General features: G+C 36.1%; 59 protein-coding genes (1 of these 59 running past the window's edge). 25 read left to right on the top strand and 34 right to left on the bottom strand.

Features of this window, described 5'->3' with window-relative positions:
- Window positions 1-629 carry the 3' portion of an ImmA/IrrE family metallo-endopeptidase gene (locus HND50_21560; GenBank protein ID NOG47841.1) on the top strand. Its footprint begins 445 nt before the window's first position, so the window shows 629 of its 1,074 coding nt (coding positions 446-1,074); its start codon lies beyond the left edge, outside the window; the stop codon is at window positions 627-629.
- Window positions 630-634: 5 nt separating this feature from the next.
- On the opposite strand, the gene HND50_21555 is transcribed toward HND50_21560, so the two are convergent.
- The 4 genes from HND50_21555 to HND50_21540 are packed head-to-tail and all read right to left on the bottom strand — an operon-like array spanning window position 635 to window position 3,845.
- On the bottom strand, window positions 635-1,582 hold the full coding sequence (locus HND50_21555; GenBank protein NOG47840.1) for a hypothetical protein: 948 nt from the start codon (window positions 1,580-1,582) through the stop codon (window positions 635-637).
- On the bottom strand, window positions 1,579-2,367 hold the full coding sequence (locus tag HND50_21550) for a hypothetical protein (GenBank protein NOG47839.1): 789 nt from the start codon (window positions 2,365-2,367) through the stop codon (window positions 1,579-1,581). Before HND50_21550 ends, HND50_21555 begins: the two co-directional genes overlap by 4 nt.
- Before the next feature lie 10 nt (window positions 2,368-2,377).
- On the bottom strand, window positions 2,378-3,334 hold the full coding sequence (locus HND50_21545) for a thymidylate synthase (GenBank protein ID NOG47838.1): 957 nt from the start codon (window positions 3,332-3,334) through the stop codon (window positions 2,378-2,380).
- Window positions 3,335-3,350: 16 nt separating this feature from the next.
- Entirely contained in the window at window positions 3,351-3,845 is a 495-nt protein-coding gene (locus tag HND50_21540) for a hypothetical protein (protein ID NOG47837.1), read from the bottom strand.
- 204 nt (window positions 3,846-4,049) lie between these two features.
- Between HND50_21540 and HND50_21535 the strand changes: the two genes are divergently transcribed.
- Window positions 4,050-5,333, top strand: a complete 1,284-nt coding sequence (locus tag HND50_21535) for a transposase (protein NOG47836.1) — start codon at window positions 4,050-4,052, stop codon at window positions 5,331-5,333.
- 428 nt (window positions 5,334-5,761) lie between these two features.
- Here HND50_21535 and HND50_21530 read toward each other — a convergent pair whose 3' ends face one another.
- From HND50_21530 to HND50_21520, 3 genes are all read right to left on the bottom strand, one after another.
- Complete coding sequence (locus HND50_21530; protein NOG47835.1) at window positions 5,762-6,238, bottom strand: hypothetical protein; 477 nt, start codon at window positions 6,236-6,238, stop codon at window positions 5,762-5,764.
- A 132-nt stretch (window positions 6,239-6,370) separates the two neighbouring features.
- Window positions 6,371-7,396: a T9SS type A sorting domain-containing protein gene (locus tag HND50_21525; protein NOG47834.1), complete on the bottom strand. Its 1,026-nt coding sequence runs from the start codon at window positions 7,394-7,396 to the stop codon at window positions 6,371-6,373.
- A gap of 319 nt (window positions 7,397-7,715) precedes the next feature.
- Window positions 7,716-8,882: an IS91 family transposase gene (locus tag HND50_21520; GenBank protein NOG47833.1), complete on the bottom strand. Its 1,167-nt coding sequence runs from the start codon at window positions 8,880-8,882 to the stop codon at window positions 7,716-7,718.
- 398 nt (window positions 8,883-9,280) lie between these two features.
- On the opposite strand from HND50_21520, the gene HND50_21515 reads away from it, so the two are divergent.
- Window positions 9,281-10,237, top strand: a complete 957-nt coding sequence (locus HND50_21515; protein NOG47832.1) for an integron integrase — start codon at window positions 9,281-9,283, stop codon at window positions 10,235-10,237.
- Between the two features lie 31 nt (window positions 10,238-10,268).
- Here the strand turns inward: HND50_21515 and HND50_21510 are convergent, their stop codons facing one another.
- Both HND50_21510 and HND50_21505 read right to left on the bottom strand, forming a co-directional pair.
- Window positions 10,269-10,502 carry a hypothetical protein gene (locus HND50_21510; GenBank protein ID NOG47831.1) on the bottom strand — a complete coding sequence of 78 codons (234 nt, stop codon included), beginning with the start codon at window positions 10,500-10,502 and terminating at the stop codon, window positions 10,269-10,271.
- A 95-nt stretch (window positions 10,503-10,597) separates the two neighbouring features.
- Complete coding sequence (locus HND50_21505; GenBank protein ID NOG47830.1) at window positions 10,598-13,525, bottom strand: PKD domain-containing protein; 2,928 nt, start codon at window positions 13,523-13,525, stop codon at window positions 10,598-10,600.
- 150 nt (window positions 13,526-13,675) lie between these two features.
- Here HND50_21505 and HND50_21500 point away from each other — a divergent pair, with 150 nt between their 5' ends.
- Window positions 13,676-13,909: a helix-turn-helix transcriptional regulator gene (locus tag HND50_21500; protein NOG47829.1), complete on the top strand. Its 234-nt coding sequence runs from the start codon at window positions 13,676-13,678 to the stop codon at window positions 13,907-13,909.
- 56 nt (window positions 13,910-13,965) lie between these two features.
- Window positions 13,966-14,484, top strand: coding sequence for a hypothetical protein (locus HND50_21495; GenBank protein ID NOG47828.1), 519 nt, complete (start codon window positions 13,966-13,968; stop codon window positions 14,482-14,484).
- A 107-nt stretch (window positions 14,485-14,591) separates the two neighbouring features.
- On the opposite strand, the gene HND50_21490 is transcribed toward HND50_21495, so the two are convergent.
- The 12 genes from HND50_21490 to HND50_21435 all read right to left on the bottom strand — a co-directional run bounded on the left by HND50_21490 (window position 14,592) and on the right by HND50_21435 (window position 20,984).
- Window positions 14,592-14,786 (bottom strand): hypothetical protein, encoded by a 195-nt coding sequence (locus HND50_21490; GenBank protein NOG47827.1) that lies wholly within the window; start codon window positions 14,784-14,786, stop codon window positions 14,592-14,594.
- Between the two features lies 1 nt (window position 14,787).
- Window positions 14,788-15,066 (bottom strand): hypothetical protein, encoded by a 279-nt coding sequence (locus HND50_21485; protein NOG47826.1) that lies wholly within the window; start codon window positions 15,064-15,066, stop codon window positions 14,788-14,790.
- Window positions 15,047-15,838, bottom strand: coding sequence for a hypothetical protein (locus HND50_21480; GenBank protein NOG47825.1), 792 nt, complete (start codon window positions 15,836-15,838; stop codon window positions 15,047-15,049). The genes HND50_21485 and HND50_21480 overlap by 20 nt, the downstream gene beginning before the upstream one ends.
- On the bottom strand, window positions 15,831-16,976 hold the full coding sequence (locus tag HND50_21475) for a hypothetical protein (protein ID NOG47824.1): 1,146 nt from the start codon (window positions 16,974-16,976) through the stop codon (window positions 15,831-15,833). Before HND50_21475 ends, HND50_21480 begins: the two co-directional genes overlap by 8 nt.
- Window positions 16,976-17,818: a hypothetical protein gene (locus HND50_21470; GenBank protein NOG47823.1), complete on the bottom strand. Its 843-nt coding sequence runs from the start codon at window positions 17,816-17,818 to the stop codon at window positions 16,976-16,978. The genes HND50_21475 and HND50_21470 overlap by 1 nt, the downstream gene beginning before the upstream one ends.
- Window positions 17,815-18,048 (bottom strand): hypothetical protein, encoded by a 234-nt coding sequence (locus HND50_21465; protein NOG47822.1) that lies wholly within the window; start codon window positions 18,046-18,048, stop codon window positions 17,815-17,817. The genes HND50_21470 and HND50_21465 overlap by 4 nt, the downstream gene beginning before the upstream one ends.
- Before the next feature lie 7 nt (window positions 18,049-18,055).
- Complete coding sequence (locus HND50_21460; protein NOG47821.1) at window positions 18,056-18,457, bottom strand: hypothetical protein; 402 nt, start codon at window positions 18,455-18,457, stop codon at window positions 18,056-18,058.
- Window positions 18,454-19,371: an SAM-dependent DNA methyltransferase gene (locus tag HND50_21455; protein ID NOG47820.1), complete on the bottom strand. Its 918-nt coding sequence runs from the start codon at window positions 19,369-19,371 to the stop codon at window positions 18,454-18,456. Before HND50_21455 ends, HND50_21460 begins: the two co-directional genes overlap by 4 nt.
- A 238-nt stretch (window positions 19,372-19,609) precedes the next feature.
- On the bottom strand, window positions 19,610-20,119 hold the full coding sequence (locus HND50_21450) for a hypothetical protein (GenBank protein NOG47819.1): 510 nt from the start codon (window positions 20,117-20,119) through the stop codon (window positions 19,610-19,612).
- A complete protein-coding gene (locus tag HND50_21445; GenBank protein ID NOG47818.1) occupies window positions 20,106-20,360 on the bottom strand; it encodes a hypothetical protein in 255 nt (84 codons plus the stop codon). Before HND50_21445 ends, HND50_21450 begins: the two co-directional genes overlap by 14 nt.
- 122 nt (window positions 20,361-20,482) lie before the next feature.
- Complete coding sequence (locus tag HND50_21440) at window positions 20,483-20,704, bottom strand: hypothetical protein (protein NOG47817.1); 222 nt, start codon at window positions 20,702-20,704, stop codon at window positions 20,483-20,485.
- A gap of 121 nt (window positions 20,705-20,825) precedes the next feature.
- Window positions 20,826-20,984, bottom strand: a complete 159-nt coding sequence (locus HND50_21435; protein NOG47816.1) for a hypothetical protein — start codon at window positions 20,982-20,984, stop codon at window positions 20,826-20,828.
- Window positions 20,985-21,182: 198 nt separating this feature from the next.
- On the opposite strand from HND50_21435, the gene HND50_21430 reads away from it, so the two are divergent.
- Window positions 21,183-21,350: a hypothetical protein gene (locus tag HND50_21430; GenBank protein ID NOG47815.1), complete on the top strand. Its 168-nt coding sequence runs from the start codon at window positions 21,183-21,185 to the stop codon at window positions 21,348-21,350.
- Between the two features lie 16 nt (window positions 21,351-21,366).
- Here the strand turns inward: HND50_21430 and HND50_21425 are convergent, their stop codons facing one another.
- The 4 genes from HND50_21425 to HND50_21410 form a co-directional block, all read right to left on the bottom strand.
- Window positions 21,367-21,987, bottom strand: coding sequence for a hypothetical protein (locus HND50_21425; GenBank protein NOG47814.1), 621 nt, complete (start codon window positions 21,985-21,987; stop codon window positions 21,367-21,369).
- Window positions 21,988-22,028: 41 nt separating this feature from the next.
- The gene (locus HND50_21420; GenBank protein ID NOG47813.1) at window positions 22,029-26,570 is read right to left on the bottom strand and encodes a S8 family serine peptidase; all 4,542 of its coding nucleotides are present in this window, start codon (window positions 26,568-26,570) and stop codon (window positions 22,029-22,031) included.
- Window positions 26,571-26,592: 22 nt separating this feature from the next.
- Entirely contained in the window at window positions 26,593-27,645 is a 1,053-nt protein-coding gene (locus HND50_21415; GenBank protein NOG47812.1) for a hypothetical protein, read from the bottom strand.
- A 592-nt stretch (window positions 27,646-28,237) separates the two neighbouring features.
- Window positions 28,238-29,464: a T9SS type A sorting domain-containing protein gene (locus tag HND50_21410; GenBank protein NOG47811.1), complete on the bottom strand. Its 1,227-nt coding sequence runs from the start codon at window positions 29,462-29,464 to the stop codon at window positions 28,238-28,240.
- 31 nt (window positions 29,465-29,495) lie between these two features.
- Here HND50_21410 and HND50_21405 point away from each other — a divergent pair, with 31 nt between their 5' ends.
- The 16 genes from HND50_21405 to HND50_21330 all read left to right on the top strand — a co-directional run bounded on the left by HND50_21405 (window position 29,496) and on the right by HND50_21330 (window position 46,200).
- Window positions 29,496-29,810: a hypothetical protein gene (locus HND50_21405; GenBank protein ID NOG47810.1), complete on the top strand. Its 315-nt coding sequence runs from the start codon at window positions 29,496-29,498 to the stop codon at window positions 29,808-29,810.
- 68 nt (window positions 29,811-29,878) lie between these two features.
- On the top strand, window positions 29,879-30,214 hold the full coding sequence (locus HND50_21400) for a hypothetical protein (protein NOG47809.1): 336 nt from the start codon (window positions 29,879-29,881) through the stop codon (window positions 30,212-30,214).
- Window positions 30,215-30,405: 191 nt separating this feature from the next.
- Window positions 30,406-33,792, top strand: coding sequence for a DEAD/DEAH box helicase family protein (locus HND50_21395; GenBank protein ID NOG47808.1), 3,387 nt, complete (start codon window positions 30,406-30,408; stop codon window positions 33,790-33,792).
- Between the two features lie 3 nt (window positions 33,793-33,795).
- Entirely contained in the window at window positions 33,796-37,569 is a 3,774-nt protein-coding gene (locus HND50_21390) for an N-6 DNA methylase (GenBank protein NOG47807.1), read from the top strand.
- Entirely contained in the window at window positions 37,569-39,296 is a 1,728-nt protein-coding gene (locus tag HND50_21385) for an AAA family ATPase (protein NOG47806.1), read from the top strand. The genes HND50_21390 and HND50_21385 overlap by 1 nt, the downstream gene beginning before the upstream one ends.
- Window positions 39,297-39,372: 76 nt before the next feature.
- Entirely contained in the window at window positions 39,373-39,867 is a 495-nt protein-coding gene (locus tag HND50_21380) for a hypothetical protein (protein ID NOG47805.1), read from the top strand.
- A 127-nt stretch (window positions 39,868-39,994) separates the two neighbouring features.
- Window positions 39,995-40,927 (top strand): hypothetical protein, encoded by a 933-nt coding sequence (locus HND50_21375; GenBank protein NOG47804.1) that lies wholly within the window; start codon window positions 39,995-39,997, stop codon window positions 40,925-40,927.
- A gap of 46 nt (window positions 40,928-40,973) precedes the next feature.
- Window positions 40,974-41,549: a hypothetical protein gene (locus HND50_21370; GenBank protein NOG47803.1), complete on the top strand. Its 576-nt coding sequence runs from the start codon at window positions 40,974-40,976 to the stop codon at window positions 41,547-41,549.
- A gap of 1 nt (window position 41,550) precedes the next feature.
- On the top strand, window positions 41,551-41,973 hold the full coding sequence (locus tag HND50_21365; GenBank protein ID NOG47802.1) for a hypothetical protein: 423 nt from the start codon (window positions 41,551-41,553) through the stop codon (window positions 41,971-41,973).
- A gap of 9 nt (window positions 41,974-41,982) precedes the next feature.
- Window positions 41,983-42,573, top strand: a complete 591-nt coding sequence (locus tag HND50_21360; protein NOG47801.1) for a hypothetical protein — start codon at window positions 41,983-41,985, stop codon at window positions 42,571-42,573.
- A 122-nt stretch (window positions 42,574-42,695) separates the two neighbouring features.
- Window positions 42,696-43,058: a hypothetical protein gene (locus HND50_21355; protein ID NOG47800.1), complete on the top strand. Its 363-nt coding sequence runs from the start codon at window positions 42,696-42,698 to the stop codon at window positions 43,056-43,058.
- A 22-nt stretch (window positions 43,059-43,080) separates the two neighbouring features.
- On the top strand, window positions 43,081-43,743 hold the full coding sequence (locus HND50_21350) for a hypothetical protein (GenBank protein NOG47799.1): 663 nt from the start codon (window positions 43,081-43,083) through the stop codon (window positions 43,741-43,743).
- Window positions 43,744-44,067: 324 nt separating this feature from the next.
- A complete protein-coding gene (locus HND50_21345; GenBank protein ID NOG47798.1) occupies window positions 44,068-44,898 on the top strand; it encodes a hypothetical protein in 831 nt (276 codons plus the stop codon).
- Between the two features lie 16 nt (window positions 44,899-44,914).
- A complete protein-coding gene (locus HND50_21340; protein NOG47797.1) occupies window positions 44,915-45,334 on the top strand; it encodes a DUF1353 domain-containing protein in 420 nt (139 codons plus the stop codon).
- Window positions 45,335-45,355: 21 nt separating this feature from the next.
- Window positions 45,356-45,874 carry a hypothetical protein gene (locus HND50_21335; protein NOG47796.1) on the top strand — a complete coding sequence of 173 codons (519 nt, stop codon included), beginning with the start codon at window positions 45,356-45,358 and terminating at the stop codon, window positions 45,872-45,874.
- 20 nt (window positions 45,875-45,894) lie between these two features.
- Window positions 45,895-46,200, top strand: a complete 306-nt coding sequence (locus HND50_21330) for a hypothetical protein (GenBank protein NOG47795.1) — start codon at window positions 45,895-45,897, stop codon at window positions 46,198-46,200.
- Between the two features lie 319 nt (window positions 46,201-46,519).
- On the opposite strand, the gene HND50_21325 is transcribed toward HND50_21330, so the two are convergent.
- The 3 genes from HND50_21325 to HND50_21315 form a co-directional block, all read right to left on the bottom strand.
- Entirely contained in the window at window positions 46,520-46,906 is a 387-nt protein-coding gene (locus HND50_21325; GenBank protein ID NOG47794.1) for a hypothetical protein, read from the bottom strand.
- A gap of 62 nt (window positions 46,907-46,968) precedes the next feature.
- Window positions 46,969-47,475 (bottom strand): hypothetical protein, encoded by a 507-nt coding sequence (locus HND50_21320; GenBank protein ID NOG47793.1) that lies wholly within the window; start codon window positions 47,473-47,475, stop codon window positions 46,969-46,971.
- An 88-nt stretch (window positions 47,476-47,563) separates the two neighbouring features.
- Window positions 47,564-48,355, bottom strand: a complete 792-nt coding sequence (locus tag HND50_21315) for a hypothetical protein (GenBank protein ID NOG47792.1) — start codon at window positions 48,353-48,355, stop codon at window positions 47,564-47,566.
- 130 nt (window positions 48,356-48,485) lie between these two features.
- On the opposite strand from HND50_21315, the gene HND50_21310 reads away from it, so the two are divergent.
- On the top strand, window positions 48,486-49,748 hold the full coding sequence (locus tag HND50_21310; protein ID NOG47791.1) for a hypothetical protein: 1,263 nt from the start codon (window positions 48,486-48,488) through the stop codon (window positions 49,746-49,748).
- A gap of 89 nt (window positions 49,749-49,837) precedes the next feature.
- On the opposite strand, the gene HND50_21305 is transcribed toward HND50_21310, so the two are convergent.
- The 3 genes from HND50_21305 to HND50_21295 are packed head-to-tail and all read right to left on the bottom strand — an operon-like array spanning window position 49,838 to window position 52,161.
- Window positions 49,838-50,686, bottom strand: a complete 849-nt coding sequence (locus tag HND50_21305; GenBank protein NOG47790.1) for a hypothetical protein — start codon at window positions 50,684-50,686, stop codon at window positions 49,838-49,840.
- Window positions 50,687-50,736: 50 nt separating this feature from the next.
- Window positions 50,737-51,489, bottom strand: coding sequence for a DUF5131 family protein (locus HND50_21300; protein NOG47789.1), 753 nt, complete (start codon window positions 51,487-51,489; stop codon window positions 50,737-50,739).
- Window positions 51,490-52,161: a hypothetical protein gene (locus HND50_21295; GenBank protein NOG47788.1), complete on the bottom strand. Its 672-nt coding sequence runs from the start codon at window positions 52,159-52,161 to the stop codon at window positions 51,490-51,492.
- A 242-nt stretch (window positions 52,162-52,403) separates the two neighbouring features.
- On the opposite strand from HND50_21295, the gene HND50_21290 reads away from it, so the two are divergent.
- A complete protein-coding gene (locus HND50_21290; GenBank protein ID NOG47787.1) occupies window positions 52,404-53,282 on the top strand; it encodes a hypothetical protein in 879 nt (292 codons plus the stop codon).
- Between the two features lie 27 nt (window positions 53,283-53,309).
- On the opposite strand, the gene HND50_21285 is transcribed toward HND50_21290, so the two are convergent.
- From HND50_21285 to HND50_21275, 3 genes are all read right to left on the bottom strand, one after another.
- A complete protein-coding gene (locus HND50_21285; protein ID NOG47786.1) occupies window positions 53,310-53,561 on the bottom strand; it encodes a hypothetical protein in 252 nt (83 codons plus the stop codon).
- The gene (locus HND50_21280) at window positions 53,542-53,967 is read right to left on the bottom strand and encodes a hypothetical protein (GenBank protein ID NOG47785.1); all 426 of its coding nucleotides are present in this window, start codon (window positions 53,965-53,967) and stop codon (window positions 53,542-53,544) included. Before HND50_21280 ends, HND50_21285 begins: the two co-directional genes overlap by 20 nt.
- 622 nt (window positions 53,968-54,589) lie before the next feature.
- Complete coding sequence (locus HND50_21275) at window positions 54,590-57,007, bottom strand: hypothetical protein (GenBank protein ID NOG47784.1); 2,418 nt, start codon at window positions 57,005-57,007, stop codon at window positions 54,590-54,592.
- A gap of 477 nt (window positions 57,008-57,484) precedes the next feature.
- On the opposite strand from HND50_21275, the gene HND50_21270 reads away from it, so the two are divergent.
- A partial coding sequence (locus HND50_21270) for a hypothetical protein (GenBank protein NOG47783.1) occupies window positions 57,485-57,671 on the top strand: 187 nt, incomplete at its 3' end.

Here is a 57,671-nt window from a genome sequence, read left to right as displayed (position 1 = left end):
CTTCATTTAAGTCTAGACCAGAAGCTGTAATAGCTTGGCTTAGACAGGGAGAAATTGAAGGTGACTTTATAGAGTGTAAACCCTGGAATTCAAAGAAACTACACCAAGTTTTAGTCTCAATAAGATATTTAACTAGGGAAAAAAGTCCTACTAGTTTTTTACCTAAACTTCAATTGCAACTAGCAGAGTGCGGGGTTGCATTATCTATAATACCATCTCCCAAAGGAAGCAGTGCAAGTGGTGCTACCTATTTTATTTCTCCGGATAAAGCGTTAATAATTTTAAGTTTTAGATACCTATCTGACGATCACTTTTGGTTCAGCTTTTTCCATGAAGCAGCGCATATATTATTACATGGTAAGAAAAGTATATTTATTGAAGATGATCACTCACAAAAAAATAAAGAAGAAATTGAAGCGAATAAATTTGCAGAAGATATTTTAATTCCAAATGATTATAAAGAAGAATTTAAAAGTCTTAATGCTACTAAATGGCGCGAAGTAATTAGGTTTGCAAAAAAGATAGGAATATCACCAGGTATAGTCGTAGGACAACTACAATATTTTGGTCAAATTAAATTCAACCAATTAAATAAGTTTAAAGTTAAATATGAGTGGCGCAAGAAGTAAGAGTATTACCTGAAATATATATATGAAGAGGTTGATTTTTGCCAATTACATATAGCATCTTCAAGAACTTGCATTCCAAGCGGTCCAAGTTCGAGAGCATCCCTCAAATTTACTAAAAACTCTTCTAGCTCTGAACTTGAAACATTAGAATTAATATTGTTATAAAATAATAATTTTGTACCACTTTCTGGGCCCGTCGAGCCATTGATATAAGCTAAACCTGGTTCAATGCTGAATAATCCAGTTTTCGCAACCATTGTCAAATAATCAAATTTAGCTAGCCTACCAAAGGTCAAAACTGAATTCATTGAAACATATAATGAATTAAATGTTGTTATTGGATTTGAATCGGAGGATGAGAAGTTTTCTTCAAATAATTCAATATGAGTTCGCGGTGGGTTTATCCAACTAACATAGCTTTCAATTGCATCAGCAACATTGTTTTTTTTTGTTGGATTAAATGTTGAATATCTTCTATGATTTCCAAATTTTCTTGGAATACCATCATTTATCATTTGAGAATAATTATTATTAAGCCAATTTCTAAATTCAGAAGGATTTTCAATTATTCTGTTCCACGTCCAATTCTCATCCTCATTATATGAACTGTATATCTCTCTCGCTAGCCTCCATCCAGTTTCCCGGTTTCGACCAAAATAAACAAAGTAAAAAATCATCCAAAAAGCTTCATCAATTAAGCCTTCTTGTTTAAAGAATAATGCTGCTTTTAAAGGATCGAAAGATTCATTGTTTGGATCTGAATAAAATTCTGAAACTTCTCTGTCTTTAATTACACCAACAAAATCTACTCTTCTTATACTATCAATTAACTGTCTTGTAAAAATATCTAACTTTTTATTAGTATCTAATCCTAATAGAGATATTTGGGTTTTTGAGAATTCTTCAAGATTCGTTTTTAGTTGTTCATATCTATCTAAAATTTTATTCTTCAATTATATTCCTGAGATGTTTCTGAGGTAATCCAATTCTTTATTGAATTTTTTACTGATGTAGTAACACCATAGCTACTTTGGATATTATGATTATATCCAAGCACCATAATATCCCTATTTAATTTGATACCACAAACCTCATTTATAATTCCCTTATAGGAAAACCCCTTTACTCCTTTTCCATTTTTACGTGGTAACATCCATTCTGTCTTCTCTGATATCGCTAGTTTCTTCCCAGAAATAAATTCAAGGTTTTGTACTACTGTTTTTCCGTTTAAAATTAATACTCCAATTTTAGATTTTTTCAATATTTTACCTAAAACAGATGCTGAAATACCTAAAAGATAATTCCTTTTATTTCGAGTCAGGTTAACCCATTTAACTTCGGTTGCAAATGGTATTAGGTCTAAATGACATGCATTAGCAGAGCCGTAATAAGATGTCTTTGTACCGGATATGATATTATTTAGATCTCTGAACCAATTATCGTATGGGTTAATTTTAAAATAGTTACTACAGTTATTACTAATTAATTCTAAATGTTTATAATGGACTTCTTCCCAGCTACCTATACCAAGAGATTGCAGGGTATGGAACCTCCTTTGGCTCCCTATTAGTTCATCCCCTTTTGCATCTGTAAATTCTCTGTTACTTGGGTTAAGTCCTAGAGTTGCAACAGCTGATTTACTGACATCTCCAAATGATGGAATTGGACATCCCCATCCTAAAATTTCCTCTGTATTACGAGATGCCTCAGTTAGGATTTCTATAAGAGTTGGTAATATATTTTTCATTTCAATTATTGTTTTTAAAAAAAGTTAATTGTTCTGCTTCAATGGCTTTCTTTGCTTGTATTTGTCTGTTCTCAATATAAGGTATATATACATCTGTTGACATCTGTTCCTTAATTTTTTCAATAGCAGATTTTTTATTTTTTAAATTAAAAATCCTTAATAACCTAGCTAAATCCTTCCAATAGTTATCTATTTTAAGATTGTCAATGTTCACTTCTTTTCCTGTTCGTATTTTCTCCTCAGCATTAAGCAAAATTTTTATTTCTTTCCATATATTAGATTGCGGCATTTTGGGCATTGGTGTTGATAAATGCCATCCTTCATCAACAAAATCTTCTGCCTTCTTGAAGTTTTTCTCATACAGATGAAGACTTCCTACAAAATGTTTGTAACTACCTAGTTCATAGTCTAGCGTTGAAGCTATTATTTCTTGAATCATAGTAAAAGTAAATACATCATGTGGTAATCCTAGAAAAGCATCATTTGATCTCATGTTTGTTATTAAGTGTAACTTTTGGTTTCTGATAAAAAACTGTAATGTTGATGTACAAGGGACATCCTTATGCTTTTCAACTAAATCAATTGCATCAAATAATTGTATAACCGCTTGTCTAGTGGTGGGTTTAGTTTTTAATATATTTATAATGTTTTCAATTTGATTGATTCCGTTGTGCATATTAAAAAACCTAGGGCCATATGCACCATAAACTATTTTACCATCATCAGAAAATTTCTTATATCTTGGTATGTAGTATTCTATTTGTTTTAATTTATTTGTTTTTGATAAGTACCATAAAAGCTCTCCAAGGCAACTGAATACTTTACCTCGACTTTCCGATCTACTGATTCTTTCTCTTGGTCTTTTTATTTCTAAAAGAATACCTCTTAACTCACTAAATTTACCCTTACTTGCTGTAACAATATCTTTTTTCTTTAATAATCTCTTAAAAATATTAATTAGTAAATCATCGAGGCTATTTTCTGGTTTCAATTTCACTCCAGCATAACATAATAACGTAATAGGCTAAATAAACCATTAATTGGCTGTGCCATTGTGCACGTTTCTCACAGAAAAATCTTGAATTATATTTTGTTAAATACCATTCATCTACCTTAAATATTGGTATGATACCAGAACCGGTTAAAATATATTCATCAGTAAATCCTTGAAACTCTCCTTGGACAATTAATGTCTCAGGACTACAATTTCCAAGAAAGAAATGATACAATGGATTGTCTCCAGTCAGTTTTACTTCACTATAATTTATCTCTAGAGAGTCACTATTAATCGATTTCAGCTTTTCGATATTGTTAAGAATACGAAAATTTGGTCCTGTAATAACCTGATGTACAATTAATAAACGAGTATTAGTATAATCACCATCAAGATTAAATGGAAACTTTATTGGTAGTGCCAAATAAATTATATAAATAAAGTAGATAATTACTGTAGAAAATATATATCTCATTTTAGTATTGTATTTAGGTATAACGACTTGACATAACCGGAACGAACGCTGAAAGAACCTCCAATTGACAAATCACCGTCTGCGTGAAGTTTCCGTGTTGATAAACTATTACCCTTAAATGTCAGAATTGTGTAAATAAAGAGCCCCCCAATGTGGAAAAGCAACCCGTGAAAATTGTTTAACCTAACACAAGGAGACTCTATCATGAAACTCTCATATAAAATCGACAATGTCAAGCAAAATAATCTACTGAATATAGCTTTTGACGTCAGCAAAGATGATCTGCACCTATATACACAAACCGGCAGTGGCACCATAGAATGTGTCAGCGAATGTTTTGCCAATAATCTAAAAGCCATCAAAGATAAGCTGATCAGCTATGAAAGTTTTGCCCAACAAAAGGGATTTAGTGGCACTCATATCATTTGCGAACCTACAGGCGGCTATGAAGAAAAGCTTTTACTCCTGGCCCGTCAACTGGGCTTGCATACGTCTTATGTAAGTGGTGAAGCCGTACACAAATATAAAATTATCGAAGACAACAGCGCCAGCAAAAGTGATATACGCGATCCCAGGGTAATCTTTTTTGTTGCCCAATACGGTAAGCTTCTTAAACACCGCATCCTGCCCGATGAGTACGAGATGCTACGTCACTTTAACCGTATGCATGAATACGAAACCAGGCAATTGGTTTCTTGCAAGAATATGCTGCACCGTGAACTGCGCCGCTTATTTTGCGATTTATCATTCAACAATGCCTTTCTGTTTGGATCAAGCGGCCGGGCGCTTCTCAAAAAATATCATGGCAACCCATACAAGATTGTACGTGCTGGAAAGACACGTTTTAATCAAACAATGAAGAAAAATGTCCGGGGCATCCGTGACGAAACAATAGAACAACTATATAGCGATGCCAGCTGTTCATCAAAACTTTATCAAGGTATGGAAGTTATTGAAATACTCGATTGGCGCGTAGCCGGTTTATACAAAATGTTCGAGGGCCATGAGCAGGCCCGAAAAGAGATAAAACAACGTATGAGCGATATATATCAACGTTTATTGGATAATGATGAAGCTGTCCCCAAACCTGTAAAAGGCTTTGTAAGCCAGGTTAACCTTGCCCGCATTATTGGTGAAACCGGGCCACTGGGCGATTTTGACCATCAACGGAAACTGAAACGTTTTGGCGGACTGAACCTGCGTGAGCGAAGCAGTGGCCAATATAAGGGCAAGAACAAGGTCGCCAAGAAAGGGCGCATACGCCTGCGCCTGATCCTGGGCCAATCTATTTTTCATTTGATTAAACGTGACCGTATCCTGGGAGAGTACTATCATGGTTTTAAAGAACGTGGCATGCCAGGGACAAAGGCCATGTCGGTTGTAGCACGCAAGTTGATTGAGATACTTTTTGCCTTGTCGCGCCCAGGTACAATCTTTGATGAAAGTCGTTTGTTTGTATGTGAAAGCTGCTACAAAAGCGCTGCCTGACAGTGAACAGATAATGAAAAACAATAATATAGTAGAATAGATAAATACCTGTGTTCAGATGATCGCAAAGGCATAGAGACTGGAGTGTTCAGATCTCCGGCTTAATAATAATATCACTGGGCATAGGTTATTTCTGACACGGCCGATAAAGTTTAAATGTCCCTTTAATGAGGATCTAAAAAGTATCATTGCCGGTCAGGAATATTTTTGTTTATTCGAAAGGGGGAAACGGGCGAAAGTTATCCACATTTCCACAAAAGAAAAAAGAAGCTAAAAAGAAAAATTACTACAATTACGGTAGTTTTTATTTTTTCACTTGACTATTTGGGGCTAAAAGTATGCCTTTGTTATGTTGCCTTTATTTGCTTTGCCCCAAATGTCGTGCCACTTCCACTTTGAACTGGGTCTATAATCATTCCAGTAAATTGTTAAATAATTCTTAGCATTTCTATTGTATCATTGCTATAATTTTCAGCATTTTTTTGAGTAACCATTTTTTCCCAATTTGATAAAGGTGTTTCTGGATTATTTTTATCTGTGTAGTCGGAAATCACTTCAGATTGAGCATGAACCATTAAGTTTCGAAATTTAATAATTGATTTTAATGTCTGAAAGGGCTTTTTCCCTTTATCCAATTTATAATTGAAAATCGAAGCTAATATTTCAAGTTTTTCTTGTGGTCCAATATTTTTCTTAATGCTTCCCCAGAAATTTAATCTCGTATTTCCAACATGATTTATGTATGCTTCAATTGTAAAACTGCAAAATAACATTGAAGTCATTATATAGTGGAATCGTTCGTATTTATTATCTGTTTTCTTAGCATCTCTTAAAGCGTTCATGGATGCGACATTTAAATCGAAATGTGGATACACTGTTTTAACAGCTTCTACTTTTTCATTCATTTTTCCTATCTTCCATAAAATGACAGCAACATAACGCGAATGTTAACCGGATTTTACGCCTGAATAAAATGCCCAACTCTCCCAAGAAACCTCCCGGCGTGAAATTCCGAGTTGAACATTTTGTTAGCAGCCTTATTTAATTATTATCATTTTTTTTGTTGAAATATAGTTATTCATTTTTATTCTGTAAAAATATACTCCAGTTCCCAATTTGTATCCATCAAAAACGACAGAATGCTTACCGATGCTTTTTTTGGCATTTAGCAAATTTGAAATATGTTTTCCACCAATATCAAATACATCGATTACAACCTTTCCTGGCTTTAATAACTCAAAATCAATGGTTGTTTCAGGATTAAAAGGATTGGGATAATTTTGAAATAACTTATAATTATAAGGCTGTTCATTTTCTTCAATAGTTGTTATAAAATCAACTTTTGAGCCATATAATCGTCCCTCAGAGTTTTCAAAACCAACCAATGCCATTTTACGATAATTCCAATATGAATAAACAACACCAATCGAATCGATAAAATAAAAAGGATGATATGGGCGATAAATATTGGTATATCCAAAGGGCAGTTTCCAATTATCCTGTGAAACAAGAACCGAATCTAAAAATAGATCAATGTCTGGTAATCCAATATTAAAAAAATCACCAGGAAATGCATAGACACTATCAGTATCACTCCAAAATATCCGATATCTTAATCCATTATCAAAAGTTGCAACTGTGTCAAAAATAATAGTTTCTGGAGGAGGTAAATAGAATAATTCAGAGGGATCATAAAGACTTGATATCGTATCACCTTTTGACATATTTAAGTTTTGTAGAATTATATCACTGGTGTCCTCAAGTTGATAAAGAATCCCATTCTCAAACCTAAGATAATTTATTGCCTTTTCTATTTCACCAGAGCCCTGTGAAGAGTTTTCATATTGCCATTCAACTACAGAGTAGTTTTTATTATTTATTGTTGTATCAGAAACAACTCTTTCGATACCCAAAATCGAATCATGAGTAACACAAGGATCACCATAACTTGCACATCCATCATAATAACGGATTGTACCAGGTTCTAAATTGTATGATATGTTTTGAGAAAAACATATTTGAACTAACAGGAGACAAAAGCAAATAATTTGATGTATTTTCATTTTATTCTCCAATGTAGGCTGCTAACGTTTAGTTAACCTGCCAATCGCATGTTGATATTCCACATACCATTCCAAACCCAACGCGGTTGGTCTGGTTCAACGAATTGTTATATTGAGCGCCAATGCTATGTGTACACCAACACTTTCATAACGGTATAAATATTAATTAAAAAAGCAGAAAACTTCAACTGTTAATTTTTGGTCTTTTTCTATTTACAACCATCTGCCGGCCTTTACCCCAAAACTGTAATTTTGGGCAGACCAATCCCTGGGATATCGATAACGCGTAAAAAATAGAAGTCCATAAAACTTTAGCCCTTTAAGAAGTATCCACATAAACAACCTGGTTGTATTGTGGCTCGAGGATCATTCGGAAAAACATGCTCACCTTGCAATGTGGGCAACAATATAAATTCTGCTCATCCTCCTGATCCTCGCTCGTTTCATTATTGACGGCTTCGCCCAATTCAGATCGTATGCGTATCAAAATATCCTTCTTTATTTTGCCTGACCAGAAACCATAAAAACGGATCTTGTTGAAACCGTGCGGCAGAATGTGTAACAGAAACCGGCGCATAAACTCTGTTGCGGGCAAGGTCATCTCTTTGTTAAACTTTCCATCCCCACCTCCTTGTTTGTAATCTTTGTAAGTAAAACTCACATTCTTTTCTGTGCTATCTATGATGCGGTTGTTACTTATGGCAACACGGTGCGAATAACGTCCGATATAGCGCACAACCTGCTCAGCGCTGCCAAAGGGTTTCTTGGCATAAACACGCCACTTCTTATGGGCAATAGAATCCAGCATATGCTCAAATACATGGGGCTCTTTATATAATTCAATACATTCCGGGATAACCAATTCCCCTGTATAATGCATCTTTTTCAGTTTGGAAATAAACTTCCCGCGGAACATCTTACCAACAGCCCTTACCGGAAAAAGGAAACGGCCTGCATAAGGCACACTCTTCCATTCTCCCTGATCACTAATACCGCCGCCTGCCACAATCAGGTGCAGGTGTACATGCTGCGAAAGTGTCTGGCCCCAGGTATGCAGCAAAGCCAGGTAACCGCATTGCGCGCCAAGATAACGCGGGTCTTTGGCAAAGCTGTTCAGCGTTTCTTTGACACAACAAAAAAACAGGTTATATAATAAACGCTTGTTATAACTGATCAGCTCGTTTAAAGTATGGGGAAGTGTAAAAACCACATGGTAGTACGGGACAGGCAACAGCTCCTTTAAACGCTCTTTTACCCATTTCTCTTTCAGAATATATTGGCAGTTTGGGCAGTGCCGGTCACGGCAGGGGTTATAACAGGGACGCTCAACGCCACAGGATGGGCAATGGTAAAGATGGCCGCCGAGAGCAGAGGTACGGCAGTTCATTATAGCATTGACGACTTTCCATTGCTTCATTGAAAGGCCGTGGCTGCGGCTATACTCTTTGATGTGTTGGCGAAATATGCTGGCTACTGAGCTTGACATATCATATATATATGGTGTACATAAGTACATATTATATAAGAAATGAAATGTCAAGATACAAGGGGAAATTTAGAGGGGGCTGGAAGTGAAAAATCAATCAACCTGCGGACATAACCGCTTCAATATAACATAGTATTATTCGATTGCGGATTATTTAGGTAAAATGCAACTCAAGTAACATATTAAAAAACAACTACTTTTACAAACTCAAATTTTAATATCTGACAAATATCCGGTTTGACTGAAAAGCGGATATTTTCTAATATGGAATTTGAACATACCCACCCTAAGCTATTGAATATATAACATTTAGGATTATATTTTCTTTTTTAAAACGGATATTGACAAAGTTGCTTTTAAATCCTATCTTGTACACAAGTACACCAATAAGTAATAAAATGACTGAGAAAAAACTAATTACATTGGTTCGCGAAACTCTCCGCGTAAAGCATTATAGTATCCGTACAGAAAAAGCCTATATTCAATGGATAATACGCTATGTGAAATTCCACAAAATGCAACACCCAAAAAATATGAGTGCAAAAGAAGTACAAGACTATTTAACTTACCTTGCCGTAAAATGTAAACTGGCGGCATCAAGTCAAAACCAGGCCCTGAACGCACTGCATTTTTTATATAAAGATATCCTTCAAAAGCCTTTTGGTGAAATGGAAAAAGTCATTTGGGCAAAGAAATCTTCAAAGGTTCCTATTGTCCTTACCAGAAACGAAGTGAGCCGATTATTAAAAAAACTAAACGGAAATTCACGTTTAGTTGCGCTACTCTTATATGGGGCAGGTTTGCGATTAATGGAAGCCGTCAGATTGCGGATTAAAGATATTGATTTTGGCTATAAACAAATAATTGTGCGGGATGGGAAAGGTTCAAAAGACAGGCACGCAATTTTGCCGGAAAAACTAATTGAACCTTTAAAAAAGCAAATAAACCAGGCATGGTATATTCACAAAGCCGATCTGGAAGCTGGATTTGGCAAAGTTTATCTTCCATTCGCGTTGGAAAAAAAATTCCCTAATGCAAATCAGGAGAAAGGATGGCAATATGTTTTTCCTGCCGAAAAGAGGTCAATAGATCCACGCTCTGGTGAAGAACGGAGACATCACATTGGCGATACATTCATCCGCAAAAACGTTACTATGGCACGCCGCCGGGCAGGAATCATAAAGCCTGCTGGATGTCACACCTTACGCCATTCTTTCGCTACACATTTATTAGAATCCGGATACGATATCCGAACAGTGCAAGAGTTACTCGGCCATAAAAATGTAGCGACCACTATGATCTATACCCATGTTTTAAACAAACCCGGCTTGTCTGTTAAAAGCCCCATTGACTGATTCATACTAAACCCCCCAATAGCCAAAGCAATTAAGGGGTATAGTGACGCTCAACATCCGCAATAACTTCATTTAACTGTTCTTCTGTATATGAATTAGGAAGGAAAGCAGAAATTCCATTCGAACCCAAATGCTTCTCAATAAAATCAGCTTCCATTACTGCTGCTACATGAAAGAGCATTTCAAATGCTTGAAGCTCCTCCAGCGTCTCAAATTTCAGGGATAGCTCAAATGGAATTAAGCTTGGTTTGGTTGATACTTTCATAAGAATCTCCTGGTTGGTTTACCAGGGTTCTTATGCCATATTATTTAAAATCCTTTAATTAGAAATACAACTAAGGGTAGTTGTGGTAAAGAACTTTACTTGATCAGAAGCATCTTTTTCATTTGTGTATATTCTTTGGTCTTTAGCATATACAAATAAACACCACTGGCTAACCCGGAGGCGTTGAAATCATACTTGTAATTTCCTACTGGCATCTTGCCGTTGATTAAAGTTGCAACCTTCTTTCCAAGCATATCTACGATTGTCAGTTCAACATTTGTAACTATCGGTATGGAAAAGCTGATGGTTGTTGATGGGTTAAATGGATTTGGATAATTCTGCGAGAGTAAGAATTCAGTTGGAAGTTCATCCCTTATTTCAAGTGATGTTAAAACACCTACAACAAAAGACCTGGTTTCTGAAGAAGTAACCAAGCTATCCAGATCAATTGCTTCAACTCTCCAATAGTATTTCAAACTATCTATAAGAGCATTGCTCAGAGTTACACTTGTATCAGGTGTTTCAGTTTGTCTTAAAATATCATTCATCAAAGTATCTGATGATATGAATAACCGGTAGGAAACTTGATCGTTGAGATCATTATCACTGGCAGTTTCCCAAATAAAGGTTGGGGTTGCAGACAAACTATTTTGTCCTTTAGCTGGACTCAACAATGCAAAAGGTTGCGGTGCTTCTTTAACAGCATTTAGATAAAACCGGGTTGCTTCTGATAGACTACTCTTTTCATATGGATCAAGAGCTTCAGCCGTCCACCAATAGTTTTTATTGTCTTCGAGGCTGACATCTACTTCCCAGTTGGGGCTGTCATGCCCTGAGACTGATGCCACATGTTTTAAAAGAGCACTATCAGAATAAACAAAATAATTATACGATAACGCGTCATTTTCAGCATCATTTGATTCAATGGAAAGAATTACCGGCAACGATCTGACTGTGTCTTTAGGGGATATAGCCTGCGGTTTAGATGGAACTGAGTTCATATGAAAATTCAAAGTATCCCATTTACTCCAGGAGTTTCCTCCATTAACTTTTAGATAAGAAACATAATCATTTCCATCAATTAGCTTTCCACCAGCATACTCAATGTTCGAGGAGTTACTGATGATTTCACCTGTATCCCAGAGAGTATCCATAGAAGCATTTAGAACTAGTAAATGATACTTATTTTGAGACAATCCCTGGTCATTTTTAAAAGAGTACTGAAAAGTCGGAGTATGGTTAATTACATGTTGCAAATTAGATTCAGATTTTAAAGAGAAACTACTAACTGAACTGACGGAAGATGTAATATAACTTTCTTTATTTTCCGTAGAACTCTTTCCTAGTGCATCAGTAACAGTTAATGAAATGGAGTATTTTCCACTTGCAGCATAGGAATGGGATGGGTTTTGCAAAGTTGAAGTAGTCCCATCACCGAAACCCCAACTCCACGCTACAATACTTTCCCCGAAACTTCCTTCTATTGATAAATCAGAGAACTGAATTAAATTCTCTGTTTTTATTTGAGTTGTATCAACTTCAAACATTGCAGTAGGATAGCTTTGATCATAATAATATGCCCCAATATCTGCAATTGTGCTATCAGGATCTTTAGGACTTGAGGGGTTACCAGCATCGATATTTGGTGAGCTTGTTATCAAATAGAAATCATTGTTTTCAGGATCAACCATCATTGGATCTTGGGACAAATTATAATACGCATCAGTAGAGTCACCATTTGAATTAGCAGTTATTAATTCTCCTATAAATAGGGGAAGCGCATCTCCTAAATAATTATCATTGATAGAAACAACATTGTTATATCCAATAAACTCTGGAGCCATAGCTCCAACATCAATTCCATTTAAGTGATTCATAACAATATTATTAGTAATAATTGCATTTGGAAATGATTTAATACCTGATTTCCCGTTCGAATATATAGTATTATTGCTAACAAGCTTTCCAGAAATACCCTGTATCGAATTATTATAAACAACATTATAAGCAACCGTATCCTGACCTGCTGTAATACCCTCTTGATTATTAAAAACTTCATTATACATTATTGATCCGCCATATCCAACAGAGCCACCAGAATTAATACCAGTAGAATTTGAAAAAATCTTATTGTGCCTAATATTGTTGCTTCTTCTAGAACCCGATACAAATATCCCCAATGAATTACCATATATTTTACAATATGCAATGTCTAGAAATTCAGGTGACTTTTCAAGAGATATCCCCTTAAGATTATTTGAAAAGAAAGTACTATTCTGTATAGATATGTTACTTTTTATTGTCGATAAATACATTCCATTATTATTACTATATCTCACACTGCTATTTAAAAACTTTAATGGACCTGAGTAACCTGATTCAAGATATAAGTTTCCTTTACTGACTCCATATCCTCCATATTCAATAATACAATATTCAAAAACACAATTAGTCGCAAAACGATCTAACTCAATACTACTCCAATCACCTTTGCTAGGGTCTTGCTGTGCTGATGTAAATGCTATAGAATCTGATGCCAAACCAATTGCAAATATTTTTCCTTGAACAATTAAAGAACTTTCTCTTTCAAACTCAATTTTCGTACCAGCCTCAATCTCTAATGAGTCTCCTATAGAAATCCTTGCGAAACCTACTACTAAATAAATAGTATCTGCATGCCAGAAGCCACTGACATCACCAGACACTTCTTTATAGTTTCCTGCTTTTAAAGTAACTGATTGCAGCGTATGTGAGCCACTAAACAAATATTGAACATTGTCCTCATATCTTTTATGTCCATCTTTAGAATAATGAACTGTATAAGTCCCGGTATCCAATTCCTTTGTAAAATACCCCGTTGCATCGGTATAAACACTATCAGTCGTTGCTGTCGGGGAAAGAGCTTTAAAAAACACTTTAATCCCTGTGTGATCTGTCCCTTCCTCCAGATAGGCATAGCCATCAGCTGTTGCAGAATATGCCACTGCACAGATTGAAACAATAAGTAATAAGATCTTCTTCATAAGTAATCTCCGTAATGAGTAAATAATTAGTTATCAGTTTTCTTATGCCAAAAATCACGCTATAAACAACAGTTCTAATCTAAGAAATAAAACAATGCTTTGCCCACTATTGTGGGCGGATAGTTGAAATAATTATTGCTACTTTGATTTATGAAAGAAAAACCAGTATTAGCAGTAACCTTTGGTGAAGTGCTAAAAGAGGAACGATTACGGAATAACCTGTCCCAGGAAGCCCTGGCCTATGCAAGCGGTCTGGAACGCAATTTCATATCCAACATGGAAAGGGGTATCAGCCAACCTACCATAACAACCCTTTTCAAGCTGGTCGAGCCACTTAAAATTTCTCCCAGCGAACTGATACAGAAAGTATCTGATAAGAAGTAAAAACTACCTTTAATTCCGGCATAAGAGTAGTGTATATATATATTTTGGAGCTTCTTATGTCATCGCGTAAAATCTGGTTAACCATCCTTCCGCTTCTTTTTCTCCTTGCCACTTTTGAACACTGCTATTCCATACTTTCCTTATATGGCCAGGGATTATTGTTTCCATTTGTGACCACCACCCTGCTTGTACTGGCCATTGATTCTTCAATCTACTTTTCCATGCAGCACATCCAACTGCTTCCGGCCAGGATAATTTTACTTCTGGCTGCCACGATTTCCATTACACTTAATGTGAAGTATATGATTGACTGGAAACCGCCTGGAACCTTTGCTTTGATTATTGGAATCACAGTGGGTTTTCTTATCCCGGCCATGTTGGGATTATTTGGTTGGCTGGAAAAGGAAATCAGGGAAAGTATTATGTCAACTTCATCCAATGGACAGTTACAGGAAGTGGTAAAGTTTCATATTGAAAAATATCCGGATATGAGCAGCAGGGAGATTGCAGGACTTATTGGCTGTAGTCATACAACAGTTCGTAAATATGCCGATCGTAATCGATTTAGTAATTGAATCGGGATTTTCAACAATACGAAGTGATTAAACTGCAAATCACTTCTGTTCAAGGTAATAGAAATGGAGGGTAAAAGAAGAGAGAACTAATTCTCTTCTTTTAGATATTACTTACATGCACGTTTTTTAGAATTATAATCTGTGCAATGAAAGCCCTTGCCTTTGAAATGCGCGACAGGAGCACCCATGATTTTATCTGTTTCACCTCCACAGATGGGACAGGGAGGATAATCCTGCTCAAGACCGCAGATTCTCTCAAATACATAATGGCAGCTCAAACATGAAAAATCGAATATCGGCATTTTAGCCCTCCTTTAATATTTTACTTATGGCGTTATAAACAACCTCCTGCTTTTTTCTATCTTTGATAAACTGGATCTTTTTGATTACTGACTCCATAAAGCTGTTTATCAGAAGAGGCTTATTCATTCCTTTCTGGGTCTGGGCTATAAAGATCGAAGTAGTCACTTCCCGAAGCTGATTCTTATCAAGGCCGTCATCACCCAGGAGTTCATTATGCTTTAATACCTGTTTATAGATACTAAACCACAGGCCATCAAAGTCATATTTGTAGTAAGGCATTGTTCTGGCCCTCCAGTGATTTTGGTAAACGGATTTTGGATTTTGTTTCGTTGAATATTTCCGTTGAGACAATGCCCAGCTTACTTTCCAATGCTTTTATTTTTTCTTTAAAGGCCAGGTAAGCCTGTACCAGCCCTTCATTGGCATTTTCCAGGGCCATACATTCTGCAAAGTCCGCATCACTCATCTTTTGCGGATCCACTTCATTCTCAAAGGATTCCGTCATCTGCATTTTTACCAGCATGTATTTCCCTCTTAACTCTGCTAATTCCGTTTTTAGCTGGCTAGCATTATAGGCGATGTCTTCCATAAAAGGGTTCGCTGATACACTTTGCAACCCGCCAAAATCTTCACCTAGACCGTCGATATTGATGCCGATGTCCGAGAGAAAAGTGGCTGAGTCCTCATCCATAAACAGTTTCATCTTCTCCGAATGGATATCAGACAAGGGTGAATAATCCGGGATCTGGTTCTTGAAAGCCAGGATGGTATCTGAAAACTTTCGTTCCAGGGTTGTATCAGCTACCGCTTCCATATTGGAGGGCGTAAAAGCTTTAATGATATGTCTTTTACCAAACTTATCGGAATCATCTTTGAAATTCCTACTGAGCTCCTGGGAATAGAAAACTATGGGATTATTGGATTCGGGATCGCGGGTGACTTTTATCTTGGCGGCAGTGTAGTTTGTTTCGGTGTCAAGGCTATCCAGTTTAAAATCTTCTATATTATCTTCTATCCTCTCTGCAAAGTCTATGACCAGGTTATTATCCATTGTTCCTCCTGACCGGCATAAGCAGATTAAGAGTATTATCATCTTCAGCACTGTTTAGAATATTGGGGCCATCACCATCAATATATTTCCATTCGATCAGTTCGCCTTCAATACCGTTCAGACTCTTTTCCAGTAAGGCCAGGTCAAGCGCGACATCCATCTCAGCGCCTTCTCTTTTTTCAACATCCATTGTGGATTGATACTCTGTTCCCTGATCAATATCCCGGGATTTAAATTCAATGGAGCCATTGATAGCTTTTAGGTCAGCCTGACTTGAAAAATTCTTTGCTGATTTGATCTGTTTAAGTATTCCTTTTCTATTCAATGTCAAAGTATTCGGTAATTCAACCGGTATTACTTTTTTATAGTCCACATAAGGATCATCAATCTTGCGTACCACAAACTCGATACCGTGACCCAGCTTGAACATCAGGTATTTCTCTGACTGCCAGACTTCTGTTTTGTACTGCACATATCTCGCAATTATCTTGATAACCTTTGCCGGAATATTGCATTCATACTCTTTGAAGTGCAGGCATTTATTGGCGGTATCCAGGTTCTTGATCCACTGCAGCACATGACCATCAGTGGCCACGGAACTGAGATATTCATCCTGTTTGACAAGAATGCCTGTCAGTGAAGCACGCATAATATCAACCGAGGCAAAGGTGATCTGCTTGGCCAGCTGCTTAAAGACATCGCGGTTCCACTCCGCAATTTTCTCATAATTCTCCTCAGGAAATGATGGATATTCATCTGTATTTTCAGTAGGAACAGTGATCTGACACTCATCAAACTTTATACTTAATTTATCCTCCGTAGATTTTTCAATACATAGGGAAGCAGGTTTGGTTAATAATATCTTCTTTAGGATTTTGATGGGCAATGTATAATTATACCTGTCCGGCTGTCGGGTATTTTTAAGGGGCATCCTTACAAATGTATCCAGGTCGGTCATAAGCATAAAGCCATCTTTGATACATATGCTGTGCAGGATATCGAGTGTTGTTTTTCGGTCATAGACTTTATCTGCAATGGGCAGGAAAGTCTGGATTAAAAAGAGAATGCAATTGCCTGCCCGACTCTCCTTTGTTTGCGAAGCGTTTAAAGTACAATCTTTTTGGGAATTAGAATTCATTAAGGTTCTCCAAATTTTAAAGTGGTTTGGTTACAGACAGAATTATAGGGTTTCTTGGAACAGAAGCTCTCGGTGCAGAAATTGTTTGAATCGAGCTTGACCGGCTGGCCTTTGTATCGGCAGTAATGATGCAGCTTGTTCTGTGTTTTAAGATGCTCACTAAAGATATTAAAGAACTCCACAAACTCTATTTTTCTACCTGTTTGCTGCTGGTAACTGACAAAGCTCTCAGCTAGTTTTTGGGCGAGATCGGCCTTAACCGATGGGCTTTCTATGGTCCTGTACCATTCCGGCAACGCAGGGCTGTAAAGCATCTCTTTCTTTACTTCATCTACATTGGCAGGTGCACTGTTCTGTTTTATATTGATATTTTTTGCATGTGGCTGCGACGGCCGGATTATCGATTTGGATGAATATGCCTGATCGGCAATCGGGTGAAAAGTTTCAGGAACATGAATGCTTTGCAGGAACTGGTTTATACTCAGGATTATGTCATTCAGGGTATCCAGCGGCTCATCAATCGGTCGTGGTATCTGCCCACCAGCGGATGGTTTCTTTTCTACTTTATAGGGTTCGTTCTTTAGTAGCAGTTCCACACTCTTCAAATCCAACTCCAGGTTATCGGGCAGAAAGATATTCAGTTCAGCTACCAGGTGTTTGCCTTTCTTGCTACCACTGACCACAGCTATAATATTATTGCCAGCATGGAAACCTTTGGGATATAGTACATTCCACTGCTTTGTCAAAAGCAGCGTTGGGTGTTTTTGTTTCAGGTCTTCTATCCATTGATTTACAACATCCTTAATCTGGTTGTTTATCTGGCTTTTATAATCTTCGCTCATAAGCCTATCCCTTCCAATGCTTTTCGCTCTGCCGATTCCTTATCCAGCTTTTCATACTCATTAAAATTAATGACTGCATCATCACCACATTCCTGGCAAGTAAGTTGGAAGGACGTTTTACCCTGATCGGTCAGTTTCTCTTCCAGGGATTCCAGAGGTTTTACATGAAGGATGGAGATGGTACCTTCCTCGGTAAACTTGAAGGTGGCGCGTACCCAGAGCGGAATCAAAAACTTTTTATGGTTGCCACAGGACGGGCAGTTTATTCTCATGATTTTTTCTTTCACCTCTTAGTTGTAAAAGTGATTCTCTGTTTTTTAGCATTTCTTCATCCAGACCTATGCTGGTTTTTCTGGGATACCAGTCTGAGAATGGACGACAGACGGATCTGGAAAAACAGACAGCACAGCGCAGGTAGGGATTATAATCTTCCATCGATAGTTCATCAGCGCTCATCTTTTCTGTGGAAAGCACTGCTTCCTTCACCTGATCACGTACATTTTCCTCAGCATAGTTCCAGTCTTCAAATTTGGCCGGTTGTAACAATAAACCTTCTCCGGACATTTCGATTTCCATGACTGTTTCCACCTCGCAATCAAAGAAGTGCCGGTTACCACATTCGATACATATTATACTCATGCATATTCCTTTCCGCTTTTGCTACACTCTGAGCAGGCAATGTTTTCTGGTTTTAGTTTTCTTTTAATAAGGTCACTGCTGATGGTTGGTGTGTCCAGAGTAAAATGACCGGCATTGGAAACCTCACAGCGGTAATCGGTTTGTAGATCCACATAGAAACTCTGGTTTTCTTTTTCACACTTTGTACAAAATGGAATCTTCACTCCGGATTGGAATTCTTTCTCAGTTATCTGAACATCGAAGATGGTAAGGTGTTTGGGTTTGGAGACCATCCAGGGCATATAGATGAAGGCATTGATCGTGGCGATCTTGGTCAACAATGGTGAGATATCCTGGCCATAAAGGTTTAAGGAATAGTTGGAGGCATAGAGCAGCATGCCGCCGGTGCCACAGCAAGGATCGAGAACACTTTTGTTTTTATGATCATGGGTTGGTTCTCCTCCAAACTGCATTTTTACCATCATATCTACCACCGCGCCCGGTGTGGCAAAAAAGCCCAGTGGGTTATTCCTGCCCATCACATCCATTGCCAGATCGGGCCAATGATCGGCCGGTTCCCGGTAAAACAATCCCAGGTTAAAAGTACGGTACCAGTAGTCATCAATCTTTTCTGTAACTCCAACAGGGAATTCTTTGCCATAGTTGAAGCCCCACAGCATCCAGTCCACAAAACTATGCAATGGATGGGAGAGCTGATAAGCTGCTTCCTTCAAACAGTCCGTCAGATTCTTCTGTACTTCTTTCTTTGGATATTCATGGATAGGATGGAATTCTATATAGGGAATTGGTTCATCCGGAATCCTGTTCCTGTTACATATGTTTAGCCAATAATCCCATCGTTTATAAAACATCAGGTCAAGTGAAACCAGGTATGGCAATAACCATCCCTTTTTATCCTTTGTCGTTTTCAGCATATTTTATTCTCTCATTTTTTCATCCACGAATTACACTGATTTCACTAATTATTTCGTATTTTTTTTCTGTTGAACGTTTTCTGTGAAATCCACGATGTTTTATATCGGGATGATTTTCTGTGTGTATCAGTGGCTAAGTATTGTTATTAGAAAAGAATCAAAAACCTTTGCGTTCTTTGCGCCTTTGCGGTTAATAATTAATATGAGGGCACTGGAAAAACTGTGCCCCCATTGTTTGTTAGTAGCCCGCGTCCCGCTTTAACTCTTCCAGTGTTACTTCATAATGCCTGCGTACGGCGTCTAGTCCATTATCATAATACATGCATTGATAGGCACAGTCTTCCTCTCCAATTTTTCCTTTGTTTTCCCTGAGGCATTCTGTACATGTTTCAATAAGATCCTCTTTATCGATATAGCTGCCGCAGACATCACAACCGGGACAACCCACCTGCCAGCAGTAATCCAGCAGGCGTTCCTGGCGGTCCACGCCGGGATTCCGGCAGTTGGCGCAGTTGATCACTTCATTCTCATTGTCCAGTACCATATCCATATTTTTGGCGATTGAGTGAAAGACCTTCTCTGTTGTTTTGGAAGGTTCAACAAGAATGGAGCTGTCATTCTGAATGATGACCTGGTGTCTTAGCTTTAGATCAATAAAGAAAGCCGTGGTATTGCCACAGTAGATGCATTGCAGGTTTTGCTGAAGGTAGCGGCGGGATTCGGGCGGATAATACTTAACCGCTCTCATTGTTATTATGCTTATTGAGCGTGTCGGTTATTACCCTGGTGAGTGAAGCGATGGATGTGGCAATCTCAGCGGTCAGTTGCAGGTTCTGGTTGCGGCTCATTGTTTTCTGCTCGCGAAAGCTGTTGGCAAAACCTGTTCCGATCAGGTAAGCGTTTGCTGTTAATAAAACGCTGTTTGAAATCAGGCTTGCTGTTTTAGCGATTGCATGTGAGTTAATATTGAATCTCAACTTTGTGGCCATGGCTTATCTCACCGGTGAAGCAATTATGAAGCGCATTACTTTCCAGGCGATGGTTCCAATCCCTATATAGCTTAGGATCCTTTTGCCCTTATTCACTTCATCATTACTAATAAAATATCCATCTACTCTTTTTTCCATTTATTTCCTCCAAGATTGGTAATGGAATTTATCAGGTTGCTGAAGCTGTCAAAAAATGACTTCTGTCGTTTAAAGCGGATATGGTCACGAACAAGCACAATGGTGGTGCCTACGATGGCGGTACCAAAGAGAATACCACCAAAGGCCAGCACTATATGCTTAAGCGACACATCCACGACATTATCTTCTGTTTCCGGTGGCATCATTGATTAGGCCTTTCCGCGAAACAATCCTGTGACCTGAAGGGCAAGCTGCACACCTGAAACGATGACGGATGCAATTACGGCTCCCTTTTCAATCTTTGTTTGGGTTTCCTGGGTCATCTGTTTATCTCCTTTTTAGGTTAATAGTTATATCATGTCCTGAAATATCTTCTATTCTGTAGGGCATATCGGATTGAAGCGGGATAATGATTTTTGTAGCGGTGATTTCGAGTTGGGCATAACGGCGGGCGATATTCAGGATTAGCTTTAGTATCCAGTTCATACCGGACAGGTTGTATTTCAGAATGAGTTTCTGTTCGTGGCTGTTGAAACGAGGTTGTATGGTGAGGATGATCTTTCTAGGCAGGATTAGTTTCTTCCACAATGCTCCTCCTTCCCTTTTAGTTGATAGGCTTATCACTCTTCTTATGCCATAAAAAGCTGGCATAAGAAAAGTATGTTGAACATTATGGAGGTTGTTATGAAAGAAAGTGTGAAAAATGAGCTAAATATATTGTTGGGAGTTGTTGAAGGTGTGCAGAAATTCTTGAAGGAAGATGGCAGTGTTAAGGCTATGATGTTGAGTGCTGCTTTGTTTGATCAGTTCTGGAGATTGAAGGATGAGTTGGAGAAGGAAAGCCCTGGATGATATATTGGCTCTTTCTTTACTCAAACACGTGCTTCAGTAGAAAAATGGATTTTATTACTTCTCTGCCAAACCAGTTAGCCATTGGATTGGTGTGCGGTTTTCGTGGTTTACCATTATTGTGAAACAGACCAATGGAATAAAGAGTGCCTAGAATTCCAGGTTTTTTATCTATACTATAACCAGATTTTTCCCAAAAACTTTGCATAATTCGAAGATATGCTGCAGCATAATAAATATTTAGGCCATCATTAGATAGCTTTTTAAAAAGTTCATCCGGTGACTTACTTAATTTTAACGAATTAATATATTTTTTTCTAGGAAAAAAAGAGCTTAAAGAATCTGTAATCTGTGTCTCGATCCAATAGGCTGTTTTAATTTTAACCTGACAAAATCCGACCGAACTATTAAAACCGCGTTTGGCTATTAGTTCATCAAGTGCAATATCAGTCCAGCTAAAATTATAACTTCGCTCAACATAAATAATCGATGCTAGGTAAACTGGGTTGATATCAAATTTATGTGCAGCCTCTAATATAATAGACTTATTTTGATATATCTTAGCTTTTGTGCTATCTGGATTTTCAGCATGTAGATAAATTGAGAATGAGAGGAAGATTAGTACAACTATTGTTTTCATAAAATAAAAGCCCCGGCCGAGCCGGGGCATAGTAGTAAAAATTACTTTAGCAATAACATTTTACGGACTTGTTCAAATTTTACAGATTTATTAAGACTGGAAACAGCCTTTAATTTATAAAAATAAACTCCAGTAGCCACTATATTTCCAAATTCATCACGACCATTCCATGAGACTTTATGATAACCTGGCGAAAGATTAATCATTTCAATATTATTCACTTTCTGGCCAATTGAATTGAATATTTCAATAGTAACAGAAGAAGCTTTAGGTATACCAAACTCAATAGTAGTCTCTATATTGAATGGGTTAGGATAATTGTGTGAAAGCTTATAAACCAGAGGAATGCCAAGTTCCTTTTCAATGTCAAAATCTTCATCGATATCAAGTAGTATTTTTGCTTCGGCCGTTGCTAATTGTTTTGGAAACTCTGAAATCATTATTTTAAAAATTTGAAGCGCTACTTCCTTATTCTCAAGTTGAATTAGACGTGATTCTAACTCTCTAAGGAGAACATTTGCAGCAATCTTGGGGTGTTGATAGTCAAGATAACTTAAATAGCTCTCTGACGATGATTTACCCAGGCCTAGTTCTGCATCATATTCTGTATCAACAAACTCTGCATGCTCTTCAATTTCATCCTGATCTGCCAATTGGCTTAAGGAATCTGTGTAATTTCTGAATTTTATAAAGGATTCGTCATCCGTCCTACCTGCCTTCCAGAGAATGTCAAATGCAAGGAAAGCAAGACTAGAATCAGGCATGGTTGTGATAATATCTTTACAAATTTTATGGGCACTTTTAGGAAAACCTAATTGAACCAAATTTTTGGCAAATTTTAGCTGCCTTAAAAGTGGCCATTCTTTGTTAAAACTTTCCATAGCAACTTCTTCCGTTAAAGCACTATCAACTGCGGCTGATGATATCTTACCAAAGGTTAAATCATACATATCGATTTCTGGTGAACTGCCTTCTATTATATTGAGAGAAGGTGCGTATTCAAGCCATGGTATATAATCTAAAGTAGCTGGGCTTAAAATATTGAAAAGCGATGTGTTTGGAGAAGCATTACCCCACCAGGTTTTTTCCGCAATTATTGTTGAGGATCCATAAGCATAAACATTATAATCATTGTTTTCAATCCAATTTCTCCCTCCAAATTCCCCACAATGATCTTCCCCGAGGAATGGACTAGATGAATATGCCCGTATACCGTAAATGTTATCATGGATATAATTATTACCTAAGGCGCTGATATCTCCGAGGTTTGGCGAAGAATATGACGAGCAATAGATACCATAATCCGATTCTGAGATTTCATTTCGCCTAATATTTGGTGAAGATGAAGCTAGTCTGATTCCATAAATACAATCGTAAATTATATTATCAAGCAGCTGGGGATCATTCGGAATATAATTTGAACCATATGAATAAATAGCATATTTAGCATTATCAACTGTATTGCCCTGTACCAGCGAGGAAGACATGTTCAAATAAATGCCTTTGTATGTAATATCTTTAACAGTGTTATTTTTAATAATTGGATTGCTCTTGTAGGCATAAATACCATTAGTTGCATTTTCAATATGTGCAAATTCGATTGAACTCAAAGATGAGGCGTTTTCATTAAATTTAAGTCCAGCCCATTTTTCTGGTACAGATGATTTAAACGTTGCCAGCGCCGCAGGAATACCATTGACATTTAATGTACCTCCGGTTTCAATTGTTAAGCTTTTGGCTTCATCAAAAAAGAGGTGTGTTCCTGGCTTAATAGTTAATGTGACATTATTGGCAACTGTCAAATTATCTGTAACAGTTACTTTTCCTTCCAATGTCATATTTGCAGAGATAGCACCAGAAATGGTAGTTTGAGGATAATAAAAAGCTCCTAAATCAGGATATACAATTTCTCCATCCACGATTTCTGTATCCCAATCATATTCTTCGGGAATCCTCATATTAAAATCGAAAAAGTAATCCTCTATATTATCTAGAAGGAATCCTCCTCCTTCACCTATAGCTGAACTACCATATCTTAGGTGTAAATCACCGTTTGCGGCGTCTATAAATGTAGTAGCAGGATCTACTCCTTCAATTGCATCAAGTTGCCAATATTTATAAAAGATTTGCGGTCCTTGAGCAGAATAAGAATAATGATTAGCATTATTGCTATACAAGTTATTGGCGAGAAACCCATATAAATAACCAAATTGATTTGCATCATTTACGTAGAGCTGAATATAGAAGGCAATTTTTGAATTATTAAAAAAAGTATTGTTTACGGCCACTAAGCCAAATTTAGAATCAGCACCGCTGGTAACTTGCAATGTAGGGAAATAATATATGCCGTATTCATTATTGCTAAAAACACTGCGGTAAACGCTTAACAAAGTTTCTTGAACATTATCTGCAACGCCTTTATTAAAAACAATACCAGTGTGGTTATTGTTAAATACGTTTTCTTCTAAATACAACTCTGACTGCGAAGCCTGACCCAAAAGAATGCCCACGTTTGTGTTTTCAAAAGTACAGTTCTTTATTTCAAAAGTATTGTTTTCACCGTTAACGTCAATCCCGCAATATGTATTTTTTATCTTAACATTATTTAACGTGATGTTCTTATCGCTACCATTAATCTGTATAAAATAGTCCTGAGGAAGAACGGGATTGCCAAGAGAGGCTTGTGCAACTGGTTCATAGTCAGTTGCCCGGCCGGAGCCAGTAAGCGTAACAGGTTGTGTTTCTGTTCCTTCAATAGAAAGTGATCCCTGGACATCAAAAGTAAACCCATCGGCAAAAGTTATGTTTGCTCCTACCGGGATGGATAGGGTTGCGTCCGGTGTGACATTCGCTGTATAATCAGGAATATTATTTACTTGATGGTAAACAGCCGTTATTGTTACTCCCTCATCGTTAAATACTACCTCTGTTTCATTTGAGTTTGGGCTTAAAATAGTTGCCCCACTTGGAGGATCAGCAATCCAATGTGAAAGACCATAGACTGCGCCCGTCGTTACTTGGTAGTCAGCCTTAATAAAATATGATTTTCTGCCGAGGGCAGGATTTTGATCCAAAAAAACTGCATAGGATGTATTTGAAACATATTCATGGAAGCTGTCCGGTTGTTCGTCATCAATAGTACCTGCACCCTCTACAAACCAGGGATCGCGGATGGTGACTGGAAACCCCATATTGCTTGTTAAAATAATATTTTTCTGTTCTTTGAAATAAGCAATTTCTTCTACTTTGGTATCTCTCATTAAAACGTCTCTGTTATAAAACCTAAAACTACTCCCGTCTCCGTTCCAGTTTAGATGTTTTACATTATCTGAACCATCTGTCAGTTCTTTTTGGTCGGTGCGTGTGTCAAATAGAAAATTATAAAAGACTTCAACATTTTGATCGTTGCTAGATGTATGGCTTATTACATCCACACCGTTTTGTGTTCCATAGAGGCTTAATGTACCACCGAGTGATACCTGGTGACCGTCCCTCTTATTGACCAGGGCGATTTTTTTGTGAACCTTTTGCATTGCTTTAAAAATATTTAAACGGCCGCCTGTAGCGCATTTACCATCAAGCGCAGCAACATAATCCACACTGCTTAGAATAATATCTTTGAAATACAAGGACGCCCCAACCGGATCGGACAAACGATAATTATGTAAATCTTCGCTGGCGCTGGAGTATAATAGTGCTAATGCACCGGTTACATAAGGCGCGGCATATGAAGTGCCATCATCCTTTTCATAACCGTCATTAATTTTTGTTGTTCCTAAAATATCAGAACCCGGAGCACCCAGATCTACTGTATTTGGCCCGTAATGACTCTTTTTTCGTTTGGAGTCATCGGTTTTTGTTGCAAGAACAGGAATAATGTTATCAAGATCATAAGAAGCTGGATAATTCTTATTATCATCGATATTCTTTCCTTCAGTATGGTGATTACCAGCACTTATTACAATGAGAATGCCAGCATTCTTTGCATTTTGAAGCGCAGTATAAACATCTTGATTATAATCAAAACCACCTATGCTTGCATTTATTAAATCTACGTTCTTATCAACTGCATAGTTTATTGCTTTAACAAGGTTTGAATTAACATCCGGATAAGGTGTTGCTCCGGGGTTAGTAATCTTTAAAGGCAAAATTTTAATATTATCACAAATTCCAGACATTCCAATTTCATTATCAAGGTTTGCCGCAATAATTCCAGCACCAATACTGCCGTGTCCTGTATTTCCATTAGTAAAATCATCTAAAGGATCGGCATCATTATTAAAAAAATCCCAACCCCTTATATCATCTTCATAGCCATTACCATCATCATCAAAATCGGCGGTTCCATTTACCTCCGCATCGTTTATCCATATTTTCTCCTGTAAGTCTTCATGATGCCAATTAACACCGGTATCGATCATACCTACAACTATTTCTCTTTGTCCCAAACTTATGTCCCAGGCTTCAGGTGTTTTTACTTTCGTATGGCCCCATTGCTCTCCAAATCTCGGATCATTTGGGTTATATTGTGCAAATAAGTTACATGTAAATATAATGCTAATTAACACAGTAAATTTTAACATGATTTTTCCTTTTAGAATATATTTAGTTGTGTTTTCCAATTACAATAAACGCTTTATTTCCAAATTGGTAGGGGCCTGCATAAGCCACCGTTTCAGATCTATAATCGGCTCCATAGGTTGTAAGTGTCTGGTTTGGATATTGATCGAACATCTCTGTGTGCAACGACCAGGTACTGCCGTTCCAATGGACAGCCTTACCCCGCCCACTTACTATTATAAGATCGTTTCCTGCCTGGCCTTCTATATCGTGTCTTGCAAACGGATAAGTTAATTCATGGTTATTGGAGAGTATTTTTTTCCTGGATTGAATGTTTACAGTTAGTAAACCCGCATCTGTAAGAAAGTATGCATCCTCATCTCCTGTCCATACCGATAAAAAAACTCCATAATTGCCTTGTGGCACATTGGCCGGGCCAATGGAACGGTAAAGTTCTGTTACATTTTCATTAACAATCTCTAATGCAACAGCATCGCCGTTTTGTTCATAGCCTGTTACAAACACATTCCCTTTGTTATTACCGGAAATACCGCGCAGATGGATATTTGTGTTGCTGTTTAATTCTTTAAAACTACTCCCATTATAGTGGACAATAGTACCAAGCCCGCCAACAAAATAAATATTATCCTCAGCAATTTTCCATATTTGTTCAACTCCTTTACCAAAACTTGGAACACGCCATTTCATGTTCAATTTTTCACCGTCCCATAAAAAAATACTTGCGGCAGCAACCCATAAATTATTGTCAGTACCCTCCCAAACGCACCGAATCGGTGTAGCCGAGCTACCTCCATCCCAAGGAAACTTTTGTAAATGCCACTTATTACCATCCCAATGGGCACCGCCATATGTGCCGCTGTCTGTGGTCACTTCGCCAACCGCCCAGATATTGTTTTCATCAATAACTGTTACATCATGAAAAAAGCTGGGGTATTTACCCAAAGTATCAATACGCCAGGTAAAAGCATGGCTGGTGGTATCTTGTCCAGTATTTGGTGGTTTTACTCCATTTTCGCTGCAAGACTTCACAATCAGGAATATCAGATTAAGAATTATAAATATAAACAGGTGTTTCATGGTTAGTCCTTGGTTAAGGAATTGGTATAACCGCAATAAAAAAAGTATATTGCGGTCATACGGGCAATACTTGTGTTGTGCAAACCCGTTATCCTCGGGTGATGATTCCAGCATCACTCGAGGCTTTTTATTCCAAGTCCATCGGTCTTCCTCCATTTTAAAAATCAATCACTACTAGCTTATCAATAGTCATAATAATATGGACAAATTATTTGTGATCATTGATAGATCTTTTAAGCGATTGGGTTGTGATAAGAAAAATGGAATGTATAAATTATGGCCGTGTGCCGATAAAAAACCAGTTGCAATAAAATTGGGCAACTTAAACTCCATTCTTCAAGTACTAATAGCAAACCTTCCATGGCTATAATACAATTCCTAAGAATGTCGCTGAGCCCCCCTCTAAACAACTCAGAAATTGGGTGAATTGAAATTTCAAATCACCAATTGTGGATATTGACTTTAAAAAAGCAGTGCAACAAATATACGAAATAGAAATATTTAATCAAGAAAGCTTTCTCTTTTTTCTAAAAGGCTGTTAGTCTCAGTGAAAAAAATAAAGTGAGACAATGAGATATGATTTTAGGCAGGATTATTTTATCAATGAAATCTTTTTTGAACTCTTTCGAGCATCGGTAGAAAGAACTATATAATACTCACCGCTTGCTATCGAATTTGCATCAAATCTATGCTCATATTTGCCTGGTGAATAATCATCATCAATTAAAGTAAGAACTTTCTTTCCGGATGTATCATACAGATCAAGTTTTACATTTCCTCGTTCTTTAACTTCAAATACAATATTTGTTGTGGAGTTAAAGGGATTTGGATAGTTCTGAAGTAACAAGAAATCTTTTGGGTTTTCGCTTTCAATTCCTGAGACCTCATCAAATACAAAGTCGCAATAGACAGGTAAATGATCGCTCCCATAATATAAAGCATCTGCGATTTCTGAACTGACTGCACCATTTTCTCCCTCATTTATTGAGACATTAAAATGCTGGCCATCATTGCCATATTCTGTATATGAGTTCGGTAACACCTCATCATTCAAAGCCTCAGAAATAAGAATAAAATCAAAACGGTCATCAAGGCCACCTGAAGCACCACCGCCAAATTGTTCGACTCTTGGGCTTTGTGTATGTATCCCGGCAAAAGATTCCGAGTTGTGCCAATTACCCGGTGAATCAATCGGATCAAATGAACGCCCATCATTGTCTGCTTCATCAGCTAACAGTTTCTGATAACCAGGTTCACCCGAGTCATAAAAGTTAAAATCACCAAGGATAATGAAATTTGTCGCTGTTGGAAGTTGGTTGAGATGATCTCGCCAAATAGTGCATTCAGCTAAGCGTTTTTGCTCATTATCAGACCCTTGACTCGCTTTAAGGTGTGCGGAATAAATGAATAAAAATTCTTCTGTAGAATTCACTTTTAATTTATACTCAGCTATATCTCGAAGCTCTGTGGATATGTAGGAATCCGAAATGAATTTAACTTTATCTGTTTTGTAAAAAATGTGATTATCCGTATCAGGGCCATCATTGAAGTGTATTGTACTGTAATTATTATTTAAAACTGTTGTGGAAAAAGAGTTAACAGCAGTTTGACTAAGGATCTCCTGAACAATCAGTATGTCTGCATCAATTTCATTTGTAATTGGTTGCAGGTATTCATTTCGTGCCGTACCGTTATAATTTAAAATGTTATAGGTTGCTACACGAAGAGTATCAGCAGATTGAGCAAAAGACACGAGTAAAAAGATTGTTGGGAGCATTTTCATTAGTGTTTTATCTTCTTTTGAATTATATATTCTCATCGAAATGTAATTACCAAGCGGGAGGCGGACAGTGCTATTTGAACAAGATCAAACCGATATATTAGAAAAGATATTTCTGTCTTTACAAAATATCGAACGGGTGGTTTTTAAGAAAGAAAAGCCTTTTTTAAACATGGAAGAAACAGATGATTATCTTTGTTTGTCAAAACAAACCCTGTATGCTTACACTAGCAGGAATGTAATTCCATACTATAACCTTCAAGGGCGAAGAGTTAACTTTAAAATAGAAGATTTAAATAACTTTGTTCTGAAGAAAAACAATAGGGTGATGAGACAGGAAGAGATTGAGAGTAAATCAGCAACTTGGACTTCTAAAAATAGATAAGAAATGATTGACATAGAGTTCAATCGTTTAGGGTGGTGTGGTTATAACTAAAGGCAGGAATGATATTAATGGCTGAAGGGAAAATCTTTATTTGTAATGAATGTAACAAAACAATAGAAACCTTGTCTGATGGGAACCCATATTATTTAGACTATAATGGGAGTAAACAGTATGCCCACCACCCGGACCATGAGAATTTAGAGAAATGTATTGGTAATGGCAGCCCTGCTATTTGTTTATCTTGCGCCGCAGAATTTATGATTGACAGTGCTGCTCCAATAACCAGCTGCCCTCAATGCCAATCTAAAGACATCGCAGATACATTTGAATTGGAAGATAAAACGTGTCCTTTTTGCCGAATTGGGATATTTCAAACAGACCCAGACAAAAGACTTATCTCATAATGCCTTCCACCTTTTTTCAAGAAGATATGCAGCAAGTTTCGTAATATACTTTGCCTGTTTAAACACATCTCTTTATATTTGTTTTAATCCTCAATATAATACTCCAATTTTTATAAAAATTTATGGAACCTACATTGAGCGAAGTAAACAAAAAAGAACTCACCGATTTGGAAAATGGAGTCAATTTTTAAATGATTTTAGATAACTCCAATGAAAATCTAAAAGTCCATGAGTGGCTCACAAAATACACAGAAGAAGGTAAGTTAGATATTGTTACTGGTTACTTCACTATTGGGGCACTAGCATACATTACTAAAGCCGTAAATGAAAAAATTGATAAATATCGTTTAGTTCTAGGAGATATTGTCAACTTTGACTTGGAGGAAAACCGTCCTCTCGATTTACTAAATGAAAATATAACAATAGAAGCTGCACTTAAATTAAATAGTGTTTCTCAAGAAGCTGTTAGTTTTTTAAAACAAGATAAAGTATCTGCAAAAACCCTTGAACCTAACTTCTGTCATGCAAAAATTTATCTATTTAATCCAAAAGAAAAAGATGATAGAAAAAAATATTTCATTTCCGGAAGCTCTAATTTGACAGAGGCAGGAATTGGGCTAAAAGAAACAAATAATGTTGAATTAAATATTGCTGAAACTGGCAATAATAGTCAATATAAAGAGCTAATTGAATGGTTTGAATCACTATGGAAAAAACCCCAAGCGCACAGAGAAAAAACCATAATTCAAAAAGATGGATCAAAAACGAAACTAAATTTTAAGCAATACCTTATTAATGAAATTGAACGAATTTTTATTAAGTATACTCCACGAGAAATTTACTATAAAATTTTATTTGAATTATTTGGAAGCCAAATACTAGAAGATGATAGTAATCCGGATTTCAACAGACAAGTAGGTAGACTTGAAAATTCAGCTATTTACAATACTCTTTATGATTTTCAGAAAAAAGGAGTATTAAGTTTAATTCGAATGCTTCAAAAATACAATGGAGCCATTCTTGCAGATGCTGTTGGGCTTGGAAAAACTTGGTGCGCTTTGGCAATAATTAAATTCTTCCAATTACAAGGGAGAGAGATTCTTCTACTCTGTCCCAAGAAGCTAGAATTTAATTGGAAAAGATATCGTAAACATCAAGATTCTAAATTTGAAAAAGATCAGCTGGATTTCTTTGTTCGCTTTCACACAGATATGAGTGAAGAACGTCTTGAGAGATATGACGATCGTGCTGACAAGTTATTCACAAATGACAAACCAAAACTAATTATTATAGATGAAAGCCACAATCTTCGGAACGACAAATCAAATAGATACAAATTTCTTCTTGAATATATACTTAAGCCAAATGAAGACATCAAAGTTCTTTTATTATCAGCAACACCAATAAATAACTCATTGAATGATATAAGAAATCAGTTTAAACTCATGGTACAGGGTAATGTGCATGGTTATCAAGAATCACTAGGAGTTAGAAACCTAGATTATTCATTTCGTACTGCGCAAAAGGCCTTTAATGATTGGCGAAGGGAGCCTGAGCCCAAAATTTCTGACTTTATTAAAAAACTACCTGCCAACTTTTTCACGTTGACTGACACACTCACTGTTGCCAGAACACGAAAAATGATTGAAGGACAGGAAGCTGCCTTGGTATTTCCTCAAAAAGAGAAACCGATAAACCTTTTTGTCACACCTCAAGAACTAGGCAATTTTGAAACATTCGAGGAACTTTTTGATCATTTCCCTCAAATGCTTTCAGGATATCAACCTTCATTTTATTTGGAAGATACTGATAATGAGAAAGACGTCTTACATGATGAAAGACAAAGGGACCGTTTTTTAGTAAAAATGATGTATATCTTAATGGTCAAAAGGTTAGAATCATCTTGGTATTCATTTTTCACAACCGTAGAAAAAATAAAAGATCATCACCAAAACGCTTTGGATAGAATTAAAGCCTACCAAGTGGACAAAAAAAACCACGTTATTAATGAAGATGACCAGTGGCTTTTTGACGATGATGAATTAGAAGCAGAATATGAAGAGTTCACGCTTGGTAAAAAAAGAAAAATAAAATTATCTGATATTGATGCTGCTGGTAATATTAAGAATTACAAAAAAGATTTAAAAAAAGACCTGGACGCTTTAGATAATCTCTTTTCTAACCTGTTGAAGTTTCAAGTACGAATTGATGAGGAAATTATCCATCCAATGAACCACTCTTCGGCTGATAATAAGCTTGAGGTTTTAATGCAACAGATTGAACGTAAAAGAAATTCCGGACATAATTCAAATAACCAAAAGCTTGTCATATTCACTGTCTATAGAGATACAGCGCAATATTTATTCGAACAATTAAAAGCAAGAGGATACGATAAGCTATCTATGGTTTCAGGTAGTGGCTCATTGGTTTCAGATACTGATGAAGAAAGCAAGTTGTTTGAACCAATTCTGGAGCGTTTTGCCCCATACACCAAGCTCTTCAAGGAGAAAGAATGGGAATTTGAAATAAAAAAAGGAAACCAAAAAGAGTATCAAAATTGGGTTTCCTGGATTGCAGAAAATCATCCAAGAACCTACACCAAACTGCAAAACCCAATTGACATCATCATTGCTACTGATGCATTAAGTGAGGGCCAAAATCTTCAGGATGCAGATATGGTGATTAATTATGATATCCACTGGAATCCTGTTCGGATTATTCAAAGAATGGGTCGTATAGATCGATTGGGATCACCAAACGAAAAGATATTTGGTATCAACTTTTGGCCATCTAATAACATTAACAGTTATTTAAATCTTCAAGGTAGAATTGAGCAACGAATGGCAGCTATGAAACTCGCTGGCTCAGAGGTGCATTTGGATTTCTCAGAAACTTTCAAGGAAATGGCAGAGGATGAAGACTTAGAAAATAGATTGAAAGCAAGAATGATGGAACAAATGCAAACTTCCTGGGATGACATTGAAGTGAGTGATCAGGGTCTTGGTTTTGATGATTTGTCACTTGAGCGTTATCGCCAAGATTTACTTGATGAATTCAATAAAGATAAGGACAAATATCTGCGTATGCCAAAAGGTGTGTATTCCGGTTTCAAAGCGGATGCGACTATCTGTGCAGAAGATGGTATCATAGCCTTATTGGGTTATCCTAATCGTCCTGAAAAATCCAAGATGCATGAATATAAAGTATTTGATCTCATTTATATAAATAATGATGGGAAGATGTTATTGCTGAATCAAAAAGAGGTCTTGGATGCTATTACTTATCACAAAGACCGGGAGCGCTTTGTCCCAGATGGGATTGATAAAGGAGATGAAGCAGAAATCCAGAAATTGGTAAATTCCTTAAAATCATTTTTAGATAGACAAGCTGCAGAATTTACGGAGTTAGAAGATGGCAGCACCAAAAAAGTGATGGGTAAAGAAGCCAGAGACGTTTTAGCAAAGTTACGAAAGGGCGATAAGTTCGCATTAGATAGAGTAAAACAAGATCTGAAGGTGGATGAGAAATATCAACTTCAGAACTTCGATTTGATCACCTGGTTTTTGGTTACGGTATAAAATATGATACTTACACATTTTAAAGACATGGACTTTCTTAAGGCCGTCAAAGCCCTTTTCAAAGAATTAAAAGTCCCTATGAATTATGTGGCGGATGAACCAACCACCGCCAAAGAAATCCTCAAAGACACCTACAAAGACAACACGACCTTTCAGTTAGTGGATGATGTCTATTTCGTGGGGATGGTCGATGACGCAGCTTTTGAAGGCACCAAAAGTCTGGATGTACAACAAATAAAATCCGATTATGATGGTGTTTTGATTTTTGGGCTTACTCTTTACCAAAGGGAAAACAACCTCCTCCCTACCCGCTCTCAACTGGCTGAAATCTCTCGGGCTTTCAATAGAGAATTCTACTACACTCCAGTGGTATTGGTTTTAAAATACAGGGATGACCAAGCAGACTATCTTGCCTTTGCAAACACTGAAAGACTGCAATACAAACAGGCATGGCGTGAAGGTGAAAAAGCTGGAAGAGTATCACTCTTAAGGGATATAAACATTATTCAGCCTCACTCAGGGCATGAGAGAATTCTCTTAGAGCTTAAAATCCCCTCGATTGGAACAAAGACTGTCGATTCTTTTGCGAAATTATATGCCTACTGGCAGGAAGTATTCAGTGTTAGTGTACTTAACAAGAAGTTCTACCAGGAACTCTCCAATTGGTATTTCTGGGCCATTAAGCATGTGACTTTTCCCAACAAGCCAACACTCGAAATTGCTCACCAAAAAGGAGCAAAACTGGATGATCTCATTCAGGAGCACAATGCCACCAATGTGATTCGCTTACTTACACGTTTGCTTTTTACATGGTTTATCAAAGAGAAAAAACTGATTCCTGAGGAGCTCTTCGATTTAAAAGCTTTACAAAAAGACATCCTCAATGACATTTCACCATACCATGAAGAAGGAACCATGTTTGCTCAGGCGAATAAGGAAAGTATCTATTATAAAGCCATACTACAAAACTTGTTTTTTGCTACTCTGAACTGCCCTATTGAAGAAGATAGCTTAGATAAACGCTCCCGAAGATTTCGCCTTAAGAATCACTATGGACAAGACCGGGGGAATGATTGGATGTACCGGTATGAAAAATACTTTAAAAATCCAGATGTATTTTTAAAACTAATGAACGAAAAAGTTCCATTCCTGAATGGCGGCCTTTTTGAATGTCTTGATATTAAACACGATCAAAATCTTTATATAGATGGATTCTCCGACCAAATGACCAGGGGAGAACAATTGATTGTTCCTGATTATCTCTTTTTTGGGGTGGAAGAGCATGTTGACCTGAGTGCTGAATATGGAGTTAAGAACAAAGCTGCCAAAGAAGCCGCCGTAAAAGGACTGGTAAATATTCTGAAATCCTACAAATTCACTATTACAGAAAATACACCTATTGAAGAGGATGTAGCGCTTGATCCAGAATTATTAGGAAAGGTGTTTGAAAATCTCCTTGCAAGTTACAATCCTGAAACCAAAAGCACGGCTCGTAAACAAACGGGTTCGTTCTATACGCCCCGGGAGATTGTGAACTACATGGTGGATGAAAGCCTGATTGCTTATCTGAAAAATGCGGAGACCGATTGGGCCATGGATGAAAAGGCGTTAGATGAAAAACTTCATCAGCTGACTTCTTTTGATCCGGTGAACCCTTTCAAAGAAAATACAGCATTGACTAAACGTATCGTAAAAGCATTGGATGAATGCAAAATTCTCGACCCAGCTTGTGGTTCGGGTGCATTCCTGATGGGTGGTCTGCAAAAGATGGTACATATGCTGCAAAAACTCGATCCGAAGAATTCAAGCTGGAAAGAAGTACAAACTCAAAAAGCTGAAAAAGACCTAAAAGAAGCACTAAGTATTGAGGATAAAAACGAACGTGGGGAAAAGTTAAAAGAAATTAATGAAGCCTTTGATCAAAACATGAACGACCCGGACTATGCCCGAAAACTCTATTTGATAGAAAACTGTGTGTACGGTGTAGACATACAACCCATAGCCACACAAATAGCCAAGCTTCGATTTTTTATCTCTCTGGTGGTAGATCAAAAAGTGGCAAAGAAAGAAGCAAATTTCGGTATTCGTCCTTTACCGAACCTGGAAACGAAGTTTGTAACTGCCAATACACTCATTGGAATAGACAAACCTCAAGCCCAAACCAACTTGTTTGATAACAAGGAAATCAAGCAACTGGAAGCCGAACTAAAGAAAGTACGCCACAAACTCTTTAGCGCTCGTACAAAAGACACCAAACTGAAATACCGAAAAAAGGATGAAGAACTTAGAAATGCTATTGCTGGCGAACTGAAGCGCAGTGGCTTGCATAATGACTCGGCTGAAAAACTAGCAGGTTGGGATCCTTACGACCAAAATGCGTCTTCGCTTTTCTTTGACCCGAAATGGATGTTTGATATTTCAGGTGGTTTTGATGTGGTGATTGGGAATCCACCCTATGGTGTTTCAATTAAAGGGAAAGATCGCAAAGAAGTTCTAAAGCATTTAAAAAAAGTACCTGACTACGAGATCTACTATTTTTTTATAGAGGTTTCTAGTAAAATCCTTAATTCAAATAAAGGCATTCTTTCATATATAATTCCAAATACGTATTTATTTAATGTGTTTGCCGAAAATTATAGGGATGATTTGATTAAAAACTGGGGAATTAAATCAATCATAGATTTTACTAATTACTCATTATTTGATACAGCTACCGTAAGAAATTCTGTTATTATATTTACAAAAGGAGAAGAATCAAAAGATGTAAAATACTTACCAACTTTAAACAGCAAGTTGGATCTCAATTCGTTCATGAGTCAAGATGTGAAGGCACTTAATATTTCTCTTTTTCGTGAATTCTCTCAAAATTGGGCATTGGCATTTAAACTATCTAAAAGCACAATAAATGCTGTTGCGAATATTAAATTAAATTCAAAGCCGCTTAATTTCTTTTTTCCTGAGGTATCCCAAGGTTTGATTGCGTATGATAAGTATCAAGGTCAGCACGAAGAAGTAATCAATTCAAGAGCATATCACCATATGGAGTATAGGAAAGGATTGAAACGCTGGCTTTGGGGTGAAGACATTACAAAGTATTCGGTAAGATGGAATGAGAGAGAGTACATTGACTATTGTAATGGTATTGCAAATCCAAGACAACCAAAATTTTTTAAAGAAAAGAGAATGTTAATCCGTGAGATTACCAATCCATCAATTTTTGCAGCTATAACTGATGAAGAACTCTATAATGATCCTGCAATTCTTGTTGTACTCAATTCAATATTCAGCCTTGAAGCGGCCACAATTATCTTGAATTCACGGATTGGTACATTTTTTCATTTTAATGCATCACCAAAGGCAACAAAAGGTGATTTCCCAAAAATTTTGGTAAAGGATATTAAAGAGTTTCCTCTTTCAAAAAATTTGGAAAAAGTAGATAAGCAACTTTGGAAGTCGCTTTATAATATATTGGAATTCGACACTATGAATAGCTCAATTTCAAATTCAATTTATAACGTTACAGATGGCCTGTGTTTAGAGCTGTACTTCCCCGACCACATGAAAGAGCGGGAAATTGATGTTTTGGAGTTTGTGGAGCGAGATATCAATCAAGCACTGCAGGGTAGGGAGTTTAACAACCTTAGTGAAACAGAAAAAGAAAGGGTCATTGAGCAACTCCACGCCACCTGGAGCCACACGGATAATGAAGTCCGCAATCGCATTAAACTCTTTGCAGTAAGAAGTCCAGAAATTCTTAAACCCATATTGGAAAGCTGATGAAAAGAATAAAAGAAATCCGTATACGGAATTTTAAAGCTTTCCAAAAAGATAATCGACAATTTAAAATCAATGGCAAAAATGTCTTGGTATTTGGTAACAATGGTTCCGGCAAGTCCAGTCTATTTTGGGCTCTTTATACCTTTTTACAAAGTAGCGGTAAAACAAATGAAGAGGTACAGAAATATTTTAAAAATTATACTATATCAGATCCTAAAACGCACCAAACGCTTAAAAACATTTTCATGGGTGAAACTGAAGATTCTTATGTTAAAGTCACCTCCATTGATAGTGATACAAATGAAACAAAAAACTACACCATTTCCCATGGCACAATAAATACCAACAGTGATTCAGATACTATTATCCAGGAATTAAACCTTGCAAGTGATTTCATTAATTATAAACTGTTACACAATTTTTATAGGGCTTCTCATCGTCAGCAAGTAAATCTTTGGCCTGTTTTTGAAAGAGATATCTTTCCCTTCTTGGCAGAAGGAACACAAAACTTACTGGAAGATATTATTAAGACACCAACCTTAGATATTCCCAGAGATGCTGGTGGAAGGTCAGTTTATGGAAGGCAAAGAGAGTTATATGTAAACAAATTAAGTGTTTTAAACACCAAAATACAGGACATACTCGATGAAATCCAAGGGCATGCCAATGATTTTATCAAAAATGAATTCTTTGCTGGTAAAGATGTAATCCGCATAAGCCTCATTTTTTCAAAAAAATTCAATTTTCAAAAAGTTCATACAAAACTTTGGGGAGAAAACAAAGAAGCTGAAAGATATAATCTGCTTCATATTAAATTATCTGTTGAGCTTTTTGAGGAAAAACCAACTCCGCAATGGAAATCAATAGAAAGAGTGCAGTCATTTTTAAATGAAGCACAATTAACAAGAATTGCAATAGGTATAAGAATAGGTGCTTTACTCACAAGACCTTTAGCGGAAGCTCGATTCAAGATACTTGTCTTAGACGATATGCTCATAAGTCTTGATTTATCGAATAGAGTGGATGTGGTTCGAATTATTTTGAATAAGGATAGAAAGGAAAGTCTCAGTTTCTTTGATGAGTTCCAAAAGTTTATTTTTACTCATGACAAAGGCTTATTTAATCTGATCCGCAGAAACACAAACGAGGAAAACTGGGTTTATTATAATTTCAATAAAGATGAAAGTGATAATTCTCCACCAACAATTAGAGCAGATCTTACATCCCTGCAAAAAGCAGCAAAATATTTTGATGAAAATGAATTTGAGAATTGTGGTAATGAATTGCGAAAAGAAGCAGAGGCAATTTTGGACAATTTTCTGGATCCTGATTTGAAATTGCTTGATCAAAAGTTTCAAGGACTTAAGCAAAAACTAGGTGATGCTTTTAAGAAATTGACTGAAAAAAGATTTAAAGATTTTAATATTGCATTTCTGACAGATTTGGAGCCAGAAAAATTACAGAAAATAAAAGAAGATTATCATTCAGATGACTCTCTTACAACCGGTGAAAAGAGGAAATTAACTATTCTTAAAACTAAAATGTCTGATTTTTTAATTAATTTTAATGAAGAAGGAACTCGTAAAGAACAATTAATTAGTGAAACAAAGGAAATTTTAGATAGAGTAATGAATACCGCTTCTCATCATGGTGAAAATGAATTGTATCGGGCTGAATTGAAGGATGCTATTGAAAAGATGAAAGACTTAAAAGAACATCTTAGATGAAGAATAAACTGACCAAGATTTTCCGATAATTATAATTTATTTGATACATGAAAAAAGTGGAAAAGGTGGGGTTAAAATGAAATCTGAAGCAATCTTAATATATGGCGTTTACGAGAGCGTATTGAAAGAAATTCTAAATGTTCAAAAAGAGTTACCTGACCATGTAATGTATTTACAACCCTATAAATCGTCACCAATCAAGCATCTTAGAGATGAAGAGCCCACATCAGAAAACCCATATAAACTATTTCTTACAATTACAAATGATCTAAATAACGTGCACTACACAGCAGAGATTATTGGTTGGGACAATAAAACATTAATATCTGAAGAAAAGAAAAAGGTTCTGATGAGACTGTTATATACTTTGCAACCGGAAGAGGGTGGTTTATATAATGCGTCAAGATCTGATGATGGTGAAAGTATTAACCTATTGCATATAAGAAGACTCATAAAACTTAAAAAGCCATTCAAAATTAGCACGCTTGTTAAGACCAAAGATAATAATCCAGTCAAGGAAGGAAGAACCTCATCCGGTGGTTGGGCCTACGTTAAGCCTATAACTAGTTAATGAAATATAAATGTTAATTTATTTCATTCTCAAATATTAGAAAATGCTATTATTGTCCCAAAGATTGGAATGAGAAATTAATTCATAAATGTTTTATACACACTGAGATTAGTTAATTGGAGGAACTATGGAATTGTCTAATTTTAAGGAGTATAGGTTTTTACGAACAGAACTGCAGAATTTGAAGAATTGTATTACTAACTACATGGGATTCGTTCTGGGTGGGTCAGGTTTATCTTTTATTGCTTTTCAATTATTATCCAACAAAGGTCCGTTAAATACGGAATATGTAGCACAAATATCCCTTATTCTTTCAATTGTAATATCTCTAGTTTTGTCAATTATCTTTTATAAATTCAACTCACACAATAGGTACGCTGGTTACTGCAAATTACTCAACCAAGAACATATTAATATAAAAACCACGGCTGAATCTTTAGACCTCATCCGTGATATCGATATTGAATCCTGGGAAATTTGTGTTAATCGGTTACGCCACTCTGATTTCGAAGATAAGCCATTTAAGAATTTGTATGAAGGATACCATATTACAGATGTAATAACACAGGACCTGCAAATTAGCGTTGAATATTATTCTGGACGAAATAATGCTGCGGACAAACATAGGTTCTGGAAAGGTATTCTACTTATTTTTGAATTGATAGTAGGGAGAGTAAATACTAGATCATGGCAATTCCCATTATTTGTAACAGGGATTTTCGCAATTTTAGTGCTTATTTATTTGATAGCATCACTCTATTTTTATTCACATGTTTATACATTTGATTTAGAACAAGGTACCTTTAATGCAAGCAATATTGCATATATTGCTTTGTTTTTACTGCTACTTCGCATATGGTATACCTTTATTTGCAAACTATTCTCTTTGTTAAAAGGTGGAGCCTCTGTTGATGCATTCTGCTGGAAATTCTTACCGATCCGCTATAGTTTTTTAAGACATAAATTCCCATATATAAAATACTCCCTAATAACACTTTCAGATGGATTAAAAGAATTCGAAGAGCAAAGAAGAATGAAAGAAAAGCTATTAAATGGTTAACAACAATGTGCATAATTTTGCAATAAATTAATAGGTGAATTTAAGAATGAAAGAAGACATTTTAGAGCAAATTGTAGATGATTATTGTCGAGCAATCGGATACTTTACAACTGCGAATATAAAATACCGCCCTTCCATCGATCATCCGGATTATAAATCAAAGAAAGATTCTGTTCACAGTGATATTGATATCATGGCTTTTAATCCGTTAAAATCGCAGGATGATAGGACATTAGTTATCAATTGCAAAAGCTGGCAAGATGGTTTTAGAACTGAATATGAGTTAAGCAATATAATTAATAATAAAAAAATATCAGGCCGGGATGCAAAGCTTAGATTCAGAGAGCTTACTATACCTAAATGGGCATCTGCTTTACGGAATAAAGTTGAAGAGATAACCGGCTCAAAGAAATTCACATATATTCTTGCTGTGACAAAAATAGTTGGCAACAAGGAAACCTGGGAACAAAATCAGGACTTCCTACAGACTTTAGGTAATCCGATCAAGATGATTTCAATGCGCGAAATGTTTGATTATTTAAGTGAAAATATGACGACTACGCCAGCCGGTTCTGATATCGGTCGCCTAATTCAAGTATTAAAAGCATCGGGATCTATATAATATGTCTGAGCCAAAACGTTTGCTTCGTGGAAAGGAATTCCAGGAAATCGTCAGGAAAGATTTTGCTGAGAACGATAAAAAGAGCGATCTTAGGTTCGAAGAACATCTTAAGCTCTTGAACTCAAAGAGAGGCCGGTTAGATATATTTATATCAGATGTCGGTGATGGGGTTGTTGCCATTTATGAAATTAAAGCCACTAATTGGGACAACATAAAAACAAAGAACATAAAAAAGAACGCCTGGAGCCACCAGCATCAACTATTCAAATATGTTGATATGTATGTTAAAGATAATATTGATGTATGTTTAGGGATCATTTACCCCGAGCCACCCCAAAAAGAAGGGCTCCGAGAAACGATTGAAAATTATCTTGAAAAGTACGGCATACCGGCTTACTGGTTTAACGAAATAAAGAGTAATTAGACCTATCTAATGGAAGATGTTATAATTAGCAATAAAAAGAACTCTTTTTTGGATCCTGTATGTTGGGAATGGATTTCAATTATTAATAGGTTCTGTAGTGAAATAGAAGAAGAAGTGCCCTACTACTATAATGAAAGGTCAAATGTAAGCATATTTGCCGGAGCTCTTTGGCGTAATAATTACCTGGCGATGGAAGAGTTCGGTATTGAAAAAGGAAAAAGAAAGAAATACACAGGCAGGTCAGACTTATGGTTTCAAATTGGGAATACCGATTACTACTGTGAAGCCAAATTTAAATTTGTTTCTTTGGCGAGCAAAGATATCAAATCACAAATAAAAAGCGTGATGGAGTCGGCCAAAAAAGATGTCAACAAAATTGATTTTAAAGATAATGAAAAGAGTATCTCAATGGTTTTTATTTGCCCTCACTTATCAATAAACAACAAAGATATCAATTCTGAGATTGATTCATTCTTAAAGATAATTAAAAAAATTCCAGCCGATGTTAAATCCTGGGTTTTTCCTCAGAATAGACGAGATTTTATAGTTGACAATAAATATTATCCAGGCATTGTGTTGTTATTGTCGTTGAATAATTGATAATCTCATTAAAGAAAATGTAGTCGTCCCTATGCAGTCTTTACTATTTACCCTGAGCTTTTGAGGGGGAAGCTTAGGGTGCTTTCAGCTGATTAGCAAAGAAAATGTAGAGGAGATGGAATTTGATTTATTCAATAGATGAAGGCAAAGTCATTAACTATATTCCACATGCCGAGGAATATGATGTATGGCGTAAAAGGTTGTCGGATTCAGAATATGAAGCAATTGTTGATGAATTAAATAATCGTATTAATAGTACTGAAATACAAACATCAAGCTGGATTCCAGGATCTGATTGGACCGGTACTGTATTTGAACCTATTTATACAAAAGCTTGTTTGAATGATGTAACACAAGCTGGATTGTGTTTCGGATTGATTGTCTGGGTTGTTATGATGAGCCGGCCAGAAACTTGGGCATTCGGTCGCTATGAAAAAAATGGAATTCCAATTCGTGGATTAACATATTTTCAAGTCGATCCATAAAATCAGAGATAACTGAAAGATAATGCAAAAAAGACTTGAAATCCAAGATTGGGAGAAGATGAATGTTCAAACCTATGGCCTTACTAATGATTTAATAGTACCTATAGCAGCCGTAGATATTCAGACTATTGAAAAATTCATTGGAAATATTGAATCGACAATCTCTGGTCGCAAACGTTCAATAAACGCGATTATCGTTAAACCTCATATCCCAAAACAGAATCCAGAGATTCCACTATGGAAAGAAGCTAAAGGTCAGGGTTATTTCAAAAGACTTCATCCAGAAAAACAACTATGGGTTCATGTAGATTATGATAATTATAGAAATGCTTGGAATCAACTTGGCTTTGATAAAATAGGCCGTGAAACCTTCTTAGATCACATTCTAAATCGTGCTAGCGTAAGAATTACAGGGTATAAACATCCTTATCTACGATTATGCCCAATTTCAAGAAGAACAAATACCAATAGCGGATTGAATAAAGGCGCTGAAGGTTGGCATAAAAAAGAACTAAAGAAGCTGAATCAGCAACCTGAACACATTCGAGAAAGAATGATTCGCAGACTCGAAGCTCCCATTGTGCTAGCAGATCCTATTGATATGACAAAAATGTTGGATATCTCACCTGGATTATTTGAACTTCAGGGGGTTGCAGAAATTCTTAAGAAATTTTATAAAGGCTAACACCTTTTATAATATTGACTTTGTATTTTTCCTATCGTATCCTTTTCTTACTTACCATTCAGGAAGAAAAATGTAGTCCCTGTCAGGAAGACCTCTAACAAAGGAGGTTCTCATGAAAAATTATTTCTGCTTATATTTATAATCTTAGCCCCACTCTCGTATGCTCAAAACACAATTACAATTGCGAGTTTTAATATTAGAATCTTTTCTGACAATAGTCGTGATGATACTGAACTCAAATTAATTTGTGATCAATTAAAAGATTATGATTTTATAGCTATTCAAGAACTTCGTGATGAAAAGGTAATTGACCGGGCCATAGAGATGTTAGATGAGTCATTCAATTTAGAATATTCTAAAATAATAAGTCCAAAGATCGGAAATACCCAAAAAGAAATCTATGCATTTTTATATCGCTCAGATAAAGTTGATTATTTAGATTTTGCAAATGTCTATCCTGACCCTAGTAATAACTTTATACGTGAACCTTTTTACGCCAGTTTTATCTCTGGAACCTTCGACTTCACTGTTATCACAATGCATTCCATATTTGGTCACAGTAAGGAGGAAAGAAGAAAAGAAGCCCGGCTATTGGATGAAGTCTATGCATTTGTTCAAAATGAAAACAGTGTTGAACAAGATGTAATATTATGTGGAGATTTCAATCTAAAAGCCTCTGATGCTGCCTTTGATGATCTAAGGAATATCTACTCGATGCAGGAATTAATCAGTGGTGGTACCACGATTAAAGAAAGTGAGTATGATAATATTTGGATCAACAATTCATTTACAAGCGAGTTTGAGGGTTCAACTGGTATAGATAGGTTTGATGAAACTGATTTTGGTAATGATGACAAAAAGGCTTCTTTGCAAGTTAGCGACCATAGGCCCATTTGGGCAAAATTTACAGTCACAAATCCGGATGACGACGGTATAGTGCCAGATGGTGCAGCGCCACCAACAGTTTTGGTAAATATAAATACAGCTACTTCTGATAAACTAAAAGACCTACCAGGTATAGGTGATGTTATTGCATTACGAATAATATCTGAAAGACAAGGCCAGCCTTTCCAGGATATGGATGATTTACAAAAGCGTGTGAATGGCATTGGCCCAGGGTTAGCTGATAAACTTAGTAACAAAATTAGTTTTTGAAATATAGGAGATTCTAATGACAGATAAACATATTGAATATAGGTCAGGATACAAATATCAATTAGCTAAAGATTATCACATTAAAACATCAATAAAGCCTGATAAGGATGTTGATAATCAATTTATTTCATTAGACAGGCAAGGAAATTTAGTCGTTAAAAGCGGATATGCTTGGGATGGTACATCTGGCCCTGTTGTTGATACAAAATATAATCTGAGGGCCTCTTTGGTTCATGATGCTCTTTATCAATTAATGAGGAAAAGAAAGCTTACAGCTAAAAAGCATAAGGATAAAGCTGATAAACTTTTTCGTAGGATTTGTATAAAAGACGGGGTATTAGTCCCTGTGGCCCAGGTATATTATCAGGCACTGAAAGCTTTAGGTAAGCCTTCTACGGATCCTAAGAATGCGAAAAAGATTAAAAAAGCTCCATAAGAAAAGGAAGATAATATCAAAATGAAACTTAAAAATCCTCTAATTACATATTCAATTGTATCTGTTATTAGCTTAATTATAGCACTAATAATGTATCTGCTTGGAGGCAGCTTGGCTGAAGTTACAGGAAATGCTGACAACTTTTATGGTATTGGATTTAAAGCTAGTGGATTCCTCGGTGGGTTTATAATTATCTTTATAGTTTCTCAGTCCATGATTATAAAGTTTTCCAAAATAGAAGAAAAATTAAAGAATCAACAAATTAATTTGAAAGTATATTTAAAGGGCACTCCCGAACCATTCAAAAGAACAATTGAATATAAATGTACTTATACTTTGTTTAATGAAACGTCGGGCGAAAAGAAAAGTAATGAATGCGAGCATCGATGGGAAGCAGGATTTTTAACCTTAGATATTCCTAATATAAATAGTGATGACTTAGTTCAAGTTAGAGTAAGTATTAGTGGTAATAACAAAGAGTGGAGATGTGATTATTTCTATCCCAGAACTCCTGAAAAAGAGTTAAAACTAGTCCAATAATATATAGAAGTAGCTAAAAAATGAATTTAAAAATTAAGAACACATGGAGCTATGTTGGAGACGACAGATGGGATTGGGAAGTCTATTTAGACGATAATGGTAGTGGAGAATTAGCACAAGTAAAATTTGTCGAATATATTCTTCATCCTACTTTTCTTAATCCTGTTCGAAATGTCAAAGATCCACAAAATGGCTTTAGGTTAAAATCAAATGGATGGGGTACTTTTGATGTAAAAGCTTTTATTCATAAAGAAAATGGTGAAAAAGAAAAAGTAATCCATCACCTAAAATTGGAATATGATCCTGAATCTGGAACATCTGACTAATTGCAAATCTTCGTAAGTAATACTCTTTTAATACTTATTTAAATATTTGAGAAATGTAAAAAGCCGACTCAAATGAGTCGGCTAAATAGTTTTTTATTCTTTCCATACATGATTATTAGTTAACAGGCCTGCTAAAATATGGGCATTTACGAATCTCTTGCTCGGGCTAAAACATAGCTTTTTTAACTTTTTTCCATCCATATCATTTATTGATGAATACTTTGTGGCTTGATAACCTAAAATTAATACATTTCGTCCTGCATGTACTCGCTTTTTGAGTTCTGCATAAAGATCTGTTTTTAACACATAATCCAGATATCTAGGAATATAAAACTTCTCTCACTGCTTCTGACCTATTTAGCTTTCTGCCCTCCCAATAGTAATAAAGAGGATTTTTGCGAGTTTGATTCCAATAATCACCAATTTTCAATCTTTCATTTCTTTTGGCTAAATATTCAGCGGTTGGGTTACCATTTTTGTCGACATCACCTTCCCAAACCCTAAGATTATTCCAAAGCGTAAGGAGATTGTTTGCTTTGGGATTAATTAATTCCCCTGTATGTCTCGGTGATAATTTCTGCCACTTATTGTTAAAATACATTTCTGCGGTTATTTTTTCATAACCACGCGGCGGGTTAGGGCTGTACCTTGAGTTTACCCTGTCTATTAAAACTTCACCGATGCAATTGCCAATTTTAAATTTCATCTTATTTTCCTTAATTATATTAAAACAAGCCGGTCCAGATCGAACCGGCTGTTTGTTTGTAATTATTTAACACTGTTTTTTAAAAGATCAATCAATTCAGTCATGTCTTCAAAAGGATCATAGAAACCGGGAGTATGTTTTTGAGTTCTCCTATATTCTCCGACTATACAATCTTCCATAAAATAAGATGACCAATACCAATTACGAACAGCTTCAAAACGCATCCTGTCTTCTTCTTTACTATAGTGTTTTGGTAGTATTAGCCACTCAAGCCATTCATTTACAAAATCATCCAGTTGATGTGTTGTTATTTCTTCATATTTTGAACGAAAAGCTTCTTGCATCTCCTTAGTCTTTTCAATCAGTATTTCATATTTTCCTGCTTCTTTTATGTCAGAAATTGTATCATATATAAATATTTCCGATTCTTCTGGGGTGAACATCTTTCCAAATTTTAAAATTGAGTAATTATTAGAAGAGTTCTCTAAAGCAACTATGACTTGTAGTTCTGGAGAAACTGAGTCATAATCATATTCACTTAGTATTTTTTGTATTTCTTTTCTTGTCATTTTCTTTTTCCTATTTTGTTTATTGTCTTTTTCATTTGTGTTTCCTTTCTTTTAAAGATGAAATACGTCGGTCTGAAATAGACCGCTTTTAGTTATTTATTGGATCAGTCAATAAAGATATTTGTTGTACCCTCCTTTCAATTTTCTCTTGATTTCTTTTACAGTAGTTTTCACCAAATAATATTTTATAGTCTCCTTCCCTTAGTAACAGGTTTGAATAAATTGAATTAAATAAATCAGAGGTAAAAAGATTGGAACTTAATTTGACAGTCAGGCTATCAGTCTGGTAGAAGTTTAAAAATCTGGAACTATTACTTATTAAGTCTTCGTTGGGGATGTAAAAATTTTCAAAAATTCCTTTTAAACCAAAATCAAGAGATATGTATTTTGAAAATCTCTTGAAGCCCAAACATGTTAATATTTTATTTAAGGTTTCTCTGTTAAACAGTTGAAATAGCTGGTGGCGGATTTCAACTAACTTGAGTTGGATTGCATAACCAAGATTTGTTTGATCAATGTGCTTAGATGAACACCAGAAAATATTATCAATTAAGTTCTCTGGAACTACCAATATGCTTTTCTTATCCGTTAGAACTATTTGTTTGAATAAGTCAGCAGAATAAACTGGATTTCTAAAAATTTCTGTAGCCACACTGATTTCATTTTTCGAAAGGCCAAAAGAAACAGCAGTTTGGTCTTTACCAAAATAAAAATCTGCTTGGCTGCTTGATTGATATTTTATCATTTTCTCTCCTTTTGATTTTATTATTGTTGGCATTAGTAAATAACCCCAACAGGCCATCCGTTCGAGGGGGATAACTCTTTTGAAATAAATCGTTTTCTCCACCTTTTTCAGATCCCTTACTTTATTTGTTTGCATACAGATGCCCTCATTTTTAATTTTATTCTTGCGACTTATTCGGGGAATCATATTCTGCAACTTTGGTTTATCATTCGAGGGAGATAATTGCTTTTAAATAATTCATTTACCCTCGCTTATAAGGATAATTATGGACTTATCTGATTTAGCAGTAATGCTCGATTTATTAATAGAGAGGGTTGATTTGTCCCAGGATGGTCAAACAGAAAAATTCAGAAGCGAGATAAAGAAATTAAAGAATGATAAGTTTAAATTAGACTTTAAAACTGATGACTTAATGAACGATTCTTTTCCAAATGTTTATTTAGGCCATTTAATCAAGCTGAATCAACTTGAAAGTTTTTCAGAAAATAGGTTTATTCATTACTTAGGCTTTAAATCACTCTTTCCAGAAAAAGAATATATATATTCAGGTTTTATTGGCTCTGATGATAGATTTCTCATTCGTGAAAAAATTAAGCGCCTAAATGAAAATCGGATATATAATGATACTTTGGAAATAGTAAAAAGTAGTTTATCCGGAAATAAACCAATAGAGGTTGATTATTTTTTAGACCAAATCAATAAGGTAAAAAACGATGGGCATCGTTCTTTAAAAGATAGTATTACCAATCTTGAAACCAAATCTGGGATGAAACTATTAGAAGGTATTTTTCAGTATTATAGCCATAACTTTGCACCAGACTCCTTCAAAGAGCTCTTTATTGAATTATATTCAAAAGTTCTTTCATTTTATGAAAAGGGACAAATAGGTAATATTCAGAAGGATAAGAGATGGAATAACTTTAAAAAACGCTATTTAGGTATTGCTGATTATTTTAGAAAAACAAAATGGCACTTTAAAAGGGATTTTATCGTGTTAGACTTAATGTATTATATACTTACAGAGTATCGTAGAGCTGTCAGGAAAGACCAAATAAGTAAAATTATGCTTAACGAAAAAGAAAAACGAGTAAAAAAGATAGAGCTTCTGAAAAAATATATTGAAAACAACAAGTCTACGGTGCTTAACATATCAACCTTCGATCAGATAAATTATATTCAAAATTTGCTGAAAGAAATAAAAAATATTCAAAACCAAGTTGATTATATTGATTTAATTTATTTTAACCACCCTAAGTCTACACTTAAACACGGCCGCCCCAAGCTTACATATGAATATTCTTTCATATTACAATGTTATGATTTCGCATTAAAAATAGATTCTATTAAGAATGCAAAAGAATGGACATCAACCTTTTTAAATCTAATTATTAGAATAAACAATGAAGTTAATACTGCTGTAAATATTGATGAGATGTACTATTCACGAACTCCAGAAAACATTAAAGATGTTGTAAAAGAAGCAAGAAAAATAAAGGAAGATGTTGATATTCATCCTATATTTAATTAAGCTTTTTGCAAGTGATACCTGAAAAGGTATCCAATCTGCTTATGGCGGATAAAGCACAAGGCCACTTAGTTTTTTTAGGTGGCCTTTTTTCAAACTTTTAACAATCCTGCTGTTTCTAATTCACTCATTAAATGATGGAAGTGAGTAACGGCTACTAATTCATCTGTTATTTCCCGGCCAAGGACTTTTAATATAGGTAGAAATTCTTTATCCCATATGGCCCTGTATTTTTTCTGCATTCCTCTATCAAGCCCTTGTGTTTGCAAAAGCCTTAGCACCATCTGGCGCAGTCGAGGCAAAGCAAATGCTCTTCCACGCTCACGTCTTAACCATACATCGGGTGTTTCTGTTATTTCTTCATAATAAGTGGTTAAAGAATCAATATCTATCAACGTTAGTTTTTTAGTATTCGCATCAAAACAGTAATTGCCATCACGTGAGTCCCACCAGACGGTTCCTTTTGTCCAGAGCGGGATAATGATATTCAGAAATAACTGTTCGACTATCGGGCGAATGTGCGCCGGTTCGATCGCATTCTTTATCTGGAGATATTCAAGGCTATCACCGGAGATCCACTCCTGAATTATATAGTTTCTATCTTTATTGTAGCGATCTGCACGAATTATCTTTTGTACATTATCGCTTGGAAGTCCGGGAAGTTTCTCAATATCCTGCAGGTAAACTGCCATTGCCCTATTTGCCTGACGCCGGCCATCATCATTATTCTTATAGATTTTAATACCTAAATCACATTCATATGGATGAATGACCGTAGCCGCGAATCTTCCGGGTGGTGTAGCTTCGGCCATATCGCTATCATTTAGTTCAAGCATATCTTTTGCAATTTCGGCAATTTCCATTCTTTCATTGTTATTCATTGCTGTTTGTGAAGAAGAATTCCAATCAAATTCTTCATATTTTTTCCAGTTAATATTCAATTGTTTTTATGGTTAAAAAGACCGGCCCTCAGACCGGTCATAATTATTATTTATTGTAAAACACTCGGTAGTTGTTTCCAGGTTTGGCCATCTAACAATAAGCCACCTTTTACATTTTTAATGCTCGGATCAAGTGGATCGGGATTGTTCTCAGCCCTGCCCCATTGACGGAAATAAAAAGGAATATTTGCCTCAACAGACTTATCCCTGAGCTCTCTCAGCCATTCTATCTTAACAGGCCTTACATCTTCTCCACCAGATTCTCCGCCAACCAAAAGCCAATCAATGCCATCCAGCTTTAAGTTGTTCAAAGAGCTTAACAGCGGCTTTAAGGATAGGTATTTATGAAGAGCCCCTGTTTGTTTTAGCAGGTCAGCGCGAAACTCATATTTATCGCTTTCTATAGTAACACCCATAATAATATTATCAGTCCAGTTTATCTTCTCATTCAGTTCCAGAAGCCTCTCTGCCCTCTTGGTTACAACCATAAAAGTATGCTGTTGCGCTAAATTCATTGTTTCAAAAACCTTGAGAATGAATTCATCTGTTGCATTTTCATGAAACAAATCAGACATGGAGCAAACAAAGTATTTTCTGCTCTTTTTTACTTTCAGAGGCTTTTCCAGTAAATCATCATGCATTTTAAATCCAAAGCCATTTTCATATCTGGGATTATTCCAGCTCGCCAGTTTATTAGCCATTCTTTCAGCATAACAGTTCTTGCATCCGGCACTATATTTCGTGCAACCGGTAATTGGGTTCCAACGCTCTAATCCAATTCTATCTGTATTACTTTTCTTCATTTATTTAAATCCTTTTGTTTCTGCCAGGAGACCGGCCAGGACAAGTTCGTGTCCGAAGGGCCTGCTTAAATCTCTTAGCCATTTATTTAATTGTTTACCATCTTGGTTTAATGTCGCATCATAATCGCGGCCATCATAACCAATAATTTGAAGGTTCATGCCTTCATCTAATAAAGCCAATAGTTCTTTATAAACCTGGCTTTCACGTACTAACTCGCTATAATTCTTTACATATATTTCCTCTCTTGCCTCTGTATAATTAAGTTTTCTTCCCCGCCAATAATGAAATAAATAGAGCTCATTACTTTTCACTCTGCGGTGGGCGACCGTATCGGCAAATCCTTTGTTTCTTCTGTCAAAAAAAGCTTCAGTTGGTTGACCATCCTGGTCTATTTCCCCTTTAAATACTTTGGAAAACTGCCATAAATTCTCCATATTCTGGGCCTGAGGGGTTGAACTTGTTGGACCCAGTAACATGGGCGACAAGCCCTTAAACCTTGCTGGCCCTCCTGATGTTACATCTATGTTCTTATAGCCTTTTCGGCGCGGATGAGTTTTGATCCCTTTGCTGCGAAAATGTGGTTTTTTAGCTACCGCAACATTTCCTCTTTTTCCATTTTTTCTATTTTCCTCTTGTGCTGTTTGAATTGATTTTTCGTGTTCTTTACTCATTTTATGTTTATATCTCCTTTCTTTTTTCCAATTTACTGATATCAAAAAATCTATTTAGGTCATTACTATGATCTTTATTTGTTCCTTTTTGACCTATTTTGTTTTTTCTTGTATTTGTCATCCTCAATCCTATGTTTTAAATTTCAACAGTGTGAAGTATAACAAAGAGAATTGGTTTATTTAGGTCAATTAAGGTGCTTCTTTTGGCATGTTTTTGACCTAATTCGATAAGGGAGTCTATTTTGGCGAAATCTAACTATAGTTTTTTTATTTCTGATGAGCAGGAGATTAAAATTGATTTGGGGGACGAGTCTTGGGAAGAACGCTGGTTTTTATATAGTGAACTGATAAAGCCTCTTAGTGCTCCAAATGGGATTTCTATGGATACTCCTAAAGATGAGGCAATCTTTCGATTAATTGAGATATATGATAAAAAACTGCTAAGTATTTATGATAAGAATGTGTCGCGGGAAAGCAGAAAAAGAATGGAAAAGTTCTACTCTCATATTGAAACAAAAATTAATGAGCTAACTGCTAAAGAAGGTTTGAATCAAGAATGTCGTAAGGAAATTGAAGAACTTAAAACAAACATGGTGACAGCTAAAGAAAAAAATTCGGTAGGAATTTGGAAAGATCCCTTGTATGCCTGGATTTTTAATTTATATAATCATTTATTACTACATGCATCTAAAATAGAAAAAGATGATGCTCTCTCGTTTACATCAAACCCGGGAATACATGGAGAACGCTTGTTCAATACCAGGCTTCAAAAATATATTGATGGAAGAAGTAAGGCTTCATATAGACAGCTCGCCAAAGAAAAAGATAACTTATTACTTGAGGCTTTAGAGCATGCGGATAACCCTCAGATGAGCATTGATAATTCTCAAACCAAAGATTTTATAGCTGATTTTTTATGTAATTTTGAAAGCTGCTATAGCCATCTTATTAGTATACCAAGGTTCTTTTTTGATGAAGATGATGATGGTGCCAGAAGATCTAGATCTAAAAAAGTTCAACGTATTATTTATAAAACATATGCTGAAAACTTGAAAGAAAAACTTCTTAATGAATTAGGAGTTGGATATGACAGCAGGAAAAAGAAATTTTATTATAAATAAAGGCCCCTGGATTTCAGAGGCTTTTAATTAGATATGCGCAACAGCATCTGCCGGTGCAATACTTGGAGTCTTTTTCCAATCTGGTATTTGCTTGTAAGGACTGCTGGGTAGTAAATCTTCTTTCTCAAGATAATAAACCGGAATGTCTACTCCCAACTCGGAATAATGAAAATCACCAAATCCGTAAACTATGAAATTTGTATTGATCCACTTATAATAATCATCAAACTCCTCTGTGGTACATTTGAAAATTCTTTTTCTAACCCAATATGTTTTCATCTTTCTCTTTCTCTATAAAATAATTCTCGGTGATCTTCCAATTGCCCGTTTGGGCAGCTAAGGCTAAAAAATCAGGTAAGGGACGTTTCCAACCTTTTTCCCGGGCCAGGTGCCAGATTACTCTGGGGCTGGCGTCCAATATTTCTCCTGCCTGATATATACCATGTTTAATCCAGGTCTCTTTTATATAAGACTCCGGATACGCCTGTAATAGGTGATATTTTTGCGAGTTCTTGTGAATGCCGCTCTTTCTGTTTTTCGGGTAATTGTGTTTTCGTTTTTCTTTGATTTCGATTCCATGAGCACGTAGGTGCTTCTTTACATGGTCTTCAGAAATTTTTAGAGTTGTCGCTATGTCTTTTACGGGCCATTCGTCCCATGTATAAAGTCCCATTATTTGATCCATATTTATTCGGTCCTAGGTTTACTTATTAATTGTTAATTGATGACAGCAATGACAGGTAAAACGTGTCATTTTCAGGTTCTTGTAAATTTTGTGTTTTTTTCATGATTTTTTATTTTATTTTTTCTAACAATTTTATGTATTTAGCTGTCACACCTGACACCGCCCTTTGTTAGCAGGGGTTTAGCGATGACAGGTTGATGACAGCGGTGACAGCTATTATGCATTTTCTTACACTCTAAATCTCCAGTCTTACTTTTTTCAGCAAATTGATGACAGCTAATGCCCTCTGGTGACAGCTTGGTGACAGGTTAAACTGGAAAAGCTGTCACCCCCAAAAGGGTAAACAGGGTAAGTAGGGCAGCTATTTTTGTGTTATTCCCTGCGTTTTTAAAAATATATTTTTTATAGTTTTTTTATTTTTTCTAAAAACCTTAATATTAAGTAAATAACCTGCCCTTCCTGCCCTATCCCTTATATAGCAATGGTTTGACAGGGTAGCAAACAGGGCAAGTACAGGGTAGGTAGGGCAGCAAAAGCACCCTAAATTTCCAGTTTTATTAATGTTTTTGCTACGCATCTCTGAAAATGAAAAAACAGGGCAGCTTCTATGAAAAAAGGGCAGCTACAGGGCAGGAAAAAGGGTATGTACATGCCCTATTCCTTTCATATATATTCTACCATTTGATTTCTGTTCTCCAATATCAAATTCTGACTTTAAGGTTTTATAGAAGGTTTTTGCATTCATCTTATGTTTGTACCCACTATCATCACACCACTTCTTATAAGTCATATATAACTTCGTCCTTTCTACCCTTTCTGTTGTACACAGCGTACATTGATCATTTACAAACTGTAAAGCAGAATTATTCTCTGTCTTATAATCATTCAATGCCTCTAATGAAGAACTTGGAATCGTCAGCTGTTTGTTCTGCAACACTCTCTTTAAACCCTCCAGCATCCAGTTCAGAATACCATCCAGCTCATCCTCAATAATCCCATCAATCTTAAGCGGATCAGCCTGTTTCTGTCCCCCTACGGGGTCAGAAACAAACTCATTATTAAAAACAAGCACGGCAACACGGGTATAATATCCGGCATCCTTAGCCTGACTAAAAGGCAACTTGTTAACTGCAAAAATAAGCCGAGCGTAATTCTTAAAGTTAATCGCTTCCTTATTCTTAACATCCGCTGTAATCGTATCCCTGCCACCTACCAGTTGCTTTATAACCCCATCAGGTACTCTGACAGCAGCATCCTGGTCACCCACAATGTTTGCATGGACGCCTGCCAGTCTTTTCAGCATAAAGCCATCCAGCTTATTTAAGGGCACACTGTCTATATAGGCTTCGCCCATAACTGCCTGGATAATATCCAGTACTGTAGACTTACCATTGTTGGCCTTCGGTCCCCACAAGTAAAACATCTTTTTAATCAATGTATAATCAGGGATAAGAAGGTAGCCCATTATCTCCTGCAGCATACTCTTTTTATCATCCGCATCTTTATCCCCATCAAACAGTTCATCCAGTACCTGAATAAATTCAGGACATTCTGCTGCTTTATGGTAATTGGCGGCCATCTTCTGAAAGCGGTAATCTTTTTCTGCAAAGTCCCTGAATGATTCATCCTGCGCATCTAACAATCCGTTATTGCAGGCAATCACATATGTATCTGATTTTCCCTCTACAGTCTTTGCTGAGACAAAACATTCCCGTCTGACGGCATTAATCGTTTCAGAGATCGTGTGGTTATCCGACCAGGCCTTGATTTCATTATGGATAATGGCTTCCACCTCTTCTTTGGACATCTTCTCCCAGATGCCTTCATTATACTGATAGAACTCTTCCTGGTAGCGCAGCAGTTTATATTTTTCGATTATAAACTCCGCGGCTTTTACTTCATGAATCCTGCCGTTAACAACAAAGGATTTTTCATCATCGATCACATTCACTTTTTTAATCTCTTGTTTTAATGCGGATACTTTTAAACCGGATTCAGTGGAGATACGCCCGACAAGCTTCTCCTTAATCAATGGATTTGAAGAGGTCTTGGCCCGTTTCATCAATTCGCTAAACTTATCCTCATTTTCTGCATCTTTTAGCAACTCATCATTGGTCATCAATCCATTACCACTTCGATACTTGAAAGCAATTGGGCTGTGCTTTCCTATATCTTTCATCAATGGACATGTCCCGCTACACAGCTTCCAGTCAATATCCTGAAGCTTTGAACAGGTGATTGGCTTGCTGTCGAAACTCCTGTAATGCTTTAGGGTTGTTTCTTCCTTATAATCGGACAAGTTTCCAAACAGCTTCTTTACATAGCCTTCATCATCTGTTGTGTTACGAATGATATTGGCTGCCAGCAGTCTTTGATGATGCCCCACTGAAGCATGTGCATAATCATTCTCAATGGCTGTAAAGGTCTCATCCACTGTTTTGCAATGGGTGCGGATGGTATTAATGGTGGATAGATTAAAAATCTTTTGTTTGGCAGGTTTCTTCACCTTTTGCTCATAATAATCCAACATCTCTATATCAATATTCTCGCCTTCTTCATTGATATATACTTCTGCATTATCCGGTGATGGAAAGAAAAATCTACCCGTCTCATAAACAGCCATATCTGAGCCTTCAAAGATTTTGGCATATTTCAACTTTTTAACCGTTTCTTGATCTTTAATTTCCTCAATTATTGGGAAGATCATGTGAAAACGGTCCACTTTACCGAATGTTTCTTTCTTCGTTTTTACGATCTGGTGGCTTTTTGATGTGATGATAATATGATTGTATTTACTAAAACGCTGCCGCGCTTCCTTAATCGTAAATCCATCATCATAATCAATGACTATAAAGGTGGTTTTGAGGTAATTCGCTTGCTTACGAATACCATCTTTCCATTGGTGGGGTGAATAGGAATGTTTGCAAAATATGTTTTTTACATCTTCTTCAGATGTGATATTTACTTTTTCTAAATACCAGTTTGCCGCTACATTCGTAGCATCTGCTTTCTCGTTATTTAACGATAGTTCAAACTCCATGTTAGTTCAACTTTCAAATTTTGGTAAATTCTGTACATAGGTATCCTTTCTATTCGCTGAAATTATTCAAGGCGAATTTTTTGTTTTTGCGATAATATTTCCGGTTATATTCTTTCCTGCATTTAGGACAAAGATAGTTTTTCCGGTTTTCTGTGTTAAAACTTTCCCTGCAATTGGTACAGGTATTCTGACAAGTCATATAGCTCCTTTTTTTTAAAATTAAAATGATTTCAGGCCGAAAAAAACCCTGATAAATCAAGGCTCTTTCCGACCAAAATTTGAGAATTGAGTTTCTCATATTATAGTATAGTTACATCCATTCCGTATGTCAATAGCTAGTTTGTAACTCAAAAAAGATGAAATTAATTAATATATTATAACGCTCCTAAAGTTGAATATTTCTTTCTATTATCCCATTTTTTTTAACTAAATTATATCTATATTTATTACAAAATATTCACAAACTAAGGAACCAAAATGTGGAATAAGAAAATTATAACACAAACAATTGAGCAAAGCATAAAAAAAGGTGATCTGGAAAAAGCTGAAGATGCATGTCTTCTTTCAATATCAAAAGGAGAGCTAAGTAGTTCTGATAAACAATTTTTAAAAAATTCTCTGCTTAATATATCTGAAACTCATCATAATAACTTAAACTTTAGTC

Source organism: Calditrichota bacterium (assembly GCA_013112635.1).
Lineage (GTDB): Bacteria > Calditrichota > Calditrichia > Calditrichales > J004 > JABFGF01.
This window is presented reverse-complemented; position numbering and strand designations above follow the sequence as displayed.

Bases quoted from the DNA above. Each gene is read 5' to 3' on its own strand.
- HND50_21540 (NOG47837.1), bottom strand. From the start codon at position 3,845: ATGAGATATATATTTTCTACAGTAATTATCTACTTTATTTATATAATT.
- HND50_21535 (NOG47836.1), top strand. From the start codon at position 4,050: ATGAAACTCTCATATAAAATCGACAATGTCAAGCAAAATAATCTACTG.
- HND50_21530 (NOG47835.1), bottom strand. From the start codon at position 6,238: ATGAATGAAAAAGTAGAAGCTGTTAAAACAGTGTATCCACATTTCGAT.
- HND50_21525 (NOG47834.1), bottom strand. From the start codon at position 7,396: ATGAAAATACATCAAATTATTTGCTTTTGTCTCCTGTTAGTTCAAATA.
- HND50_21520 (NOG47833.1), bottom strand. From the start codon at position 8,882: ATGTCAAGCTCAGTAGCCAGCATATTTCGCCAACACATCAAAGAGTAT.
- HND50_21515 (NOG47832.1), top strand. From the start codon at position 9,281: ATGACTGAGAAAAAACTAATTACATTGGTTCGCGAAACTCTCCGCGTA.
- HND50_21510 (NOG47831.1), bottom strand. From the start codon at position 10,502: ATGAAAGTATCAACCAAACCAAGCTTAATTCCATTTGAGCTATCCCTG.
- HND50_21505 (NOG47830.1), bottom strand. From the start codon at position 13,525: ATGAAGAAGATCTTATTACTTATTGTTTCAATCTGTGCAGTGGCATAT.
- HND50_21500 (NOG47829.1), top strand. From the start codon at position 13,676: ATGAAAGAAAAACCAGTATTAGCAGTAACCTTTGGTGAAGTGCTAAAA.
- HND50_21495 (NOG47828.1), top strand. From the start codon at position 13,966: ATGTCATCGCGTAAAATCTGGTTAACCATCCTTCCGCTTCTTTTTCTC.
- HND50_21490 (NOG47827.1), bottom strand. From the start codon at position 14,786: ATGCCGATATTCGATTTTTCATGTTTGAGCTGCCATTATGTATTTGAG.
- HND50_21485 (NOG47826.1), bottom strand. From the start codon at position 15,066: ATGCCTTACTACAAATATGACTTTGATGGCCTGTGGTTTAGTATCTAT.
- HND50_21480 (NOG47825.1), bottom strand. From the start codon at position 15,838: ATGGATAATAACCTGGTCATAGACTTTGCAGAGAGGATAGAAGATAAT.
- HND50_21475 (NOG47824.1), bottom strand. From the start codon at position 16,976: ATGAATTCTAATTCCCAAAAAGATTGTACTTTAAACGCTTCGCAAACA.
- HND50_21470 (NOG47823.1), bottom strand. From the start codon at position 17,818: ATGAGCGAAGATTATAAAAGCCAGATAAACAACCAGATTAAGGATGTT.
- HND50_21460 (NOG47821.1), bottom strand. From the start codon at position 18,457: ATGAGTATAATATGTATCGAATGTGGTAACCGGCACTTCTTTGATTGC.
- HND50_21455 (NOG47820.1), bottom strand. From the start codon at position 19,371: ATGCTGAAAACGACAAAGGATAAAAAGGGATGGTTATTGCCATACCTG.
- HND50_21450 (NOG47819.1), bottom strand. From the start codon at position 20,119: ATGAGAGCGGTTAAGTATTATCCGCCCGAATCCCGCCGCTACCTTCAG.
- HND50_21445 (NOG47818.1), bottom strand. From the start codon at position 20,360: ATGGCCACAAAGTTGAGATTCAATATTAACTCACATGCAATCGCTAAA.
- HND50_21440 (NOG47817.1), bottom strand. From the start codon at position 20,704: ATGATGCCACCGGAAACAGAAGATAATGTCGTGGATGTGTCGCTTAAG.
- HND50_21435 (NOG47816.1), bottom strand. From the start codon at position 20,984: ATGAACTGGATACTAAAGCTAATCCTGAATATCGCCCGCCGTTATGCC.
- HND50_21430 (NOG47815.1), top strand. From the start codon at position 21,183: ATGAAAGAAAGTGTGAAAAATGAGCTAAATATATTGTTGGGAGTTGTT.
- HND50_21425 (NOG47814.1), bottom strand. From the start codon at position 21,987: ATGAAAACAATAGTTGTACTAATCTTCCTCTCATTCTCAATTTATCTA.
- HND50_21420 (NOG47813.1), bottom strand. From the start codon at position 26,570: ATGTTAAAATTTACTGTGTTAATTAGCATTATATTTACATGTAACTTA.
- HND50_21415 (NOG47812.1), bottom strand. From the start codon at position 27,645: ATGAAACACCTGTTTATATTTATAATTCTTAATCTGATATTCCTGATT.
- HND50_21410 (NOG47811.1), bottom strand. From the start codon at position 29,464: ATGAGAATATATAATTCAAAAGAAGATAAAACACTAATGAAAATGCTC.
- HND50_21400 (NOG47809.1), top strand. From the start codon at position 29,879: ATGGCTGAAGGGAAAATCTTTATTTGTAATGAATGTAACAAAACAATA.
- HND50_21395 (NOG47808.1), top strand. From the start codon at position 30,406: ATGATTTTAGATAACTCCAATGAAAATCTAAAAGTCCATGAGTGGCTC.
- HND50_21390 (NOG47807.1), top strand. From the start codon at position 33,796: ATGATACTTACACATTTTAAAGACATGGACTTTCTTAAGGCCGTCAAA.
- HND50_21385 (NOG47806.1), top strand. From the start codon at position 37,569: ATGAAAAGAATAAAAGAAATCCGTATACGGAATTTTAAAGCTTTCCAA.
- HND50_21380 (NOG47805.1), top strand. From the start codon at position 39,373: ATGAAATCTGAAGCAATCTTAATATATGGCGTTTACGAGAGCGTATTG.
- HND50_21375 (NOG47804.1), top strand. From the start codon at position 39,995: ATGGAATTGTCTAATTTTAAGGAGTATAGGTTTTTACGAACAGAACTG.
- HND50_21370 (NOG47803.1), top strand. From the start codon at position 40,974: ATGAAAGAAGACATTTTAGAGCAAATTGTAGATGATTATTGTCGAGCA.
- HND50_21365 (NOG47802.1), top strand. From the start codon at position 41,551: ATGTCTGAGCCAAAACGTTTGCTTCGTGGAAAGGAATTCCAGGAAATC.
- HND50_21360 (NOG47801.1), top strand. From the start codon at position 41,983: ATGGAAGATGTTATAATTAGCAATAAAAAGAACTCTTTTTTGGATCCT.
- HND50_21350 (NOG47799.1), top strand. From the start codon at position 43,081: ATGCAAAAAAGACTTGAAATCCAAGATTGGGAGAAGATGAATGTTCAA.
- HND50_21345 (NOG47798.1), top strand. From the start codon at position 44,068: ATGTTAGATGAGTCATTCAATTTAGAATATTCTAAAATAATAAGTCCA.
- HND50_21340 (NOG47797.1), top strand. From the start codon at position 44,915: ATGACAGATAAACATATTGAATATAGGTCAGGATACAAATATCAATTA.
- HND50_21335 (NOG47796.1), top strand. From the start codon at position 45,356: ATGAAACTTAAAAATCCTCTAATTACATATTCAATTGTATCTGTTATT.
- HND50_21330 (NOG47795.1), top strand. From the start codon at position 45,895: ATGAATTTAAAAATTAAGAACACATGGAGCTATGTTGGAGACGACAGA.
- HND50_21325 (NOG47794.1), bottom strand. From the start codon at position 46,906: ATGAAATTTAAAATTGGCAATTGCATCGGTGAAGTTTTAATAGACAGG.
- HND50_21320 (NOG47793.1), bottom strand. From the start codon at position 47,475: ATGACAAGAAAAGAAATACAAAAAATACTAAGTGAATATGATTATGAC.
- HND50_21315 (NOG47792.1), bottom strand. From the start codon at position 48,355: ATGCAAACAAATAAAGTAAGGGATCTGAAAAAGGTGGAGAAAACGATT.
- HND50_21310 (NOG47791.1), top strand. From the start codon at position 48,486: ATGGACTTATCTGATTTAGCAGTAATGCTCGATTTATTAATAGAGAGG.
- HND50_21300 (NOG47789.1), bottom strand. From the start codon at position 51,489: ATGAAGAAAAGTAATACAGATAGAATTGGATTAGAGCGTTGGAACCCA.
- HND50_21295 (NOG47788.1), bottom strand. From the start codon at position 52,161: ATGAGTAAAGAACACGAAAAATCAATTCAAACAGCACAAGAGGAAAAT.
- HND50_21285 (NOG47786.1), bottom strand. From the start codon at position 53,561: ATGAAAACATATTGGGTTAGAAAAAGAATTTTCAAATGTACCACAGAG.
- HND50_21280 (NOG47785.1), bottom strand. From the start codon at position 53,967: ATGGATCAAATAATGGGACTTTATACATGGGACGAATGGCCCGTAAAA.
- HND50_21275 (NOG47784.1), bottom strand. From the start codon at position 57,007: ATGGAGTTTGAACTATCGTTAAATAACGAGAAAGCAGATGCTACGAAT.